The following is a 57,671-nucleotide window of genomic DNA, read 5'->3' on the forward strand; positions in this document are numbered from 1 at the left end:
CATCGCTAGGATTATAAGTGCATGACTTACAAAAATTACTCATTTTTTGAATGTATTTCCCGCTTGCCGCATAAGGTTTAGTCGCCATCACCCCACCATCAGCATAAAGCGCCATCCCTAGAGTGTTTGGTAACTCCACCCATTCAAATGCATCAGCATAGACAGCCAAATACCACTCACACACTTCTTTAGGATTAAGACCTGCTAACAGAGCAAAATTACCGGTAATCATTAAGCGTTGGATATGGTGAGAATACGCTTCAACTTGAGTCTGGCGCACTACTTCTTTTATACAAAACATCTGGGTGTCTTTCCCCCAAAATAGTGAGGGCAAGGGCTTGGATGAGTTAAAATAATTCCTGTTTGCATAATCAGGCATCATGAGCCAGTAAATACCACGCACATACTCTCGCCATCCTAATATTTGACGAATAAATCCTTCCACCGCATTCAACGGTGCCAGTTTATTTTTAAAAGCTTCTTCTGCTATACAGCATAACTCTAAAGGCAATAAAAGCCCTGCATTCAGATAAAAAGATAATTTGGAGTGATATAAATTGACTTCATTAGAGCGCATGGCGTCTTGGTAATCACCAAAATAGACTAGACAATGCTCTATAAAGTAGTTGGCCTCACAAAGAGCCTGCTCGCGGGTCACTGCAAAATTAAACGGATGTAATTGACCAAAATGATGAGAAAACTCCTTTTCCACCAAGCTTAAAACCTCTGAGGTCACTTCATCTATAGGATGTGTCAAGCGACTAGGAAATTTTTCGATATGATTTGCATTCTTTCGATTTTGCGCATCATAATTCCACGCCCCACCTACCGGCCTCCCTCGATCATCTATGAGAAGATGATGCTTTTGACGCATCATTCGGTAAAAATACTCCATACGCAACTGCTTTTTATCTTTTGCCCAATAGTTAAACTCGTCTATCGAACATAAAAATCGAGTGTCTTCATGAATGATAAGAGGTATCAACAATTGTTTTTTTAATAGGCTCATTTTTTCTAGAACGCGCCACTCACCAGGGTGAACAACATGTACCTCTGAAATTTTTTCTTCATTGATCGCGCGATGCAACTCCTTTTCAAAAGAACCAGTATTACTGGCATCATCATATTGAGTGTACCGAACTCTATAACCAAGCACTGTTAATCGTCGTGCAAAATGACGCATGGCTGAAAATAAAAAGGCTATTTTTTTAGGATGATGTGCCACATAAGTTGCTTCTTCCATCACTTCACAAAGGAAAACCACATCATCATGCTTATCGATTACAGCGAGTGAAGAAAGTGACTCACTGAGTTGGTCGCCCAAAATAAAGCATAATTTCGTCATAGAACGCCCTAAAAGTAAATAAATTACACTTTAAGCTTTGGACGAACCGAGCTTAAGCCACCATCCACGGCTAGAACTTGCCCTGTTATCCAACTGTTTTCAGAATTAAGAAAAAATAAAATAGCTCGTGCTATATCAGATGGCTCGCCAATTCGCCCCAAGGCATGCATCGCAGTGGATGCCTTAGCAATCAATTGATTCTTGAGTAATGCATCAGTTAAATGTGTTTTAACCATCCCTGGTGCCACTACATTGATACGCAAATTAGATGATGCATAAGTTGCTGCTGCTGATTGTGCTAAGCCAATAACACCTGCTTTGGCTGCAGCAATAGCCTCATGATTAGCCAGTCCAGTTAACGCTGCGGCAGAGGCAATAAGCACCACAGAGCCACCTCTAGTCATTCGTTTGCCTGCTGCGCGTATCGTTGCAAAGGATGTAGTTAAAGACGCATTAACTGTCTTTTGAAACTCCTCAAAACTGGTCATATGAGCACTTTTAAGTAATAAAGAACCAGCGCAATTAACCACCCCATCAATAGAACCTGCTTGCTCAAATACCCTGTCTACTGCATCAAAATCAGAAGCATCCAGAATAAAATCAGGTGCCATTTTATCCGTACTTTGTGCTGTAGTCAGAACCTCATCACCTTGTGTTTTAAGAAGTTCAACTACGGACTGACCAATAGCACTACTTGCTGCAATAATTAAATATCGAGCCATAAATTCCTATACCTTCGTTGTAAAAAAACTTAATATGGAGCAGAGTATTATTAACTTCAAGTGTTAAAAGGGAATAAATAATTGATGGTTTTTGATGAACTAAATGCAGAGTCAATCCATGGGGCTATAATCAATGGATGTCACCAACTTATTAGTAAACGAGAGGAGCTTAATAGGATTAATGTCTTTCCGGTTGCTGATGGCGATACAGGTGATAATATGGCTTCAGTATGTGTTGCTATTATCGAATATTCTGAAATAAAAGAAGACAATAAATTAACCCTTGAGTCAATAGCACAAGCAGCCATTTTAGGCAGTCGCGGCAACTCTGGTATTCTATTAACACAATTTTTTCTTGGGCTACATCAATACCTTCCTATTTCCAATAAGTTAAATGTGGGTAATTTATGTTCTGCTCTCAAAAGAATTGGAGAAGAAATTAACTCTGTTTTATCAGCACCCGTTGAAGGAACAATAATTACTCTTATTAAAAAACTGGCTGAGTTTGTAAACTCACAAAATCATCCCAACTCTATCGTAAAAACCATGAATATCATCACTCCAATGCTTAAAAAGGAAGTAGAAAAAACCAAAACAACTCTCAAAATAGCAAGAGAAGCAAAGGTTGTGGATGCAGGAGCATTGGGCTTTTACTACTTTATTGAAGGGTTCACTGATTTTTTAGCAAAAGGAGTCGTCCTCAAGTCATCTACACCACATAAAATTCATCCATCACAAGCACATGACCATCAAATGATTGAGCAACCTCAATTTCGCTACTGTACTGAAGCGGTTCTCAGAAACCCGCTAATAAGTCAACATGAGTTGGTGCAGCAATTTAATAATAAAGGCGATAGCCTAGCAGCTATAGGTACAAAAGACTTGCTTAAAGTTCATATTCATACCAATGAGCCGACTCATCTATTCAGCACTCTTTATCGACTAGGTACTGTAAAATACCCTAAGGTTGATGACATGCAACGACAGTATGAGGTTCAGTTTGCAAAGAAACACTCCATCGCATTAGTTACTGACTCAAGCGCTGACTTACCCCAAGACCTTTTAGACAAATATCAAATTCACACCATTGCTTTAAACATTCATATCGGGGAGCATGATTTTTTAGATAAATACAGTTTTGAACCAAATCATTTTTATAATCAGCTGCAAAATTTGCCTACTTACCCAAAAACCTCCTGTATTTCCCCGTATCAGGTCAAACAATACTTAAATCGACTGCGTGCTCATTATAACCATGTTTTGATTTTATCAATCTCCAGTGCCATGAGCGGCATGTACGCAGCTTTTATTGAAGCGAGTAAAGAAGACCCGCAAATAACTGTATTAGATACAAAAACCAACTCCGCATCACATGGATTATTACTCCATTATTCAGGGGAGCTAATTGCAGCAAAACTTCCTTTTGCCGAAGTCATCAGAAGAGTTCAAGTCGCTATAAAAAATACCTTTATTTTTGTCTTGGTAAATCAATTTGATTCAATGATTCGCTCTGGAAGAATGAGTAAGCTATCAGCAAAACTGGCATCTTGGTCGCATATCAAGCCTATAGTATCCATTGATAAATACGGACGCGGAATTGTTGCAGGAAAATCTTTATCCTCAGCAAAAGGGCTTGGCAAATTAATTCAATTAGTTCAAATGCAACTTAAGAAAGCAAATGCTCACCTAGAAGACTACGCGATTGTTCATGCGGACAATCACGAATATGCAACTCTCCTTGCAAAAACTAGCTCTGAGTATTTTAATAAAGACCCTCTTTTTATCAATACGGTCTCTCTCGTGATTGGCTTGCACGCAGGAAAAGGCTGCGTGGCAATAGCAGCTAGAATAACACCTGGATAATAAAGGTAGGCACAAAAGAAAGGAACACTCTAGATGATGATTATGTTTGTCGTGCTTTTAATTATAATAGCTCACATGTCTCTTATCTGGCTTTGGTACCGAATAACGAATAACCCGTCAGTCGTTGATGTAGGATGGGCATCGGGCCTCACATTAAGCGGACTCATTTATCTAAGTCAGTCTCCCTTATCGATACGCACTGTGATCCTTGGCACCGCCTTATTAATGTGGGGTCTTCGTCTTGGTGGCTATCTTTGGTGGGCTCGAATTAGACAAAAACATGTCGACAAACGCTATACGGCATTAAGCAATTCCTGGACTATTAAAAAGCCCCTCGGCTTTTTTATTAATTTTCAGCTTCAAGGACTATTTATCTTTATTGTCTCCATATGTTGGTATTTTATTTCTTTGAGCACTGCAAAAAATATAACCTTTGTTGATATCGCGGCGCTCATTTTCTTTATTTTTGCTTTGGGCTTAGAATCACTAGCAGACTTTCAGTTACAGCAGTTTAAAAAAAGTCATCCCGGACAAGTGTGCAATCAAAAATTATGGCGTTTCAGCCGGCATCCTAATTGCTTTTTTGAATGGCTTATCTGGTGCTCGTTCACATTTTTTGCACTGCCATCTCCTTATGGCGTACTAAGCCTCTTCTCGCCATTAGCATTGTATGTGATTATGGTATTTATCACTATTCCAGTGACCGAGCGTGAATCCGTAAAAGCAAGAGGACAAGACTATATTGAATATCAATCAACAACACCTCAATTTTTTCCTAAAATAACCGGGCTTGATTAAGGCCCACGGCCAGGGATTCATCTTGCACTCCAAAATTTTAATTGCTATACATCCGGCCTAATGGAATAACCAATGAGTCCGCCATGCGCTATCGAAGAGTAATCATTCCCGGTACCTGCTATTTTTTACGGTCAATCTGCACGACAAAAAAGTAGGTTGCTCACTGAAAATGATAAATTACGTTGCTGGATTATCCATTTTCATTGAAGCCATCGTTGTGTTGCCTGACCTGAAGACGATGGAAACTATTCTTTACGCTGGAATTGGACTAAGGGCATTTTTTCAAAACTGATACCGGCTAGTGAACCTATTTCTGATTCCAGAAAAAATAAACGGGAACAGGGTATCTCGGCAAAAACGATTTTGGGAACATCTCATTCGAGATGAGAAAGACGTTAAACATCACGTCGATTCATCCGTTATAATCTCGTTAAGCATGGATATGTAGCTACCTACGCGTGCTACACGCTTGATCTATAAAAATAAATTTACTCTGTGCTGATTCATAAACTATACTAAAAAATCATGGGTATCAATAAGAATAATACCCTGTAATTTCACACTCAGTTTAAGTCTCGTGCGAGGACTAACTGCTCCGCGTAGGGTAGATATTCTCATAGTGATGGCGGGTAGATTGGACCAAATATTGTTATTGCCGTTTCTTTTTGGGATATTTCACACCTCCAATAAGTGATTCGCTTCGAGTTTGTAAACGATTTAGGAGTTGCTGGATAAAACGAACTTGTTCTTAAAACTAGAGGGTATTTGATGCGAATAATAAATATACTTGTAGCGTTAAGTTTGGTCCTGCCTACAACAACAATTGCCGGCACAAATTTATTTAATTCCAGTAAAACTGTTTTACCTAAAACCAGTGAATGTTCCTGTCCATGTAAACCGGCTGAGATTCCTCTGACTGAACCAAATCAATCAGATATAGCTGTGGCAACATGGGCAAATGAAGCTATTGTGTCTGCTTTTTCTTATAATTTTGTTAATTATAATGAGGCATTGCAGAATTTATCAGTATATTTTACTACCGAAGGTTATAAGAATTTCCAGCAAGCACTAGATAAATCAAACAATCTCGAAGCTGTTAAAGCTAAGAGATTAATTGTTTCAGCTGTTGCGACGCGTGCACCGATTATTTTACAAAAAGGATTATTGAATGGTGTTTACTCCTGGCGTGTGCAAATGCCAACACTAGTCACGTATCAGAGTTCCACTGAGTTTTCACAACAAAACAATCTAGTCACTATATTGATAGTACGAGTACCTACTTTAAATGCACCTAAAGGGATTGCTATCAGCCAATTCGTTGTTGGAGAATATAAAGATAAATAGGTAAGTAGAAATGTCGGGCCATGGGCCCGACCAGCACTCTTTTATTTCTTATTCATAACAACAAACTTCACGAATAGTAAAGTCAATATTACAACTGGAATAATAATTTCTGATATGATAATTCCGGCGTTATAAGGCGCAAAATTTTCATGTAAAATCATTTCTCTAATATGACCATATAAAGCGCCTATTATAAAAAATGACCATCCTAAACCAGTAGCCAGCCAAAATTTTCCTCCAATAAATAAGGATAGGATACCTAACAAGGCCCACGCGCCATCGTGAAATCCAACTTCAAATTGAAATGGACTACCAATAGGCCAACCAATCATTTCAGCTGCCATATCAGGAAAGAATACATGGCTGATAAAACCAATTAAACCGATAAGACCTACCGTAAAAAATAGGAAATAAACCAAGTATAAATCTACGACCTGTTCAGCAGAATAATGTTTGCGTCTAATCAAATAGTGAATAGTTGCAAACAATATACACATTATAAGAAGCATGTTATTAATCATTTTAATCCCCTTGTTTATCATATATTAACCATAGCACAGCGGAGCAACCGTAGGTCGGCCCCACGGCCCGACATTTCATCGTACTGCCCCGTAAACGTGCTACCTAAAAACCGTTGAGACACAAATGGTATTTTCATCAGTGAGCGACTTAAACTTGTTCAAGAAAGAACCTTTAACTAAATTCAAAAAAACGATGGAGGATCCCAACGGATTTACTAATGGAGAAAGTGCTTCGAAACAAAAAAAGCTTGTATCAATGTCATCATGAGCTATCATTCCTGCTATCCATATTTGTTCATCAATATGGCCTAAATGAACCGCTTTTGAAAACCTCTACTCACTTAACTAAACAGGAATTTTACCTATGAGAAAAAAGATGGATAAACTCTTAGAACACATGAGCGCGTTTGAGTTAAATTTTAAATACCTTTTTGGTTATTCGGAATCCCAAGAAAAACAAGAAGAATCAGAACATTGTACTCACCCTAACGCAGAACCGGATAATGCATCTGAGCTTAATGAGAGCGTAACGTCAACACTCTCACCTGAATATAAAATAAGCTTTGCTAAGGTTCGAGAGCAGCTGGAGCACAAACCAAAACCCTATCGGCATTCGTTAAATGAAGAAGAAAAAAAACTAATCGCTGAAAGAACAGCATTGGCAAGCCCCATAGCTAAATTGAACTTCCGCTACAAACTGACACAGAGCTTATCCAAAAATCCAAACACTGAGCAGCTCTTTGATATTAATAAAAAATATAAATTTCCATCATTATTCGTTTTAGCCCTCTCTAAGGTAAGAACAATGAAATTAAAAGGGGAACTGAGTGACGACTCTTTGAGTGTCCTTCCTAATGAGCTGATTGAACAAGTGAATTTTAAGATTTAGGAGAAAAACTTAGGGGTAATAAGGGTAGCCCGTAAGGAGCAAAGCGGATTACGGGCTACCCTTGCTGTCTTAAATGATTGTAATAGTGTCAATTAGTAAATACACTAATTTGCCTAATTTTATAAAGGATTATTAATGTTTTTCAAATTATCAAATACAATTTTACCTCTCTCCATTTTTGCAACCTCTGCTTTCGCAGGCACCATGGGTGCAGCGCCCAATCCTCAAGGTTTTTTTATTGGAGTAGGTGGAAATTATAACTCTGTAAGGATTCAGCAGGATTCATGGGGTCTGGGGATTTCAAGTTTATATATTGACGGGGTGTACAATTCTACCGGGATTGCCCAAGGGAATGCTGCCCCGTTTAAAAATACGAGCCAAAATTTATCGCCCGAGGCTCAAGCTGGGTATTTAAGATACTTTAATGAGAACATTTATTATGGGATTAAATTTACTTATCAATATCTTGGCGAAGTAGCAACTAATAGGGATGTTTACCTTCCTCAAACCGGTGTGCTTACCAGTGCATCAGGCACCCAGAGCCCTATGTTCGGATATGCAATTGCTGATTCTGTTGAAACAACTATTAACCACGAGATGAATTTATTCGCTTTAATTGGCAAACAATTGGGTAATAAAAGCATTTACTTAGGTGCAGGTCCTTCATTAATCAGTTTGCAATCACAAAACTACAACTCCATAGGTTATGCCATTGTGAATGGTGAAACACTTAATGTCACCGGTTTGGTAAACTATGGCTCGCCTACCATGTGGGCATGGGGTGGCGGTGGTCAAATTGGAATGTCCTATTTTATTACTCCTTCGTGGTTTATAGATGCATCTTACACTTTTTCAGCTTTCGAAAACCGTGTAAGTCGACATGAACAGTCATTTGCTAATACATCTACAATGAATGGCGATAATCTGTTAACAACAGGAATTTTGGCAACAAAAGATACTTTTAAAACGACCGTGTTGCAGTCTATAAACGTTTCCATCAATAGAATGTTTGATCTTTAGTTTCTGGTGGTTATGCTAGCGGCAATAAATCAAGCATAAATTTAGTATAAAATAGCTTGATTAAAATGCTCTTATTTGGGGTAGAGCACAATTTAATTAATTGGTTGGGAAGGGATGACCCAACCTTCTTGAAAAATTATCATTTGTTTTTTATGGTTATTCCCTGGTTCACCGGAAGACACCATTACTTTTGGGTTAAGAAAAATATTTATTGCATGCATTGTGGAATTAAAATCATTAAAATAACTTGGTGAGAATGGACAAATAAGGCCAAGGATTAGATCACAAATGATTTTTAAAAAACTTCTTTCTATCTCTCTACCACTACAAGTAATCATTGCGATTATTTTGGGTATTCTGACAGGATTGCTGATCGGAGATGAGGCAGCCATTTTTGAGCCCTTAGGTAGAATGTATACAATGCTAATGGAAACCGTTGTCTTCCCTTATGTTATCTCCACCTTGTTAGTCAGCCTTGGAGATTTGTCTCCCTCGCTTTCACTCAAACTATTAAAAAAGATATGGGTCTATTTTTTATTATTGTTACTTACCTATGGCACATTGATTATATTAGCTCAAGCAATACCATTAGCGACCACATTATTAACCTACGAACAAACAAACAATCCTCAACAATCAGGAATTTTGGATTTTCTACTGCCAGAAAATCTATTTTACGATTTAACAAATAACTATGTTCCCGCTGTTGTAATTTTTTGTATCTTATTTGGATTCATGCTTCAGCACATTTCAAATAAATCAACCCTGTTTAGCGTATTAGAAACCATAAGTAACACCTGCCTATCATATTGGAATTGGCTGGTTAAGTTCGCGCCTATTGCCACCTTTGCCTTAGTGGCTTATATTTCTGGAACAATAAAATTCAACCAATTATATGATCTCAGCATATTTTTGATTTTATTTCTTATTGGTATTTTATTGCTTATTTTATGGATCATCCCTATCACGATTTCTTCTTTTACTGATATTCGATATAAAGAAATCCTGCCTGAACTTCGAGATGCATTAATTATATCCGCCATCACTACATTATCTGTCGTTGCGTTACCGTATATACAAAAAATTACAGAAAAATTTATTGCCCATAAAAAACCTGAGATCGATACGAAAGAAAACGAAGATATCATCAATACAATCTTACTAATCAATTATCCACTCGCACAATTAGGCAATTTCTTTGTATATCTTTTCATCCTGTTTGCCTCACTTTATTTCGATTCGCCAATTAATAACTTGCAATATGTCTTTCTGCCTGTTATTTCCTATCTCTCATCAATTGGATCACCATCGAGCTCTATTAACTCTGTTGCTTTTCTTGCTAATTGGGTGAACTTGCCTATCGATACAGTTAATCTTTATATGAGCTTATTGCCACTTATTCGCTATGGACAAGTGTTATTGTCTGTCATGGGTTTTGCTTTTATTTCTATTATTGGTACTTTCGTGTTCTTTGGATATGCAAGAATAAACTATAAAAAAATGGCGAGTCATTTCATCATCGCTTATGCGTTACTCATCATTCTTGCCTTTACTTTAAAAAGCGTATTTCCTAACCCAGGAGAAAAAAATTATACGCGATTGAATTCATTTTCTTTAAGCAGAGAACTTGTTGATAAAACTCAGGCAACCATCATGCCATCTTTTGATGAAAAAAATATCTCATCGAAAGAAAGTACAGAAGACGCTTTATTTCGTATACAAAGAACCGGTGTATTACGAGTGGGCTTTAATGCGGACATGCGTCCTTTTGCTTTTTACAACAAAAAAAATGAATTAGTCGGCTATGATATCGCCTTTGCTTATGCGCTTGCCAAGGCATTGAACTCTCGCCTCGAATTTATCCCTTTTACTTGGCAATATTTAGTTAGCGACCTGGCAACAAATAAGTTTGATATTGCCATGTCGGCCATTTACGCAACTGAACAACGATTGACAAGCAGCAAATTCACCGAACCTTATTTTCATAGTCCAGTTTCTTTAATTGTACCTAAAAATAAGCAAAATCAATTTCAAACTGCAGATCAGATAAAAAATATAAAAGGATTAAGAATCGGTGTATTTAACGATCCCGTTTTAATTCCATTAATTCAAAATAACTTTCCTAACGCGCGTATTGTAATCTTGCCAAATATAAGCGGCAACGCACCTGCGCAAGCATTCGCGCAGAATCTGATTGATGCTGTTTTATGGAGCCAAGCTCAAACTCAAGTGTGGGTTTTGGCACATCCGGAATATACTTCTGTTGTGCCTTCTGGTGTTGCGGCCCCCTTTCTCATGGCCTATATGGTGCAGCTTAACTCACCTCAATTTGTAAATTTTTTAAATTATTGGCTTACACTCAAGAAAAATGATGGATTCCAGAAAAAAATGTACGACCAATGGATATTAATTCGGCCCAGTACCGATCATCAACCACGATGGAGCATTTGGAGAAGTCTATCTAATCGGTATGGTTCAAATCAGTGAACACTTCCCATCAAATTTCGTCGCAAGCAAACAAAATTTTCATTAAAAGGTTGCTTGCTTAAAGACACTATCTACGCTTGTTACTACGTGGGGCCTAAATTAGAATCGTCCGCAGAACTATTATCCTTATTCTCGGAAGTGATATCTTTAGGAGCAGAATAAAAACCCTGTCTTGTCAAATGTTCTGTAAGACCTGTAGCCTGCTTTTTAGCAGCTGCATTAGCTTGTTCTAATGTATGATTTTTCTGTCTTAAATCAGCAATGTAGTGTAACAACGTTAGAAATCCCTCTTCGCTGAATGTAAGACCTTTTATGTCCGGCGCGCCCTTTCCTCCTGATAGTTCATAAGCAGCAGAATCTAATCGCTCACTAAAGCGTTCTTTTATAAAGTTATCATTAAGACTGTATCTTAATAACAATCTAACCTCAGTAGTTTTATAAAATTCTAATTCGGAATTTAATGCTTTCTTAGATTCAGTATCCAACCTAGGATCTTGTACTAACATCAATAGTTGAGCTGTTCTCTTTTGAACCAATAAATAAGCGTGTTTATTCGCCCGCTCATAATAAGGATTATTTTCAGGTATGGCCAAATAATATTTTAATGCTTCATCGTCTAATTGCTGTTCTTGACAATACTGACCTAATTCCCAAAGTAAGGATTTATTAGGATAGTCCAGAGCTTTGGTATAAACGTCTTCGAGACTTTTTCCCTGTGCTTTGCATAACTTCAGTTCCGCAAGATAGGTATTTGTATCATCTTTATCAGTAAGACCGAGTGTTCTGTGAATTTCTTCTTTTGCCTTTCCTGCTATTTCATGTAAATGAGATACCGCCTTTAAGAATTGCATCATTTCATACTTATCTTCTGTCGCAAACTTTATACGTCCTAACGTTCTTCCTTGACCCGGTGGGTGCTCGACAGGCGACACATAGGTGATGTTTGTATTGAATGGTAGATTCAGCTGCAATTGCTGCCTCACGCGCTCGATAACTTGCTCCGTACTAAAAACCAATTCCATAGCTACGTGATTGGAGTTTTTAACCTGTTGCGTTCGAAGCTCACTAATATCCTGACTTTGATATGCCTTGTAAATTCTTTCTCTTTTGGCTTCAAATGTTTTATCACGTTTCCAATTATTTTCTGTGGGCATGATTTATATCCTTTATATGCTTCGCTAGAAAGATGTTCCCTTTAATATGTACACCATTATTTTTCGTTTTTCAAAAGCATGATGCTTAACAGGTAGCCCGGAAGAAGCGTAGCGGATTACGGGATTTCTCAACTCATAATTAGCTCTCTCATATACACGAAGGTAAAAACAATATCAGAACAAACCCCGTAATCCGCTACGCTCCTTACGGACTGCATTTCTCAAAACACATTTTAAATCCATCATCTACATCAGCATGCGTCCTCCAGAATCTTAATACTCATTATTAAAATTTCATCAATAATTTTAATAATCCGCTAAGTCTTCATCGATAAAATAACCTAAATCAATTCAATATGATTAAATATTAGACATTTTGAGGCGATGAATTTATTTAACAATGTAAATTAGGAGAGGTCCAATGCTTAGCAAAAAAGAAACACAAATCAATACACGTTCTGTTATCAATCATGACCATTTAATCGCTGATGAAGCTTGTATGATAGGAATTTATAGAGAAGGTGGTAATTTATCAATTTATGCTGAATCACCTGAGGGAATTGAACATTTCTCTATAAATCGAGGAAACACCGTGGATATGGTGATATTAACAGATACTTTAGTAGGAACATGGGAATATCATCAATTACAACGTACAGTGGAGCAAGCAGCACAGATTCGAGCGTTAAGAATGAGTTCTCATGAGTACATCGAACACTCTGCCACTCGCGCTGAATTCGAGCAATTCAAGGGAGTATTTATGCGAGCGTGCGAAGAAAAAATACACAATCAACCTGAAATTGAAAGTTATCTCCAAACTGCTTTGGATATGTTAGATGGGGAACCAGAGATGGCTTACAAACCCAAGTTGTCAGAGCAATGCAGTATTCTCTAGTTTTACTGTAAAAAGCTCGAAGTTTCAAAATCTTCGAGCTTTTGATATCTCTCATTATTCCCGTTGTATTTGCAAACCAAATCGTTCTCAACTATACCTCAAAAGAGACTATCAGGTTCCCTCAATATGGGTGACTTTTTATGGATAAACTAAATCTCAATTTACTTCGCGCCCTGCATGAACTCTTAAACTGTCGTCATCTAACCCTAGCTAGCAAAAGAATGGGCATAAGCCAATCCTCAATGAGTATTTATTTGAAACAACTTCGTGCGCATTTCCATGATGATTTACTTGTTCGTGGGCAAGGCAATATTATGCAACTGACCCCCTTGGCTAGCTCATTGATAGGCAAAACCCGCCAAGCACTCTCAATGATTGAAACATTATTTAATATTACAGATGCCTTTAATCCCTTAATTTCAGAAAGAAGTTTCTCTATTGGGATGACTGATCTGGTCTCAATTTTATTGACTCCGAGCTTGATTCGCCGATTGGAGCAAGAGGCTCCAGGCATAAAATTAAATATTAAGCATCCTAGCTACTTAAATTCGATGGAGGTGTTTGAATCCGGTGAGATTGATTTAATGATTGGTATGTTTGAGGGAGTTCCCGAAAGCCTAAAGCAACAAAAATTGTTTCAAGATGAAGCTGTCATCGTTGGGGGCGGTAACCATCCAGGAATCGATGAAGGGAAAATTTGCATTGAAGAACTATTAAAGTACCCATTAATTCAGTTTTCATTAAGAGATACTCCTTTTTATAATTATTTTGATCGTTATTTACGTCAACTAGGGCATGACAAACGGGTTTCTATTAGCTTAGGCCAGGGAATCATGCCATTACTTGTCCTGACTGATTCTCAATATCTGACATTAAGTATTCGCCATGTAGCTGAAGAGCTTTCTCATTTGATACCCTTAAGTATTGCTTCAGTTCCCTTTGAGGTTGACCGTTTTTATTGCTATCAATATTGGCATCAAAAAGATGATGTTGACCCGGGCCATCGTTGGTTTCGAGAAATGGTCTTCAGTGTGGCTAAGAATTATTATCCGAAATAATCAATTTCAACCCAATCTAAGATGTTAAAACCAGCAAGAGGGTTGGGTCGTTTTCGACCCACCTTCTTTGCTAAGCAAACTCAGATTTTCCTGAAAATTCTGGTTTACGATCCGTTGGACGGGCTTTCACATGCCAGAGTGGCAGCATCAAAAATAATGGAATCAAGCAGCAAACAAACAATGTAAGGAAGAAATTATCCCAGCCGTAATTTTTGATAATTGCCCCCAAAGGAGCACCAGCCATAACAGCACCTAAACAATAAGCAAAAAATCCGGCAAAACCAGTTGCAGTTGCTGCTGCTTTTTTATGCGCTAACTCCGCGCACGCCATACCAATCATCATTTGCGGGCCAAAGATAAAAAAACCAAAGAAAAAAAGAAATAATGAATCGAGGAATGGGGTATATCCCTTAGTCAAAGTAAAGAGCAGTAACGTGGCAAATACACCTGCAGTAAAGAGTACATTAATGGGATTGCGTTTACCTTGAAATATTTTATCAGAAATCCAACCAGCAGCCAGGCTGCCAAAAAACCCACCAACCTCAAACCATATGACACAACTACCAGCTGTGATTAAGGAATAATCCTTCACCTCGGTTAAGTACAACATGCTCCAATCATTTAGAGCCGTTCGCACAATGTAAATAAACAAATAAGAAATGGACAGTATCCAAATATATGGATTGCTTAGCACATAATTCCAAAGAATTTCTTTAACTGAAAGCTCTGTTTTTTCATGGTGGTGATTTGCTGAACCAGAAAAGTCTTTCTTATGTTGCTCTATCGCAGGTAAACCCAGCGACTGAGGAGTATCTCTTAATCGATTGATTAAGAAAAAACCTCCTAAAATGCAGATGATCCCCGGCACAAACATGGCTGAACGCCAGCCGTAATATTGCGCGCACATCGCAACAATCAAGGGAATTAATGCACCCCCAACGTTATGTGATGTATTCCAAATACTCCACCAGCGACCGCGTTCGGATTGAGAATACCAATGGGTTAATAACTTAGTACATCCTGGCCATCCCCAGCCTTGAAACCAGCCATTCAATCCCCAAAAAACAGCAAATAACCACCAGGTGGAAGACAAACCAAACAAAATATTAAAAACTCCTGTCAAAATTAGCCCAATCGCCATTAAATAACGAGGATTTGACTTATCGCCAAGAATTCCACTCAAAAATTTGCTGATGCCATAACTTAAGCTCAAAATACTAGCAATCATTCCAAGTTCAGTTTTGCTCATTCCTAGGGTGCTTTGTAATGCAGGCATAGCGAAGGTAAAACTTTTTCGCGTAAAATAAAACAAAACATACCCTAAATACATTGCATAAAAGGTACGTATACGCCAATAACGATATTGCCGTTCAACAACGACTTTATCTTGAATTTCATTAAGATAAGGAGCAGGTTTTAGAAAAGTCAAAAATGCCATGATCATCCATCATCATGAAAAAAAATAAGATTAGAATGTAACTCGTCAAGTATGTCAAATTATTTCGCATGAAAATGAGCAGATCTCTATCTATAGATCATTAATTAAAAATTTAAATGGAATTCTTCTGAAATTATAAATAAGCTACACGCTTTGTATTAAAAGGGATTTGTGGTAATGAATAAAATAATTAGTTTATTAGATCAAAAGCAAATCGATTTGACTCCTTATAAACGTCCTGAAGTCATAATGGTTTTAAGAAGAAAATGGCGTACTCAAAGAGATTGGATTATTGCCTCGTTCAATCAATATCAATTTACTAAAAAAGAATCTCAAAAAGTCGAATACGCGATCTTAAATGGAGATCTTCGAATAACCGATCTTCTGGAACGCCCTTTTTCCCACAATTTTTGGAGTTTCCTCACCTTTAAATGGGGAGAGATTCTTGCGGGTGGAAAAAGATTATCTAAGCAAGAGATCTTGCAAATTGCTCACTACTCAAGCAAGGGCGAAGAATTTAAAAGAACCCCCATTCAAAATAGAGATAGACTGCTAAAAGGAATCCCCTTGGTTATTGGTAAAGTAGTCACCTCCATGGCACTTTGTATGGTATTTTGCCTGGGATTATTGAGTACTTTAGGAGCACCCTTTGGCGTAAGCCTGGCCTTAGCAATCGTACTTTCCTTCTGTAATGGCATCGTTTGTTTATTAAGTCGTGGGCAAGCCATGCTTGATAGTGCTGGTTTTCAGCCTAAAAAACAAAAAACGTTCACTACCCTTGAAGAAAATATAAGAGAAAAAACAATACTAGATAGTGGTCAGAAATTATTTTTTGGAATTGTGACTTTGTTGGCCTGTATTTCTGCGGGCATTTCTGGATATGCGGGTATTGTAGGACTCCTCACTTTTTTGGGCGCAGGTGCGCTTGCTTCTACCCCTCTCGTTTTGGCAGTAACAATTGGGTTGTCTGTGGTTGCTGCGATTTCTTTTTATTCGTTTCAAGCTGTAGGCATACGGGAAAATTATACCAAATTTAAAAATCTTTTTATTGATGAGTATAAAAAACCTTATGGTCTTTTGAGATGTGCGTTATTAGGAGTGGTAAGCACGCTCTTTTTAGCTGTTTATGCGACGCTGACTTGGTTTACTACTGCATCAGGGGTTAATAAGTTTTTAAACGCTATAGGTGCTACACCTGACACCCTTTTAGCACATGTTATTGCGATGATATGTACTTCGACCACCATGGTAGTGAATACTTTTTCCCAAGTATATAAAGTCTTTAACCCCAAAACGTATGTCGATCTTAAAGAAAAATTTGAATCAATCTATCAACCCCCCGAAGAAAACCAAACAACAGCACAAAAAATACAGTATGGCGCCATTAATATGCTCAAATTATGTGCTTTGATAGGTGATTCTCTTGCTTATTCTGTTGCTGGTGGAATCCGAAGCGGAATTCATATCGGTGAAACATTGGGGGAAGCAATAGGGGAGAAATTTGCATTAACCGTTACTATGGCAATATTGTCTCCAGTCATTTTAGTATTCGTCTCGATCGCCTTTACATGGCCAACCGTTTTCTCTAGAAAAAAGTCAACTCAAAATCCTTCAGAAATGGAACAGCCATTGATAGAAAATAGGAGCTCAGACTCTACTCATGAAACACGGAAAAATAATACTCTATTAACATCAGAAAAATCTCCACAACCTAATGATTCTAAAAGTAAGAAAACTGGGCCAAGATTTTTTGATACGAGTTCGAATGAAGAAGATACTTGCATTTGTCCTTCTTTGGGAAGAACAACTTGGACCTCCTCTACGCTATAAATAATGTAGGGAGGTAAATCAAGAAGATATATGATTTACAAAATTAGTCAGCAGGAAAACAACGGGGTAAATTACAATAAATTATAATCATCATTAATGGTTGGCAGATGAATTCCCGCCTATGCGGGAATGATCTCAATTTAGAGTCTCATAATCTGAAGAGAGATCTTGTGCAGGAGGAATAACAAGATCAATTAGATTTTGAACCTTAAGGATAAATTTTTTGTTGTTCATTACTCGTATTTTTCCATAATAATTAAAATCCAATATTCAAATAAGGCGAGAGCCTAGCCCGTAAGGAGCAAAGAGGATTACGGGATTTCTCAATTAATAATAAGATCCTCTATAGACAGCTAAATTAACAATATTAACAGTAACAAAAAAATATACAGTGGTTCATTATCAAAGGAATTTTTATCTGGGGATAACTATTTTTTCACCCAAGCATTGTGCAATAGCAAAACACAGCCCCCAATAAGATTAAGTCGTTCCGATAGTTTTAGGAAAATTGCAAAAAATAATGTAATGTAAGCAGATTAGAGGGGCTTTGCGGAGACTTTTCTAATTAAACGTTTATTGCAAATATAACAAGATGGGTCTTTTCGTGAACAAAAAAATTTATGCCACCTTTCTTCTCTTGAGCTTACAATCCTTTAAAGTTGTTGCACTAAGTGATAATGAGCAATTACTCAAGCAGTTTCATAACTATGGCATGACGCACTGCGACCAATTTATTATCAATCAAACCGACTTATTAAATAAAACAAATTGGTCATTTGACATAGAAAGCCCTTCTAATTCGCTTGGGAAAGGCTACTCTGTTGTAACATTAATAATTACTTATGGTTCCAAAGGGGATTCAATTAAACAAGATTTATCATTTATTGAAACACCGAATCGATGCATCTTAACAAAACGTGCCACTCTAACTTCTAAAGGTCCTTGTAGTCAGAGTATCAATGCAGATTATTGGCACATATCCGATTCAAGACCCAAGATAGATTATTCTAGTTATCGAAACAAAGGTAATGTACCTATGTTGGCTAAGGAAATTAATGTAGGGGATTTTAAAGCATGCATTCAGGAGTTTCGTTTTACGAGCGATTCTAAACATGATGAATAGCAAGGCGTACTGGTATGGCTTGGAAAGCTGCCACCCCAAAAATGGGTCCTCGATACGCTAAGATTGATAGCTGAGAATCAAGGTAGGTACTATTCTCCTGACTTATTATCATTATTGTCATATTCGAATAGGTACCGTAGGAGGAATTCAAGATTTTTTATTTAATAATAAAGAGTATTAGGCTATTTTAACAATGCCTTAAACGTTCTTAAAAATATTTCCCTTAGAGAAAAAAATGATCGAGATAAAAATGCTAGAAGAAGTGCATATGAATGAATTGTCATCTTATCTCAATCATTATCAAGAAACGACCATGTTTATTAGAAATAATTTATACCATTCAGGAATTACCTACCAAAATAAACCTTTTCACGGAGACTATTATGGCTCCTTTGAAGGAAATCAACTTAAGGGTGTTTTAGCTCATTATTGGAATGGTAACGTAATGATGCAAGCGGAAAATCTCATAGTACTATCAGCGTTGGTAGAAGAATTTAAGCTTAAAAGAAAAAGACCAATTGCTGGAATCCTTGGTGAAGATTCCCAAGCAAATTTTGTGATTAAAAACCTAGGTGTAAAATCCTCACAGTTTGCTATTAACTATAAGGAAAAACTCTTTCTACTTAATCTTGAAAAAATGATTATTCCTCAAACAGTTCACTCACAGAGTTACACGCTAAAAACAGTTTATGATAGTGAAATGGATGTCATCAAAAAATGGCTCATCGCATACAATGTAGAAGCCCTTGGAGATGATGAGAATAATCCTAAACTTGAAGAATCTGTTATTAATGAAATTCAAGATATACAGCTTAGCCAAAATCGATGGGTATTATACTTAAATAATACGCCTGTTTCATTATGCGGATTTAATGCCAATCTACCTGATATTGTACAAATTGGCCCTGTTTATACCCCTCCTTCCTTAAGAAATAAGGGTTTTGCACGAATTACCGTATATCTATGCTTAAAACAAGCTGCCATCCGACAAGTGAAAAGAGCAATTTTGTTCACAAACAATAATTCTGCAATACGAACTTACCGAGCCCTAGGCTTTGAAGAAATTGGAACATATCGCTTGGCCTTATTGAAATAAGGACGTGTTGAATCCTATTCTATCCCATAAAACTATTGGATATCTTGCTTGCATGAAGACAAATAAATAAAATTTTTATAATGAAATCAAAAAATTACAATCCAAGTGTACTCCATCCCAAAACAAGTTAACTTCAGTTGAAGATAAGTTACTCCCTATTGAGTTCCAATCTAATACGAACACAAGCCCAACAACAGATCAATTAGACCTATAAATGCACTATTATTATAATTATTAGAAGGTACTTTATGTTTTAGAGGAACAACATATGGAAGAGAAACGAACTCTAAAAGACAAATATGTTTACGTCCTTGTAAATGACTTTCCCGGGTTATTAAGAGCAGGAGAAACATTAGAAAGCATCGCCAATATAACCTTTTCAGAAGATAAACTCTTTGCAGATACTCAAGTAAGCGTTTATCAAGATTTCAAAAAAGCTGCAGATGCATCTAGAAAGTTATATAAAAAAACAGGAATGGAATTGCAACGACATGGTCAACATCATAAGTTCTACCATACTGGGATTGCTAAAATTAAAATAGATGAACAAAAAATGGGAGAAAAATTATCCCGCGAAGAATTTATTGATGGATTAGAATCAATAACCCACACGAGTGGAATAATCATAACTCGAACCGAACTGGATGCAATAAAACACGAACAACAGGAAGAAAATAATATATTGTATCGGTTCGATGTTAAGGAAGAGCGATTCAAAACCCAGTCTATTATAAAAGATATTTCCGCGATTCCTCACAAGCTACGATACTTATTATTTGTTGACTATGAATTATTTCACCATTGCAAGGAAAATTGGATTGATTATGAGTTTAGAGAACAAAAATGTGTTAAAAATTTGTTTGATACCACCACCACGATTTTAGAGTTATACAGGCGGGATCCCAAAATTAGAACAAGTATAACCCTTGAGCTAATAGATAAGTTGCATCTTCAGCTGAGTACAGGTTTAGCCCAAATGGAGGGCGAAGGGGAAGCTCTTAAAAAATACCGTACCATTTATAACGGATTTCCGATTTTCAAAGAAACATCCACATTAGAAGGGGTTACAGAATTATTATTCCGAATTAGAGAGGACAACAATGCAGAGGGATTTATGCTTGGAAGTCCTTCAACATTGGAGTTTTCAAATAGAGAAGAGATGATTGCTGTAATCGGAGAAGCGAGACAAAATGCACTCGCATGTGCTGGTGACACTTCTTCAGACACATGTGTAAACATTAAAAATTTCCAAGATGAGCAAATAAAAGAGCTCGCTAATAATATTTATGAGAAAATTAAAAAAGGGGTACCTATTTATATACTCACTCCAGAGCCTAAATTAGCTTATGAATATTCTTTAAATGCTGTTAAAACCTACAATAAGGAGATCAGAGAAGCAGATACTGTTCATGATAAGATAAGAGCCATTGATAAACTAACCCATGAATTAGAAATTCTTCATTTATATTATGATGTAAATCTTCGAACGAATTATTTATTGATGAACTTATTATTAATAACTAATGGTATAAAATGGACAATTTTATACAACCCCAATCGTATTGACCTTTATAGTGAAGAACAAAGAATAAACGAAATTAAAAAAGGGATTTTTCGATTTGAACACCTAATCGAACATCAGCAGGAAATGCTCAAAGAGTATAATCAATTAAATAATGGATTAGCTAAAGAATTCAGATACGGTAACTTAGGATTTTATCAACCCTTTCAGAGGGACGAAAGATTGAAAGTAGCCCAGAAAGCTGCACTCCGCAGTTCTGATCCGGTAGGAGATGTAGAAAAGGAAATGCAAAAATTTGATGAAGATTCCAAAGCAGAGCAAAACCAAATAAACAGTGTAATAGATGAATGGTCAAAAAAATACGAAGAAGCTGAAGGATCTTTGAATAATTTTTTAAAGCAATATACTATTTAATTCTTAGCCTAAGCTGTCTTAGAGAAACTACCATAAGGGCTAATTTAAAATTCTGAGATTTGGGGGAAACGACCCAACCTACTTCCCACATGTTAAAAACTTTGGATTTTTTTAACATTAAAATTTAATCTATTAAAATTCATATATCTAAGGAGATATATAAATGGATGTATTAAATTTCCATACCTTATTATTGTATATCCAACATAGTATCTCTTTTTGTGGCGTTCTCGTTATTTTTATTGGTGTTTTGATCGCTTTATTTCATTACATTTCTTATCTATTTTTTACCTCAGATACCAAAAATATTAATCAAATTCGATTACGATTAGGTCGAGTATTGACATTAGGATTGGAGTTTATTGTAGCTGCTGATTTAATAGGAACAACTACTGCACCGGACTATTATTCAGTTGGAATTGTTGCAAGCATCGTTTTAATACGAACGCTATTAAGTTATACCTTAAATCGTGAAATTAAAGACCTTAGTCAACAGGAAGACAACGGTTTTAATTATAATAAATTATAATTATTATGAAGGGATTGTGAGATGGATTCCCGCGTACTCAGGAAATGATATAAATTTAATGTTTCCTTATATAACAATTTGCTATAATTTTATTACTTCCAATCCATTCACAAAGACTGTATGGCTCATAAAACGGGCAGCGCTAATTTACCATTGCATTATGGTCGTGTGCCTACTTGGCTTGCGGATCGTATGGCTAAATTAGGTGCGATCATATGCCAGGCTATTATTCACCATTATGGGCGTGATGAGATTCTTCGCCGTTTATCTAATCCCTTTTGGTTCCAATCCTTTGGGGCGGTTATGGGCATGGATTGGCATTCTTCAGGAATTACTACCAGTGTTATAGGGGCTCTGAAGCGCGGTTTAACCCCGCTCGCGCATGAACTTGGAGTGCATGTATGTGGTGGCAGGGGCAAATATTCACGGCAAACTCCCCAGGAGCTTATCAGTATAGGAACCAAAGTCGGTTTTGACGGACAGCAACTTGCGCAATGCAGCCGTCTCGTAGCTAAAGTAGATAGTGCTGCGGTCCAAGATGGATTCGATCTGTACTTGCACGGCTTTATCGTTACGGATGAGGGCAAGTGGACGATTATCCAACAGGGCATGAATACGGTTAATAAACAGGCACGACGCTATCACTGGTTATCGGAAGGATTGACTAGTTTCATTGACGCACCTCATACGGCCATAGAAGGATTTCATCAAGGAAATATCATCAATCTCACCGATCAACGTGCTCACTTATCACGATTTAAGCAAATTGAGCTTTTGAAAACATGTTCCCCTGAACGTATTCTTGCAGAACTATCCAAGCAAAAAAAGAATGGACTGAAGCCAGTAAACGATTCAACAGAACAGCTTCTTTTACCCCATCTCGATTTGCCGGCACATCATGATGTTAGAGCAGAAAATATTTCCATCACTCGTTTACATAGCAATATTGCTGCAGCCATCAATCGGGGGCCAGAAGATTTTACTGAGCTTCTTCTAACTCCCGGCGTGGGGGCAAGAACCGTTCTCGCTTTGGCTTTTGTGGCTGAGGTCATTCATGGTGCTCCTTACAGATTTTCCGATCCAGCTCGTTTTTCTTTGGCTCATGGTGGCAAAGATCGTCACCCTTTCCCTGTTCCTGTTAAAGTCTATGACGAAACCATCCGGGTATTGAAAACTGCCATTCAAAAAGCACATTTAGGTCAAAGCGATAAATTGGATGCCATTAAGCGACTCGATAATCAAGCACGTGAATTAGAACAATACATTATTTCTGGTCCTTCTGTAGAAGAAATAATTACTCATGAAAAAAAGGCCTCCCCAACTTATGGTGGCAGAAGCATTTTTGGGTGGGAGCGTTAACTACTGCCTAAGCTTAAACAAGATTTTTATTTTTTAACAGTTGATTTAAACGTTGTGCATCTTGAGGTGCATTCGCTTTTTCATCATTGTCAAAATAGCAATAGATTGTTTTACCCTCTTTATGCCAATTAATAAATTTCCCTACATATTCCATTAAGGTAGATTCTTCATAAGCTCCTTTATATGCCTCTATATTAGGTCCATGCATGCGAATATAGATAAAAGGACTTGTGACTATTTCCGGTGAGCGATACATTTTATGATCATAAAAACAAAGTGACATTTGGTTTTTATCTAACAACTCATAAAGTTCTTCACAAAACCAGCTTTTGTGTCTGAATTCAAATGTATATAAATACTTTTTAGGAAGCTGCTGAATAAATGTTTTCAAAGTGGGGATTTCTATTTTCCACCAGGGTGGGAATTGAAATAATATAGGGCCTAATTTTTCTTCAAAATGACTAAACGCTTTAAGTAGTTTATCCACAGTTTCAGTGCTTTCTTTTAACTTTTGAAAATGAGTAATGTATCGATTTGCTTTACATGAAAAAACGAACTCAGGTGGTGTTATATCTACCCAGTTTCTTATATTTTTTTCTTTAGGAATTTGATAAAAACTATTATTAAGTTCCACACTATTCAACAAGTCAGCATAATAAGGAAGTACCAGATTAGGTTTTATCTTTTGTGGGTAGAAATTGCCCAACCATCCCGAATAGCTCCATCCTGAAGTACCTATGTTAAACGGATTTTTTTTCATAAAAAATCTCGGTTTTTTAAAATGATGTTTAATTATAGGATACACAAAGCAAGTCGTTGGGTCAGAATGACCCAACGTAGGTTTACTGACCACAATCTATTGTGGATTTTGTCCAGGAGTTGCTAATCCATTATGATTAAAATTAATGGAACATGCGTAACGACATGACGAGGTCTTGGGAACTTCTTTTCCATTCTTGCTCATATCAGCATTAGTATAACGGCAAAGAATACTTTTTCCCTTACGATAAGAATGCCCCGCCGCACCCTCTTCTTGAACCTTAGGACCTGTGAGCATATTGTAGAGTTTTTTTGCTTGCGTACCATGGATATTAAACTGCATGGCATAAGCTGCGGGTATATTAAAAAAACAAATTGAAGTCAAAACCAAGGCAATTTGTGCTGAACGCATCATGTTATCTCCCTCTTTTATTTTGTTCTGTTTCAATAGAATATTTTTTTACGTGCATTTTAGAGTAGTAGGATGGGTCACAAAATGCCAGTGATTCTTTATTTCATTGAACAATTGTTTCGACAAAGAAGATTGTAATTGTGGGTCAAATGCCCCAACCCACTGTAACAAAATTTGGAATGTTTAAAATTTATGCGGACTCGTTGACATTAAATCAACGGAATGGATAATATTGTTCCTTTTTAAGTTATAGGTTGTACTCATGGGAAAAGTGAGCAAAACTGCGGAAATGAGAAGCAAAATTATCGAGAAACTTACTGCTGAATTTAAGAAATTGGTGGCAGAGAATGGCCAAGCTAAAGCGCCATTAGTAGCACTAATGAATGCTGGCGATAATCCGCAAGCTATGCTGATCACGATTGATAAAAAGCCTGTTACCCTTAAATTCCTAGGTGGGTCAGTGATATCCCTTTTTTCGGCAACATACAAAGATTTTAGCGTGGTGTTTCGCGTGTTACCCGCTGAAGAAAAATATGTGGCTGCTTACGATGTGCTGCGAGTACAACCAGAACTTGCTAAGCACTTTCCAGAACGATATCTTTTGTTACCATTCAAAAATCGCAAAAATAGTTATTATCTTGAGCTAATTGAATATTGTGGTAAGGGTAGTCTGGAGCGGCATGCGGAGGATTTTGACACTTCATTTGATTATTCAAGGAAGATGTTACAACTCATGGTGGATTTAGAAAGGGCTGGCTTTCGCTTTACAGATATTAAACCGAGTAATTTTATTGTTGCGGATGATGGACGTTTAGTCCTTTGCGATATTAAGTCTTTATTGAATGTGCTCGAAGAAAGCTCTATTCCTAAAATGGAAGTTGCCCAAACCCCTATCTATCGCTCCAGACCCACTTCACTTAGCGTGACATCAAGTTCAGATACTTCAAGTGAATATTCGATTTCGGAAATTGATTATAAATCGCGCTATAAGATGGGAGTTAGCATCTATGAAGTGATAACAGGGGTGCCGGTTGCCAGTAATTTTGGAAATTCAAAGAAATCTTTATTTAACTTAATGAACCAGCAACAGTATGACTTAGCAAAAGACACCCCCTTGGGATTGGATGCACAGACCATACAATTGGCTGTCACCAATTTATCAGCCTATTTGGATCAGCTCGATATGCAGGGACCAGGTACACGACTCGATTTCAACCACCCCGCCTTTAACTCTCCCCTAGGCAAAAGTGTAAAAAAGGTTATTCGTGGATTAACTCATGAGAAAGCAAATAAGCGGATGGATTTTTCACAAGCTTTGTTAATGCTAACGCTCGCAGCAAAGAAAGAAGCTATTTCATCAACTGCTATTCACAATGCAGAGCAATCATCCGCGCCACAATCAGATGAATCAATGGAAAGTACACCAGAGAAGAAGAAGCATAAGGCAAAGAAAAAAGTTTCAATTAAAATGTTTTCAGAACAGGAACTAGCCACTTCTTCTGCTTCCTATCTAGTAGAGCAGGAATTACAACAAACGACACCAGAACCCGAAAAAAAGCCCACTCCTAAGTTGAGTCTAAATGCAAAGCAATACTCACATCGCGATTTAGAAAAGCATTTAATGTTTAAAGATAAAACGCCAAAAACAGCAAGAGGGAAAGAACCGAGAGAACAAGAAAAAGCTGAGAACGTTACCGATAAAAGAAATAATTTTAAAGGCAAAGGAAGGGCAGCTAGTGTTTCAGTTATTCCAAGTATTAGCAAAACGATAAAACCACTGGAATCTGACAAACATAATTCTGGGAAAACTGGTAATTTGTCGCCGAAATACTACTAAAGGCCCCCTTCTCTAGCGTCCTTGCGTTTAATTTGTTGGGTCAAACGACCCAACCTACCGGGAAAAATCAGAGTATTTTTACTCCATGGACTTTATCCTGTAAAACAAGCAAAATTGATTAAAGGAATTCTTGGATGAGAGGGCAAGGCCATGCCAAAAAACTATAAATTCCATGATGATAATGCTTCTGAAGACTCTTGTTATGAAAGTGACGGAGAAACAGAATATTATCCCCAAAAAAAAATTGGTTCGGGCACATACGCCAAAGCACGAAAATTTCAATCTGTTGATGGTCAACGCTCAATTGCCGTACTAATGCCAGCGGATAGTGATGATGTTGATTTTATCGAGGCCTACAATAAATATAAATTTTTCAAAACCCTATACCCGAAACAAACTAGTGAATTAATAGAACGGGAGGATACTTATCGTTTGGTGCTTCCCTATATTGATGGCATACCCTATGAAGAGTTGCATTTTACTAATGAAAGGCAACAAATAAAGCTTTTTATTTCTGCAATTGAAGCATTAAAAGATTGTCATGATAAGGGATATATAGTTCTGGATTTAAAAGCGGACAATATTCTTTATAATAAGGATTCAGGTAAAAGTTATTTACTTGATGGAGGTATTTCTGTAAAGAAAGGGATGCTACTCGACCCAGATATCTTTTTTGTAAAAACTCAAGAGGCTCTAATATCGAATAAAACAACATATACGCAAATTGCACCCGAATGCTGGTCACAAAAGCCGATAACTGCTCAAAAAAGTATGGATGTTTACGCTCTAGGTGTTATGATGCAATCGATATTAAAACCATCTGCCGCTCTCAATCGTCTCATTCAATTATGTCTCTCGCTCAAACCAGAACATCGACCTACTTTGGGCACACTGGAAAAACATCTTCGACAATTGTTAGTTCATCCAAGAAATCAACCTCAAAAAGCTCCCCCTAAAAAATACTCAAATAATGAACAAAGCAATTATGCCAATGCTTTGAAAATATTAGCAGAGCAAGGTATTGTCCTCACGAAAAGACAATATAAAAGACTTAGAGAAAACAATAAAATTCCGAACGCTATTGTTGATTTTAATAATGAATGTGTTCTGATCCAGGAGAGCCAAAATACAATTAAAAACCTTTATTTTAGTACTTATAAAAGAGAAACGCTTACCTTAATGCTCCGAGGTCCTATCGAATTTAAAAAAGAATATCCTCTCATTGAAAAAAGGGCCATGATCTTTATTAATACTCAATTATTTAGAAGATTTACCCAAACCCAGACCATAAAAATTTTAACCACCTTAAGCGACTCTAAAACAGAATTAGTTGCCCCATTTACTTTGCATAAACCGAGGAACAGTATTTTTGAAGCCCCTAAAAAAGGAGCTGAACATGACGAGGTAAAAAAAATAGAAGTGTTGAAAATGTAGTTACGATTGTTTTCATTCCGCTGACAAGAAATTGCTAGGTCAAAATGATAACCTTCTTAATGATTCATTTGTAAGCCTTTGAAACCATTATGCAAAAGTTGAAACTTGTTTTCATATTCAATATTATTTTCCCCCAATAATATAGGAATTATATCCAATTAAGCTTACGGACTCTCCAAAACTAACAATAATGCAGTTAAACCAAGAGTTTAAAACGTTCTTAAACAGCAACAGCAAGCTCCTAGTAGTTTGATAATCATGTAATTTGCCTAAAAAATAGAACAATGGATGAGTTTCATCTCGCCCTATATGAGTTGGCAACTCAAGTAGGGAGAGAAACTATTAAAATGAAATATATTTAAACAACGAACGATAAAAAATGAATTATCAGAATATTACAAGTTAATGGATGAAATTAATTCTTTATTCTATGATGAAGATTTAAAACAGGAGATGAAATTAGCGTTTGAAGGAAAACCCGTCTCGGGGTTCAATGTACTTATTGACTATAAAAATAACTCAAGCATGGGTTATAAAGGAACATTTTTTGAAGATAGTCATATAGTGACATATAAAATTACGTTTTCAGATGATACCGAACTGACATGGCATTCCTTAAAAGATGAAAAAGAAATGCAACAAGCCAGGCAAATTTTTGAGAAAAAGGTCCCGCAACCTAAAAAAGAAATAATACTTGAACCAACGGATACAACAAAGGAAGAGGAAATTCCTACGTCAGACAAAGGTGATGACTCTCGGTATTCAAATTCATGTGCACTTATCTAGGATTAACAAAGCAAATAGCAACTGTCTTGAAATAAAATACAAGGCAGTTGCTACCGTACTTTGTAGTTTTAGCTAGATGATGGGCTGCATCTTGAACCTACAGAATAGGTGTCGCGTTCATCTTGCCGAGATTGGGAGCGCTTGAAAAATTTAAAACTCTTTTTTTCTGGTTGCGGTGATGGCGTAGGACTTCCCTCAACATTTAAAGTGATGTTTGCAAAGGCTTCTAGCATGGTACGAAAATTGGCCACATCTTCACTAGTACCACCGTTAAGTATCGTTATTTTTTGCAAGGTTTGCTTATTTTTTTCAATAAATAAAAACAACTGAGCAAGTTTCGATTTATTTTGAAAGACACTCAAATCTTCGATGACTATTCCTTCTAAATTAGAGAACTCCATAGCTTTTAGCATGCAAACTAGGTCTGCAAATTTATCATTTTGTAATTTCTGCGAGGATGCATCGATGTTACTCGGCTTCTTCGAGGAGGCACCGATTGTAAGATATTTAACATTCTTGAATATTGAAAAATCAAGAGTGCGATCCATGTTGTTTCTTATGGCGATTAAATCTTCTTTGACTTGCTGTAAAAAAACCTCTTTAGCAGCGTCCAGAACAATTTTGTGAATATGATGAAGATCATTATTATTATTTGAAGAAGATTGTGGAAAAATTTCTTCAAATTTTGCTGTTAATGCTTCATTGTTTAATTGCTCTTCATTCACCAAGGTACTCAGGAATTTTTCTATCAAATTTGACATCCGCTCAGGAAAGTAACGTAACTCTGCTGAAGATAAATCCTCATTTAATGAGGATCCATCTAATTTCATTGCAAACCAAGCTTTAGTTTTAGTTTCTAACTGGCAATGTTGGGTAGCTAAACGTATCTCCTCTATAAGATTAAAAAAGTTAATAAATCTCGAACTACTATTAGGAGGCTGTACAGAAAATTTTTCTAGAGCATCGAGAAAACGAAATGTTTGCTTGGGTTGCTCCAGTAGCGTTTCAATAAGTTTTAATAATTTCTCGAGCAATTTATCCTGTTGTATTTGCCGCCATTGGCTAGTAAGTTGCTGGATTTCTTTTGTATTTTCTTCCCAATTTGTATTGATACTCAAGCCAACAATTGTTCCAGAGCCATTGAAAACTATTTCTTCCTGTCGGGTTTGGATTGGAATTCCCTTTGCTAGAGGATTTGTTTGTTTCTCTTTATTGTAAAGAGCTGCGAGAGGAAGCTGCTTACTAACAAATAATTGCATTCCATCTCCTTTAAGAGTTCTTGTGTACCTAAGTTGTCTTTTCGATTCTATTTCTGATTGAGTGATTGGATCCTGAGTTACAATTGGGTCATGTGAAGGCCTTGATTGATACGCTGAATTATTTGGCAACAGAGGTTCGGTATTCGTTCCATTATTCTTTTTTGTACGTTTGGGCATAAGTATTCTCATTCACTAATGTTAGTCAAAATAATAATTAAAAATTCTATAGCAAAGTTGCTAGGTATTTATAATCCCGATATCGATTTTGTAGTGCCAGGCTTTTTGTACAACGAGGAGATATCCTTTTCTAAATTAGGTCATCTTGGGAACTAAAATAGCATAGGTATATAAAAATTAAAGATTTTTTAGCGATAAGATGTATAAAAAGTAGATTTACTATATGGGTTGACCGAGATTTACCCCGCTATAGACTCATGAGAGAGAACAGTTAGTTGAAAACCATTTGACCAACATTCGAAATTATAAGCGATTGCTTGTTGGGTCAGACGACCCAACTTACTAGTAAAAAGATCGGCCTATAGCTGATGATCTGGAGTCATTAGGATCATATTTTTCATCTATTTCTAGGGAGGACACTATTGCTTTAGCTCGAATCTGAGACGGCGTTGCTTTGTTTGATGGTTTAAAGAACAAGTGTGGATTAAGGCCTTTCGCTCCCTCATATCTTTCTATGTCTGTATTTTTAGAAGAATAAGAAGTGATATTCGAAGACTTATAACCACATAAATCATTTAAACTGGAATTAGTAGTTGAAATAAACTCTGCCAAAGTCGTCTTTTGGGATATAGGCTTCTGGTTTTCAGCATTGTAAATTACCCCCTCAAGCTGAAGTAAGCTCCTTTGGTAATAATAAGTATAAGGGAATTTGAGTACATGTACCAAAGCAACTATGGGCAGGACCATTACCGTGGCTGCTGCGGCCATCGCGAATCTTAAAAACTGCAAACCAAATCCTATAAAAGAGGATATGTTTCTAAGAAGAGTGGCTTCATTCAATTTTTCTTTATCTAGAGCATATCGGAAAGGATTGGCACTACATGGCTTACTAGGTACTCCGTAATTAATTAAAAAATTAGATAATTGCGGGATCAAGGTGATATCAATTAACCCATGTTTTAGTCTATTAGGATCGAACTCCTTTCCATCCATTTTATCGAAAATCCCATAATTTCCGTACATTATTGCAAAGGTGTCGCTCAACCCTTCAAAAAAATTATTTTTTATAACTTTATTTAGTCTTATCCAGGGGTACCAACTGTTAATTTTCAAAGCATTGATTTTAAAATTCTCATCAGCTTTTAATCTATCGGAAGCATAAAAAAGAAAACGAGAGGCTTTTCTTACTGCGAAACAGGTTACATTTTCATCATCTTTCCACTTATCTAATGCATAGACATAAGCCCAACCGTTGATCTCAATCGCTGCTAAAACGAAACTTTTTTTATTTTTTAATGCAGGATCGGCATGAGCTATTGCAGAAGGATATAATCGTATTACTTCAAGCATGAACTCTTCATTAGCTTTTAACTCCTGAGAAACATCCTGTATTTGTATTATTTTATTTTTTATTTTCTCTAATTCTTGTTTTTGAAGTGGAGCTAGCATAGCTAATGAACTCTAAAATTACCAAATTAACGGCGAATTATACAGTTAGCTTATTTAAGTTACAAACAAATAGTGTTAAAAAAATAAATATCAAACAAGAATATTTTCGAGATGGGTTAACAAAATGAAAAAGTTTAATGTAGCGATAGAAATTTGATTTATAACCTAGGAGATATCGCTACAGTTTAATTATATCACTCCAACATTAATTTAATATTAATAGCTGATGCCTCGGAATTACAGACATCGCGCCAACTAAAGAATAAAACCTTCGTGTTTTAAGCTCAGATATTCTGGGGCATTATTGGAGATAAAGCTTTTATTTAATGACTCAATGTTTATAAAATGACAATTAAATTTATTCTTATATCGTTTTTATGCAAAGCGCTCAAACATTTATTTTAATTCACGGTGCATGGCATGCCTCTTGGTGTTGGAGGCGTATTGCAAAAGAGTTGTTCCTTAAAGGGCATAAAGTATTGATGCCCGATTTACCTGGCCATGGCCTAAAAAGTCAAATGAGTAGCTCAATAGGTTTCAATGACTACGTGCAGAGTATTGTCACACTAATTGAGCAACAACCCGAACAGGTAACGCTGGTTGGCCATAGTATGGCAGGTTTAATTATCGCAAAAGCTGCTGAGATTATTCCTGAGGCGATTCGTGAACTAATTTTTGTTGCAGCCTATGTTCCACAAGACCATAAGTCTCTGTTTTCATTAGCACAAGAATCTGAATCTAATAACCTCACACCTTATTTAATCATCGATGAGGCATTACAAGAAATTCGCCTTCAACGTTCCCCGGATTTAGTCAATGTTTTTTTTAACTGTTGTAGCCTGGAGGATGCTCAAAAAGCGATGGCTCGATTACAACCTCAACCCTTACGGCCCTTTATCGAATCAGTCCATATTGGCGAACAATTTACACGTATTTCGAAACGCTCTTTAGTTTGCCGGTATGATAAGGTCTTACTTCTAAGCGATCAGCTACACATGAGTAGAGAAGTCACCGATAATATTGTATATTTAGACGCCGATCATGCCGTTTATTATTCAGGCGTGAGCCAGATTGTAGATGAATTAATAAAATAAGAGAAAGTGCTTTTATGCGTGAAAAAATTCTGAAAGATAATAATGTTGCGACAACCTCCCTATTGGCGAATTATTGGAAAAAAGAGGCTAAATCTAAAGACAATTGGCCGGCACTAACCCAAAAGCAAGGCACAAGAGAGAACGATTTGTTTAAAGATCCGCTCATGCAAAACTTTGTGAACGAGCAAGTTAAAGAAGAAGCAGAACAAAGACTAGATAAAAGAATGTGGTTGCCATTAGCTACTAGAACCCGTTTTTTTAGACGCACCGTATCCGATGTAGTCAAAAACAAAGAAGTTAAGCAAATCGTCATTTTAGGGAGCGGCTTTGATACCCTGCCCGTTCGTAAAATGAAATATACGCAACAATTTGGCGCACGTTTTTTTGAAATTGATCAACCGCAAATTTTAAAATGTAAGGAACAGATTTATTCCGAACAAAGTATTAATAAAAATGCCACTTATATAGGTTTGGACTATGTTAAGGGTGATTTAATCGCTGAATTAACAAAAAATGATATTGATTTCACAAAACCCACTTTAATTTTATGGGAAGGAAATACCTTTTACCTCGAAAAAGAGGAGGTAATAAGAATTTTACGTGATTTATCAAGTAAGTTTAGCCATTTAATTATTACCTTCGACTACATGCATACTTTAATGCAAACCGGGGCACAACAATTAGACTCAACTGCTAAAGAAAAATGTTTAGAAAAAACTTTAGATGAATTTGCCAGTAAAAAATCTCCTTTCAAAACATTTTTTGAGCCAAGCGAAATTGTACTTCTATGTAAAGAGCTTGGAATAAAATGCATTGATCATAAAACGGCAGCAGAGTTAGCCAAGGAATACAAAGTGGACCAAGAGCCATATTACACAGCGGAAACCTATTCGATGGTAACATTTGAACACAAGTAAAGTTCCCCCCTCAATTACCAAATACAGTAAACATTGCTAAGAATTAGCGCACGCATTTCATTAATGTGGCGCAAGTTCCATTTTTAGGCACATACTAATCATTTTTTATTCCAACCCTCGATATTACATTGAGCAATATGTCCTTTATATAAAATAAATGTTCACTTTTCGCATTACTTGTTGTTTAATAATGAATCATTCTAAAATTTTTTTAATTCAAGGTGACATGTGCAAAAAAAAATTGACGTATTAAATACAATTAAACCGGTCTCAAGTATTGAGCTTTTTACTAAATATGGAAAACACTATTCCTTTGATATTACTACTGAAGCGACTAAAAAATTTGGAATTTACTTTTTAGATAGAATAACTACCCCTAAAGGAATTGGAACGGTCATTGGGGTATATGATAATTGGTTATGGATTTGGATTGACCATGAATCAGGCCCCACTTATTGGAATAATATCACAGGAAATATTCTCAATGTGCCTGGATTTAGTGAAAGTGGAAATATTCATTATCCTCCTGAAGTAAGACAAGACATCAATGAAGCTCTGGGGTTTGAGATTCCCTTTGCTCATCTAAATTTTCTTGATTTTTTAACCCTACTAAAGACATTACGCCAATATTCAACCGAATTCCTAACGAAACAATTAAAGTTTGAATTAAAAAACTATCCTGAAAATTTCAACATGCAACTAGGATTACTAATTAAAGAGTTTGAACGGTTATCTGTTTCAGATCTGGATATTCTTGCAGGATTCAGCGAGATAACACGAGAATCCAACAGAACCGAGTTTATTAGTTTTATACAAGATACGAAGATAAGCGATATAGCAAGTAAGCAAGACAATACGATTAAGGACGTGATAAAAGAGTTGCAAACTCAAATTGATATAATTAAAGAGAAACTGGAATTGCTAGGGCCAAATGACAAGAATTCCCTCTATCTTATGCTCACCAGCATGCAAAAAAATCTTGAAACAAGCCGGGATAATTTAATCAAGGCTACTGAAAGTTTAAATACTGTTGGTTCTGAAATACCTCATATAAAAAAAATAAGTCCATTCGAAAACTTTAGCGTTCTTTTAAGTGCACTCATTGAAACCTATTATGAGTTTCCCTTCACCCCAAATGATCCGTTAGCTCTAACTCATTATCTTGAAGGGGCCTCAAAAATGATGCAATTCATATATGATCAGGGGCATCTATTTTTTGATGATGAATCCAAAACTTCCTCCGATGAGAACAACAATCAGGAGGAGGCCGAATCTTTAAACCACCTTGAATTAATGTATCTGTTCTTGTTATTGAGTGGTAACGCTGCAACGCCAGCCACCATACAGGCATACGTATATCTTAAAATCTTTAAGATGCTGGGAATTCAACCCAATGATAATGAACACATGCCCGAAACATTTAATTTAGGGCGTTTTGTTTTGAATAAGCCTGAAGACTTTATAAAACTTTATCACTATTTCTTTCTTAAAGAAGGACCATGCAAACAGAAAGCTCAAGAGCTTATCTCCAATAACCACGCTATTTTCTTAAGTGAATTAGGACAGTTAACATATTATTATGCGATGGCATTGGAAGTTCTAGCAATACGTCCTAATGGGAAACCTGGCGCCAAACTAGAAATTAGTTATCATTTTAAGCAAAGTGTTAGTTATCTTTTAGAAGCGTCAAAACAAGGGATGTCTCAGGCAGTTGAAACATTAGGCGCTCTAATGAGTTCAAATGATACCCCAAAATATATTGAGTGGAACGTTGATATAGCAATACTATTGGCCACCTATTATACTAACTCCAGAAACTTTGCTAAAGCGCACCACTATTTAGAACTTGCTTCGAAATTACCTGATAAAGCTCCCAACTCTCAAAAAGATTTGCAGCTACTGCAAGTCAAACTCTCCATTTTAGAACAAGCCGGTGAGAAACAAAAAGAAGCCATTGAAGCATTAATTCAGCTGATGCGTGCAAACGATAAAGCAGCTTCTGATTTATTCCAAGAATTAAGTATGCAAATTCCCGCCGTTGCATTTACGGCAGTAGCTTATTGGTACTATACAGACATTAATAAAATGACACTTGCAATGTTGGAACTTGCAGCAAAAGAAAATTCAAGTCTTGTTGCATGGTATCAAAATCGTTATCAAGTAGAAAAAGCAGGAAAACAATCCGAACTTGCTCTCGTTCTTAAAGCAGTAAAAGTTGGTTTTCCCCAAGCGATTCTTGAGCTCCATGAACTGCTTAGCAATCCCGAATATGCCAAAACGCATGAACAATCGCTTTTACCAATAATTTCCGATTTTGATATCTCACAACATATTGCTCCAGCGCATTTAACCACTCTTCTTGTAAATTATACACAAGGAAGTTTATCGAAAGATGCTTTTAACAAGTTTATAGAATCATTAGTACATACATCTTTTAAAGAACCAGAACAGTATTTTGAGCTTCTCTCACTTATCCTTCGTGATTTAAGGGCTTTAATTGATTCCGAGCAATTGATTGCTATGCTTTATGCAATTAAGAGAACAGGACTATTATCTCCGAAAAATCATGATTTACTGAAAACAATAGCAACTCTATTAATTGAGCAAGCAGCAAGTGACGGTAAGTCAACATTCCATTACCTCACTCGTGAATTTCTTCCCCACTACCCTCTTTTAGCTCAAGCACTCAATATAGATACTGAAGCATGGAGCATTTTAAATAGCAACATTGAAATAGGTACTCTTGTACAAAACATCATTAAAGAGGGGAACTCTGTAAATGAAGAAAGTGCTCTCCTTAACTTGTCATTATTTAATCATAAAGAAGAGCTGACAAAGTCTTCAAAAGAAGAAGTTGAAACCAATATGACTGCAGACATTCAAAACAGTATTAATGAATCAGAAAAGACAGAGGAATCTGAAGAGCGAGAAAATAGCCCTACTATAAGCAGTTAATCCTTTCTCTTTTTAATACCACTGAATTCTTGATTGGGCCTTTGGCCCAATCAAACGAACCGGTAATTTTAAGATTACTTCTTGATTTTTCTATGATATTTTTCTAAAAATTGAACCATATAGCTTTGGAATGCAATTACAGCTCGTTTCTAAGTGCTCTGTAAAAATAATCTAAATCAGGAGAATTACATGTGGAGTAAGGATTTATTTATTGATATTCCTGTGCGAGACGACGCACCGGAAACCCGATTACATATCAAAATAGTCAGTGAAAATGAGAACAAGCTCGATAAAAGGCCTTACATTTTTATGCTCCCTGGTGGACCTGGTGCAAATCATTCTCATTACAAAGATTATGAATGTCTATCTACCACAGGAAATATGGTATTCATCGATCCCCGAGGATGTGGATTAAGCGATAAAAACGAACCTTCATCATATACCATGCAAAATTATATTCAGGATGTTGAGGAAATTCGTAAGCAGCTCAATCTGGATAAAATCGTTTTATTGGGTAAATCTTATGGAGCAATGTGCGCATTAGGATATACCCTGAGCTATCCGAACCACGTTGCCAATCTGGTGTTGGCAGCAGGTTCTCCAAGCTTTAGAAACCTGGAGACAGCACGTCAAAATGTCAAAAATAGAGGTAACTTAGACCAACAAAAAGCTTGTGAACAACTATGGGAAGGAAGCTTTAGTAGTGATGAAGAATTGGATAAGTTTTTTGATGTTATGGATTCTATGTATTCCTGGAAAAAAAGACACAGCCTCCCTATAAATCGACCAGCTCCTGATTATATTTTTGCCCATGAACCCTTAAACCAGGGATTTGGTGGGTTTTTAAGAACATTTGATTATGAAGATCGCTTGCATGAAATAGCATGTAAAACACTTATTCTTGTGGGCGAAGAAGACTGGATTACCGATAAAAAACATTCCGAATTCATGGCAAGCAAGATCCCAGACAATCAATTTATAGTGTTTCCCCAGGCAGATCATTCAATGGAGGCAGATGTTCCAGAAGCATTCTTTTCAAGCATAGAGTCCTTCCTGAAAATTCAATTTTCAAAATGGAATCCTCACCATTTTTTCCAGGAAAAGGGAATAACTGTGAAGGAAAAACCTAATTTTAATGAAACTAAGAGTTTGGAGTTTAATTAAAAACCAGTCGAGGTAATTATATTGAAGACTAGTTGGTTTTTAGAGTGATTTTTATATAGCTAGCGTATGCCGGGTCAACGGACCCGACCTAAGCTAGCTAATCAAAAATACAATATGGAATATCCTTATCAGCAGCTTCTGGGCCGCTGTCTTCTGCGTTCACCTCATTAAGCGCTTTTCTACTTTGAAAAAACCAATTTTTAGTTCTTAATGTTTTTATCTCAGCTTTAGTCAACTGTAATGTCTTATCGGTTATTTTTGTCATCTCTGATTTCTTAATGAACAAATCGATTATCCAAGCAATAATACCTAATTCCCATGGGCCAGGACGGTTGTTTTCAATCATTTTGGCACTATCTTGTAAAATGGCTAAGGTTGCTTGAGGTGGCCTTAAACTCGCAGTTTTAATAGCCGTAAGCATCATTGCTGCAGCATATTTACGAGCATCATAAGCTTTTAACAAGCCCTGATTGTTTTTTGGGTCATCTATAGGATTTTTATTAAAAAAATCCAAATAGGATTCGATTTGTTGTTTTACCTCTTGTAAATAACCTTGATCCAGCATCCAGGATAATGCATTGTTTGCATTAAAATCTTTCGGTTGAACCATCAAAAATGAAAGATGATCTTCTATTTCTCTTTGACTCTTCCGGGCTTTTCTTCCTAATGTTCCTATTTCTTTGGAGTCCCCTTCACTTGCATCAGCTTTTTTATCTAATTCTACTATTTGAGCTTCTACTTCATCGAGACGAGCAATAAGTAGCTTTCCAGTTTCGCGGACAAGTGCATTATTTTTACTTATTAAATGATTAACAGCATAAGCAAATACCTTCTTGTAAGTCGTTTCTTTTACAATCAAAACAGCTGGATCTACTTCTTTACTCATTTTTCCTTCAGTTATTCCTTCAGCTGCCTTAAGTCCATTTTCTTTAAATGCTTGAGTAATTTCATCCTGTACTATATGACGAATACCTTGTGGTGATTTGTCTTGATTACCTTCTTGTTCTCTTAACCAGACTTCATGGCTAAATAGCGCTGCAGCAGCTGCCATAATTTGCGTCATATAATACGTAGCTTCCCCTGGCCCGTAAGATGCCCCGATAGATAATATTCCAAGTTGAATCAGTGGCAGGTCTTTAATAGAAAGATCTGTTTCTGCAAATAAATTTGTCAATAAAGGGGTGACATCATCCGCACTCAGGGGCTTTTCACTTAATGACTGATATTTATCATATATTTTCTTGGCCAAACCTATTGATGCAAAAACGTAGTCACCCTTTCTTAAAGCATCAATATAAGCTTGAGGTTCTAGTTTACCTTGCACATAAGCCCCATCAAAAAAGCACTTTGTATAAATTTAGATCTTATCATAAATCTGTATATGGATGAAATTATTTAATGGGGAAGGAAATTACTCTCTCTGTGCGACAGTTTTATTCTTCAAAATCTTTAAGTATTTCAGGGTATATGTTCAAATAAATTGTAGCTCGCTAGTTTGGACTTGGGTCCGACAAAACAAATCGTTCCAACAAGATTACATTTGGTATTTTTATAAGGAATTGTCGGGTTAAGAACCACCTCCGCCCTGGGGCGACATCGGATTATTATGTTCTGGGACAACCTCATTTTCTTTTTTTATTTCGTTAAGCTCCTGTTTAATTAGAAAAAAGCTATTAGTTCCCAGTGTTTCTATCTCCGCTTTAGTTGACTTCAATGCCTCATCGGTTGTTTTCATCATCCCCGATTTACTAAGATAATCTTTTATCCAAGCAATAATACCTAATTCCCATATACCAGGACGGTTTTTTGCTAACGCTTCAGCATTATCTTGTAAAATGGCTAGTGTTTGTTCAGGTGACCTTAAACTGGCCGTTTTGATCGCCGTAAGCATCATTGTTGCAGCAGATTTGCGAGACTCGTAAGATCTTAATAATTTTAGATTTTCCTCTGGCTCTTCAACAGGGTTATCATTTAAAAATTCCAAATAGGATTCGATTCGTCCTTTTAATTCTTGAATAGATTTGACATTAGGCATTTTTTCAAAAGCTTTATTTGCATTAAAATCGTGAGGTTTAACCATCAAATTCGAAAGATGTTCTTCTAGTTCTATTTTACGATCAAATAATACCCTTCTAGATTGTACCATTTTTTTGAGGTCATCTTTATGTTCCTTAGCATCTTTACCCAATTCTTTTATTTTAGCCTCTGCTGATACAATCTTTTTATCTAATTCTGCCATTTCAGCTTCTACTTGATTGAGCTCCTTAACAAGTAGTTCTCCCGTTTCACGTATTAAAGTATTATTTTCTTTTATTAAATGATTAATAGCATAATCAAATGCCTTCGGGTGAGACGCTTCTTTTGTAAGCAAATCCAAAGCAGCCATTTGTTTACTCAATTTTCCCTCAGTTATTTTCACGGCTTTAGAAATCCCATCTTCTTTTTTTTCAAATGCTTTAGTAACTTCATCTTTTACCATTTGGCGAATTTCTTCTGGTGATTTGTCTTGGTTTCCTTCTTGCTCTCTTAACCATGCTTCATGGCTTAAGAACACTGCAGCTGCTACTAGGATTTCATTCATATAATACCCAACTTCCGTAAGGCTTCCGGTAGAGAGTGTTCCGACTTTAAGCATGGGCAGGTCGTTAATAGAAATGTCTGTTTCTGCTAATATATTTGTCATTAAAGGAAGATAGTCGTCAGCCAGAAGGGGCCTTTCCGGTGTCTGATATTTCTCATATATTTTCTTGGCCAGAACTTCTGCTGTAGATGCAAACTCACCTCTTCTTAAAGCATCTACAAAAACTTGAGCCTCTAATTTATCTTGCATGTCCACTCTCCGAAACAAAGCACCTTGTATAAATATAGTACATGTTGTGATGCTGCATAATGTTGATGATAATTTAATGCACGAGATGGATGGCTCTATTTATGCGAATAGTTTATTCCAGAAAAATCTATATTCCTGGGTATAATCGATTTCATAATAAACTGATTTGTAGCTATATCGTCGAAGCCGCGTTTTAGATTTCTACATCAGCAATTATAGGTAGTCGAATGATGCTCACCTTGATGGGCGGGGGATTAAAAAACTCAAATAACCATTATTTTATCCGACTGATATTTTTTAGAGAATCTACTTATTTGGAAAATAATGGTTTCAAAAAATGTAAATTGTAAAATAAGAGATCACAGGATACTTTTTTGTTCTTTTGCCGACTAAAAGGGATTAATCATGAAAGAAAATAAAATAAGTAGTCCTACAAATCATTCTCAAATATTAGCTCGGCTTAGAGACATCCAAAGCGCTGCAGAATTAAAAGAAATGGCCTCCACCCTTCCTGAGTCACAGGCTGACGAGTTGATTGAATGTTTACTTAAAGACAAAGAAGAATTTAATCGTTTAATTAGAGGGCACCTTAGTTTATGTCATGTTGCAAAAGGCTTTCCTCAATTTGCCGATCAACTAATTGATGTGGTTATTAGTGATCTAAAAAATTTTAAACAGATTATTTTAGCCCCCTCCTTTTTAAACAAAGTTGTAGCGGCACTTACTCCAACTGCAACGAATAAATTAATCGATTTTATTTTCAATAACGAAGCAAAGGTATATAAAGAATTCATCGACAATCCCTACTCTTTAAGTAGTTTCCTTTTCCATAGAAATTTACATCCCTATGCAGATAAGTTAATTAATCATCTACTGGAAGATCCTGATTACTTTAAGCAAGTTGTGGGATTTATGGGAAATCTATTACGTATTGCTATGGTTACCCCACAGCATGCTGATACTTTTTTTAATCGAGTAATTAAGGATTCAGAACACTTTAATAAACTAATAAGTAATAAGTTATATCTGTCGAAACAGTTTCGCAATTTTCCAAAGTACGCAACAGTATTTGATGCCTCAGTTCCTCCTGAAGAAAATGAAAAAGCCCGTCAACTCTTCTTGCTAAATGCTCAGCACGCTGAAATTAGAAAAAATGCGCGTTTATTTGCCCAAGCGGAACGCACTCGAAGTGGACAATTATTTTTTAACGAGAACATGCCTCGAGAGTTACGATTTATGATGGCAGGATTTACTGGAAATTCTGATTTATGTAACGAAATGGAAGCGATTCAAATTGCAGAAGAATATTTTACGCGTCCCTCCAAATAATTTATCAAGTAGGGTTGAATCGTTTTGATATCAGATACCGTCACCGTTTTTAACACCCAGCTCACTCCCGCGCAGGCAAGGAATCCATGTCTCAGATCATTTTGATCCTGCAAACAATCTGGCCCAACTCCGAAAGTTGGGTCAAACGACCCAAGCCTACCCGCTATGGTTACATTCTAGGTTCGTAGGTTTCCATATGCACTGCATGGTGAAATGTCCACTCATACAAATGAAATTTATGTGGTCCGTATAGACCACTCGATCCAGGTCACACTTAAGCATCACATTTAAGTTACTTGTTTTTCCTATCTTTATTCGCTGATTCAGAATCATCTTCATTTCCTTGGCTGCCATTTTTGGGCCTCCGCTTCTCTCAATTTGCACTCTTTTTCGCTACCACGTAGAACTACGCATTTCACTCAGAATTGTTGACTTATTGACCTACCAGATGACAGCATAGTCAATCTGTTTAAAATCAAATTACCAATGAAAACTCATATCAGATGTGTCATTTGAATTCGAATATAAGGTGAAAAGTAATCATGAGAAGCAAAGAAGATTTAAAACCATTGTTGGCAAAATGCATTGAAATCCAAAAAAGAATAAATGAAAAAATTCCACTTGCAACCAATCGGTTTGAGCAATTTGAACAGATTAATCGTACTGAAATAGAAACGTATATAAAAGCCAAGATTGCAGAGGCCCAAAATAATCATGAAGAGCCATTAGAATCATGTATTTATGAAATGGAATACCTCGAGTTGCATGATAAAAAATATGAGTTGTATCAAAAATTCGTCGATCAAAAGAAAATCCAATATCAAATTCTTAATGAAATCAATTTACTTTTTAGTGATTTTCTCACTGAAGCAAATGTAACTTCAGCACAACAGTTAAGTCCGGAACAGAATAATACATTTAAGAATCTTGTGCTGAAAAAATCACAGATTTTTTGTGACAAATTGACAAGAACCCATCAACTTCTAGGATACGGTAGTTCTATTGATGAACAACAAATTGATGCCTACCTTCAGAATAATATCGAGCATTTTATCGAAATTTTAAGCCAAGGGGAAAAGCTAAACATTGACGATGAAGAGTTAGCTTATCGATTTAAAAAAGATCTTGAGTTAGGTGAGCATCGCGATGCTTTTTCCAGGAACTTTAGCAGAGAAAACGTTCTGCTTGTCAAAAAAATGGTTGATCCTAAGATTGGTGAAACAATAGAAAAAAAAGCTATTTTTGCAAAAGCCGAATACTTTGATAAGGAAGAAATCGATGTGGGTTTTTGTGATGAACATACGTCAATTGCCTTGAAAAGGTTATATGATGAATTTCTTATCAAGGAGGGAATAACCGTTGAAGCAATATCTGTGTCGTATTTTGATGATAACGGCCAACCCGCGGACAACCATATCTTCCTAGCCATAAACCGGGATCCTGATAGTCCACTCAATGATATGAGTCAATGGAAGGCTATTCTGTTTGATCCCTGGAATAAGGTAACCTGCTTTACGGATGATTTAAACGCTCAGCCTTACTTCATTTCGTATCCTGCTGGAGCCCAATGGGAGTCAATTAAATTTACAGAAGCTGATTATGATATTAAAAGAAATCTAAATGATGCAGCGACCTATTTTAGTATGACCGGCAGCAATGCTGAAGAAAAACGTGTGCCCCAGCTCATCGAAGAACACCAATTGACCTCGCTCGATAAAGAAGGATTAGAGGCAACCAAGTCATTCTTATATAAACTGCTGGACAAAGTGCGTCCTGATAATTTTAAGGGTCCAATTGAAATTTTTATTACTTCCAGAGGCGCCCATCTCGTTGATACTCTGTCAGGATTTTCTGAACCCAAGATTATAATCCACAGCGATTTTCTCAAAAAAATGCAAAATGGTGTTTACACCGTTGAGGAACTCGAATTTGCATTGGCAAATGCTCTACTTTATATCATGCACGAAGGTGTAGGAATTTATCATTCTATTCCAAGTAGCGAACAACACAAGCTTGATAGGTTAAGTATCGAGAAATGTCATAATGCCCCGGCTGCAATTAGTTATCTTCGAAAAAGTATTGATTTTGAAGCGCAAAATCAACATGACATCAGTGAGGTCAAACTACCTGATTTGATTTTCAATTACAGGGAAGGTCCGCCCGCGGATTTTTCAACGCGCATAAAAAGTTTAATGACCTTATTGGCCATAGATGAGAAAGAACGGGATGACAAAGAGCAAACGTCTTTACCTGGTTTCATATTGGACGAAGTGGCTTCTATTAAAAGACGCTTTCACTTTAATGAAGTATATAATGTCTGCGAAGGAACAGTAGAAGTACTCAATTATCTGAAATCAAAACTGAACGAACTGATAACCACCGAGTTACTTCCTTATGAGTTGACTTTCAAACCAAGTATTCAAGTAAGAGATTTTTGTCAGCTATTGCATAAACTTCCGATTGATTTTGAAAATCCTGAGCATTTAATGGCAGCGAACCAGTTAATCGATCGGGCTTATGAATTAAAAGTCCCAGCATTTGAGTTGATTTATCTGGCTCTTGTACATCAAACCTATAATAAACACGGATATTTAAATCGAGATGTTTTTGTTAGGCCACTGGGTTTTTTTAATGAGATTGAACAAACTATCCAAGCTTTTATAAGTGCACAGGATTACAAAGAAGCTAAAGAGGCCGCAGAGAAACTAAAGGCTCTTCGTGAGAAACATACTAATCATCTTTCTGAGTATTTAGCCAATTCAGCATTTACGCATTTATATCAGTTTAAGAAAGACAATAGAAGAGCTCCCACGGGAAGAGAGCGATTTTTTGGTTCCTCTATTGGTGCTCATATTAAATGGAGTAATTTCCGGAAAAATATGCTCCAAGAGGGAGATGAAGTACCATGGTCAAAACATCTGAACTGGGCAAAAGAAGATGACAGCCATGTTATTGCTGACACTTTATGGAGCTTTGGGATTAATAATGATAAGCGTTTATGGTCCTTGTTTGAACCCAAGGAATTATATGGATATACAGATTTTGAAAAGTCTTCAAGATACCTAAAATTACCGGAAGCCTATAAAAAATACGCAAACCCTAATTTTTATGAAAATATTTTAAACTTTTTATCTGAGGAACAACTCCAAACATTTAACATTCGATTGGAAATGTTCTTTAGTGAACTGAGTTTTGAAGAACAATTCAAGCAGTTTTATGATCTGAATTGGGCGGTATTAATTCATCCAGGCGATGATAGAAATTCTGATAATATCGCGATTCGGTTTTTACTTGCAGAATTTGCTAATATTGCTCTAAATGGTACTTCTGAAGAAAAAGCCATTGTAAAGAGTTTCTTCTTAGGAAGAGAAGATAATCGCGATCTAGAACATTTAATCAAACCTAATAGCAAGAGTATCCACTCGAGCTTGAGCTATAAAAGCTGTTACGTTCCATTTGTAACGAAGCAAGAGTTTCAAGGAGCAAAATTTAATTTATTTACTCCCGATGAGCAAATCAAAATAATTAATGATCGCTCGATATTAATATATGAGATTCCGGCCCAGGATTTAATTCACATTTTCCGCCTCCCTTTTGAGTCACTCTCTATCGAATGTATTACACAGTTAATGCCTTTAATTGAAAAATCGATACCATGGTATGCCGATTTATTTAAAAAAATGGTTTTTTTAGCGCATATTGAAGAACATGGACCCTATAGTATATTGTCCAAAGAAGCCGTCAAACTAATCCAATTAGTAACAAAGTCCTTGAGAAACCCTGCGGATACGAAAAAAATATTAACTCAATTTAAACAAGATATTCCTCAAGATATTAATGAGACGCGTCATTTGACTCCCGAAGAGTTGGTCTTTCTTTATCGCACTCTTGACGCACACCTACTCTTTTTATCGACCGAAGTACAAGAACGTTTTGCTGCTCTTATCATACAACGAATCTCAGAAATAACAGATGATGAAGAAAGGATGAAAGTTTTAGAAACATTACTTTTTGTAGAAAATAACATCACTTTACCACTGAGTAACATTCAACTACGTAATGAGGCCATTAAGTTATTAGTAAATACTCTAGGTACTAAATATGGGAAGGATAATCAGTCTTCTCAATATAAAGAACAAATGATCGCTGTAATAAACCATCTTTTTGAAAATGTAGCACAGCGTGATGCTCCCATTATCCTTTCTCGTTTGGCGGATACTATAGAATCGCAATGGGGTGTAACAGAACACTTGGGAATATTGCTCGAGCCAGAGAAATACTTAGCTACTAATAATAAAAAATTTTTAGATAGGACTCTCAGCAATTTGGCCGTCGTATCGCAACTGCTGAGTGAAGACAAAAATGATATCGTTGCATATCTTGATTTTATCTCTGCCCCAATTACCAATGAAACTACGGATAAATTCACCACCTATTTATTAGGCCACGAAAAGATAAACAATTTAGCTGAGTCTCTGGGATATGGCAAAGACATTAAGGAGTTCGAACAACGTCATCCTGGTAGTGTGGCGATGATGCTAAGAACACTTTATTGCCAATTTTGGGATAGGAAATTAGAAGAACGGGCGGTCATTATTGATCATTTGCTGATTCCCGCAAATGCTGTAAAAACTGCCAAAGAGATGGATGCAGCGTATGAAGAAGCATTTTTATATGTTACACAAAAACTATTCCCTAATATTGAAACAGATGAAGATGAAGCCTTTGCTTTTGTTCTATTAAAGGCCTATCTGGAAACAGCAAATCAATATATTCGGAGTCATTTGTTAGCGGGAATGTTAGTTGCAACTAACGAAGTCAACCGCTCTGGAGAAAAGCCAAGCGCCGGCAAAAAATTAGCTCTTTTATGTGAGCACATGGGACCAGCCTACATCAAACTTGCTCAAGCAGTGCATAGTCATCCGCGTACCCCCGAGCATATCCGTCGCGATTTGGATCATGTGAAAGGACGAGCTAATCCACCTCCTCGTTGGCAATTATGGCGACTTATACGTGAGGTTGTATCGCATGAAGATCAAAGTGATATTTCTCGCATTGGCGCTCTTTTAGGTTCTGCTTCTTATAACTTGGCGTTAGAAGCTGAACTTAAGGATGGACAACACGTTGTTTTATTGATGCAGCGTGAGAATGCAGCAAAAGATGCAGAACAAGGTTTTGCTCATTTAGAAGCAACCATAAAGGCTTGTACACACAAAAAAATGGAGTCAATGCGTGAAACCGTTTTGTCCATCATTAAAGAAGCAGAAGCATTATCTACTGTTGAAATGGATAAAGATCTTAGCGAAAAACAAAATCAAATTGCTTCCCAAAAATATAACCGGTTGGTCACTGTGATGGGGGACGGTGTAATGCGTACCCTAACGATGAAACCGGCTCATCTGCTTAAAAATGGTCAAGGGTATCGGTTCATCGAGCGCTTCTATGGAATAGAGTTTAATGAGTTACCCAACCTGACCAAAGAGGATAAAGCAACTCGTAAAGCAATTGCTAAAGCAGTCATCACAGTGGAACTGGTTAACATTCTAAGCGGTGGCTGTTTTGATTCGGATAGACATGGTAATCAATTACGTTATGAACATGATAAGTTGGGCTTGTACGACTTTGGGGAAATGTCATTAGCACCTCCCACCGAAGTTGAGTTAAGGCAACTAGGTGATGTCTTGAGATCTGTGCCAAAAACTGCAATAAAAAACGCGCTCTTTGGTACAAGTTTCGACACTCTTTTGTCCGAACATATCGAAAAAGCACGAAAAGCTGGTGAACCCACCACTTATTTAATGCGAGTCCGTAAAGCGTTCTTGGCACTGCGCGATTTTCAGAAAGAACTTTCGAATGAAGAACTTTTTGGAATTTTAAAGAGCGTTAATACAAGTGGGCTCATTCATCCAAAACTACAGACTCAATTTTCAAATTGTATTAGAAATTTAGGGTATCTTAATGAGCTCTATCGAGACTCTAAAAGTGCAGCGAATGGAGTTTCATTTTTTGCAAAGAAAATAAGCTCGTTGAGAGGTCATAGTTTAGAACCACCGCTTATCAATAATGAAGGGCTACCCGCTCCAGCACGATAAAAAAATTCTATTTCAATTAACCTAAAAAGTGGATACTAAAAACTATGTATACTAAATCTCCTCGTGATTCTTTTTTAGCTGCTTTATCGATTAACGATCTTAGTGCTCTAGAATACTGTTTAAATGTTAACGGAGTTTCTCCCAATATTCGTATTGATAGTAAGCTTAATACGGCAATGCATTATGCGGTACAACAAAACAATAAAGAGTTGGTCCGCTTATTGTTAAAATATAAAATTGATTTGACCTATAAAAATAAAGCAGGTTTAAGCGCTATTGGGCTAGCGGGTTTTATGGAGGCTGATGATTGCCTTTCCATAATGGCTGAGTTTTGTTTCGCAGATAATACTCGGCAATTATCCTCAGGTGATTTGGCTTTGTTAAAAGTGTTCCATGTTGTTAAGGAACCCATTGATGTTATAGCGCGACCAGTAGCACAAACAACTAAAAGAGATACCTTTATACAGGCTGTTAATAAAGGTGACCTTCTCCAAGTGAAAGCGTGTTTGGATTCAGGCTTCTCTATCAATATTCGTGTGGATAAAGAATTAAACACGGCTATTCATAAAGCAGTAAAGTTAAATAATAAAGAATTAACCGCATTATTATTACAATATAAACCTGAGCTTAATGCATTAAATAAAAATAAGCTCACACCAATTCAATTAGCTGCTGAATTAGAGCACTGGGATTGTTATCAATTAATTGCTGACTTCATGCATCCATTAGACACAAAGCCTATGGACATCGAGACACGGTTTTTTGAACCATTAAATCCTAGGGATGCTTATAAAAAAGCAGTTGAAAACATGGATGTTGCCGAAATTTCTAAATTGTTACAAAAGGGTGTATCTGTTAATACGGTTATTGATAATGAATTAAATACTATTTTGCATCTGGGTGTGAAAATCCCAAATGTGGCGCTAATTCGTTTATCTCTGGAATATGGTGTACATGTAAATCGGAAGAATAAGCAAGGCAAAACAGCTTTCGATTTGGCGGTCCTTAAAAAAGAGTGGAGCTGTATTAAAGCAATTGTAGAAAATCATAGGATGTGTGAGACCGATAAAGTTATCTATGATTCTATTTTGATAGTTGCACTAAACGCCAATCAAATAGAGTTAGCAAGTGCTCTATTAAAAGCGGGTGCGCCAATGCAGTTTTTCACTTCAGAGAAGGGCAAGGTTTATTTTAAAGAGTTAATTAAGAACAATGAACAACAAATTATTGCTCTTTTAATCACTGAAGGAAAAGCTGACATTATTAAGCCATTAGTATTAGAGTTTTGTAAGTTGCCTGCCGAAATACTACCTTCTTTTGAAGATCCTATTTACTATGAGGAAATGAACAATCCTGTCATTACTCCTGCAGGAATTACTTATGAAAAAGCAACCATAGTAGATTTGAATAGGGATCCTTCCACACGACAAGCTTTAACTCAAGCTGATTTGATTCCGAACTTACTAGTAAGTGATTTAATTGCCTATTATAAACAGCCTGGAATAGATCTAACTCAGACGCCCCCTATCCTAATCTCTAAAGAGACTAATAAAACATTTGAAAGTCCAGTTGTTGCGGCAGACGGAATTACTTATGAAAAAACAGAGATTGAAAAATACTTGGCTGAACATGGAAACCTAACACCAAAAGGTATAAAACAAACCATACCACTCTACCCCAATCTGCTCGTGAAAAACCTGATTGAAGAGAGAAATTATAATAAACCGGCTTCAAAGAAAGAGCTTATAGCTGATGTTCACTTGGGTGTGAGCAATGCAGGTCAGTTTGGGCAAAAAAATAAGAAGGAGGAGGCCGATAATAACCCGCAATTCGATGTAATCAGGATGGATATGAATGGGTAAATGTTTGTTTTAATTAATACAAGGTAATTATCATTTAGAACGTAGGTTGGGTCGTCTTGACCCAACCATCAATCTCCCACAATTTCGAATATTAGGTTAAAAGACTACTTTTCGTTTATTTGAAATTGCTACTCATTGAGCTTTCATAGGAATGTTGTGACACTTCCATTTTCATTGGTGAGGGCATAAATGCCTGATGGGGTGCAATTGATATCGAACTCAGTTGTGTAGGGAGCTCTTGAACAAGTTGGTTCGCTGAGTATTTTTCTAAAAATATTTGATGCGCTTTAGCACTTATGGGCGTTAATTGCGAACTGATATTAGCCAGCGGGATATTAGGGCGCTCACCTTTTACATATCCTGCCCACTGTTCCCGTCGTTCTTGCTCCGTTTTTGAAATGATTTGGCTCGCAAATCCCTCCTCTTCTAAGAAACGAGAGTATTCATTTACATATAATGCCGCATTTGGATTTCTTTCAAAGTAATATTGATACTCATAGGGGTTTAATTGGCGACCTAAGATCTTAGATAAAGAATAATTTGTTAGAGGCAGATTTTCATCTAAAGCATCTAAATCAGGAGTGATTGCAGCAACGAGTTGGCAAAGTATCCAAATACCTCGGGTGTATGGAAACCCCTCCCCTTGTTTTCTTTGTACTTCACGTAATTCATCTTTATGATCATCGACTTCCGCGACAAATTTTGCTTTCCCATCCACCCATTTCATCCATTCAGTATCTTCATCTCGATTGGTACAGCTGATTAGAGTCAGAGGATGATCTTCAGGATTTTTTCGTTTAATAATTTGTTGTGCGATAGCCTCTCCACCTTCATCAGGTTCCCCGTCATTGAATAAATAATGTGACCAGCTTCCTGAATAATCGAATCCTGCTTGTAGCGGATCGGCAACCGGAGTTGTTCCTAAATCAAGACTGGCAAATCGTTCACGAATTACTTTATGGGCGTACTCTTCAAATTGTCCTGGAGTTTTTCCTTTTCGCTCTAAAATCAATGGGGTGCGACTATTCAAAAAACGTATTTGAATGTGCTCAAAGGGAATATATGCCAAAATACTTATCATAATATGCAAGCGATCTTCGGCTTCTTGCAGACGAGTCATTTTTTCACCGATGTAGGGGGCTCTCCCTAAGCTCTTTCTAATAGCTGACTTTACCGGCTCTGAGGCTTCCAAGGCATCCACGTCGGTAAGATTGGACATGGAGCCACTATCATCAATAAGAAAATCTAATTTATATTTGGTTAACGCTATTAATTGATTGATCAGCCCGAAAGGAGTTGCATATTGTGTAAATTTTTCTCCAATTTTATCGATAATTTCTCCACCATCTAAAGGGGTTGGAGACTGGTATTTTTGTAATGTCTCTTCTTTCTGCAACATCTCAATTGTTTTTGAAGTGGTTGCTTCCATCGGTACTACCATTTTAGCGGATTGCAATTGGATTTCAGAAGCCTCGAATATCTCGTCTGGCGATGAGACTACCGCGATTGCGTTAAGAGGTTTTTGAGCGGTTGGTATTGTGTTTACTTCAGAAGCATATTTTGGGTTTTTTTTCATAACACCATTAACGGTAATGTATTTAGGTTGAGGCATTGTAACTCCCTGTAATAAAAAGTTATTTTCTGAAATTCATGAGTCGAATTTCAGTCATATGATTTTTAACATAAATGTATGTGTAATTACATAAGAAGTAGATTAGGTCCTTTTCACCAACAGATTTGTTTTTTAGATATAAAATAATATCGTTTGGTAATTCTTGATTCCTACGGGTTGGTAACAACGATATTTCTGTTTACAATTCAAAATTATATAATTATTTATCGCTACTACGGCCTGACTATTTGTTCACAGCAAAACCATAAGGATATGGGAAAACAAGATGAATAAAAATTTAAGTCCCCTGAGTTTACTTTGGATTTCAATTACCAGCATGGTGGGTTCAGGTTGGTTATTTGGTTCTTTATACTCCGCTCATTTTGCCGGTCCTGCAGCGATTATTGCCTGGCCACTTGCAGGTTTTTTACTTTTATTTGTTGCCTTATCCTATGCTGAGTTAGGTACGATGTTTCCACAGTCCGATAGCCTGGCTTGCTTACCTTTATATACTCATGGGCGTTTAACAAGTGCAATGGTGAACAGCATGACCTGGTTTTCCTTAGCTCTCCTCCCCGTAATAGAAACCCAAGGTGTCATTCAATACGCTAGTAATTATATTCCTGGTCTAGTAGCCCATTATGGGGTGTATTATAGAAATACTCCATTAGGTTATGTGCTGTCCTTAGTGGTATTAATGAGTTTTGTTTTGTTCAATTATTTCGGTATCGGTTTATTTGCGCGCATTAACGCAGCATTTACTGTTTGGAAAATAATAATCCCCGCGCTTACCATTGCAAGCCTAGTGACCATGAGTTATCACCCAGATAATTTCTTTGAATATGGTGGGTTTATGCCTTATGGTTGGCAGGGGATCATGGCTGCGATGTCAAGCGGCGGTGTACTTTTTTCCTTATTAGGATTTAGGCAAGTGGTTATTATGATGGGCGAACTTGAAAAACCAGGCCAGTATATTCCGTTGATTTTGTGTGGTTCGTTATTTTTCACAACCGTACTTTACACAGGCTTACAATGGTCTTTTATTGGCAGCGTTAGTGATCATTCACTTGCGAAGGGCTGGGTCAACTTATCGTTTATCGGTGACGCAGGCCCCTTCGCAGCTCTCGCGTCCCTAGCCGGCATGGTATGGTTGAGTATTTTATTGTACGTTGATGCGTTTATATCGCCTTATTCAACCGGTCTGGTTTATTCAACTACCTCAGCTCATATGCTAAGCAGCATGAGCTCGGTGGTACAAACCCCCAAAGTCCTTGCCAAACGAAATAAGTTCCAAGTGCCCTGGGTTAGTTTAGGAGTGAACTTTGTCCTTGCAGCCATAATGTCGCTTGTATTACATGGCTGGCAAGAAATGTCAGCTTTTCTTGTGGCCATATTAATGGTTAGCTATTCCGTAGGACCTATTGCACTTGTTTGTCTACGTAGGCAATTACCCAACTATAAACGACCTTTTCGATTGCAGGGTGGTAACTTTATTGCTTGTATTGGGTTTTATGTTTGTACAGTCGGTGTTTATTGGGCGGGATTCCACAGTATGCGAAAGCTATTGGTGATCACGCTGCTGGGACTAGGAGGGACCGTTCTTTATTGTTTTATAAAAAACACCCATCAGGAACTTGATGGCAAACAATCCCTGTGGTTTATATTGTATCTTTTTGGTCTTGGTATTTTCTCTTATCTTGGTAATTACGGCGGTAAACATATTCTACCTCCGTATTGGGATTTAGCTTATTTATTGCTGTTCAGCCTGTTTGTGTTTGTTTTTGCTATAAGGTCCCGAAAACCCAGTGTTTATACTCAAAACTTGGTAATCGAAAATGCTCCAACCAAGAAAAACAATTAAGTTGGTTGGGGCATCTGACCCAACCAAACAATCGCTTAAAACGTCTATTGTTGGGTTAAAACTAACCCGCTCGGTAATTTAGGATGGAATTTTTTCAAATTAGAATGCAAAATTTCCATTATGGCTATTACTTTCATGTGGATTATTTGTAGCGCTTTTTTTCTCAGTTGAGAGATTAGAAAACATGCCGACAAAATGTTTGCATTGTTTTTGAAAAAAATCAGTCCGAGAAAGGTAGAATTTATTGAAAAAACTTGTATCGTTTAATTTACCGACTACCTTTTGAAATTCATTTAATTGGTTTTTCGCCTCGGATTCATTTTCTGAAATGATTAAACTTAACTCTACCCGCTCCTCATCGCGATTAAAATCAATTAGAACATGTGTTAAGTTTTTTGGAGTGTCGAAGAATTCCACATCTTTTACCACCGCACGAAACATTTTTAATTCCCGATTAAACTCAACATACGCGTTTTCATCTCCAGGGCAATTATTTTTTATTGTTTTGGGCATATTAAGCATAATATCTCTCATTATTTACGTTTAAAAAGAAATGCTTATACATAATTTTTTAAATAAATACAAATTAATGAAACTTCGATGCATCATCAATTTATTTTAGCCACTGGACCCAGTAATTCCGATAAAGATAACATGATGAGGTACATCAAACTCCAACAAGGTAAAACGACAAATTCCTATTGAGTTCGGTTTTTCTGTCCTTAAAGCCGACTCCCTGGCCTTGCGTTTAGAAATAGTTTAAAAGAGTGTCGTTTTTCTAGCTTGAATGATGACAATTGACAGCACCTCAAAAAATTGAACTTAGAGATGATTTTATTGTGATTTTGAAATTAATTATTCATACCTTTTTAACTATATTGGCGTTGTTTCTTTTTATCTTGGCACTCTTAATTGCCCCTAGTGCTGGATCTTTCCTTTTCTACAAGGAGGTGTGGGCTAGTTGTTGGTTTCGGTTGGCTAAACATGATCCGGAATGATTAAAAGAACGGACGTTTAAATCTCTTAGTAATTTCCCTCTTAATTTGAAGAATATATTTATCGTGAACGAATTTATTAAAGGACTGATAACTCTTTGCCTCCAAAGAATCCACTTTAGTGTACTTTTTCTAAATCTCACATTCAACTGAAAATGGTTATCTCTATCCCTTAGCGTGTGACTTAGCTGGTTTTTTCTTCTCTAGAGATCAAGTAACAAACCAATGGTCAAGTACTTTCATTTTGTTCTTTTCACTCACGATAAATTGATAAGGCCTTTGATAAAAAAATGAATACGACAATCAAAGACCATTTAACTACTAAAACCCCAATTAAATTAAGAAATTGGGTGAGATTCGTTCTTGCAATCCAGAGAACTACAATTGGATAGTCTCACTAGAGGAGCAGGAATTTTCTTGATTTTCCAAGTTATATAATTGGATGGCATTTTGCATCATTTCAACTGCCTCATAAAATTGACTTCGAGAAGTTTCCGGAAGTTGCTTTAGGTAATTGCCTGTATCAAGATTGTTTAATGCAAAACGCTCACTTGAAAGATAACTGGGATTTCGCAAAACTTCCTTCATTTCCTGCTCAAGACTTAAGTAGTCTTCAACCATCTCTTTAACCGACCAGCCCGGAATATTATTTGAATTTTTTAAGATTACCGGTAGTAAATTGTTATTCATTAATAAATAGAAGGTTAAAAGCATCGAAATAGTACGACCCACTCCATCAGGAAACGGATGATGTAATACGGTATATTTGATAAATTTGAATAGTGCTGCGAGCTTCTCTCGTTTTGAGTTTGATTCCAAGATCTCTTTCTTGTATGTCTTTAGATGTAAATTGCAAATTTCATTGAGGTATCCATCCACATCCCTAATTTGTTCATCCATTTCAGAGGTACGCATGCTTATCGTCTGTTCCTGTTTGAGCATATCCCAAATCAAAAGTGCCTTTTCCCTGGGATCAAAAGCTTTATCCCGCGTACTGGCAAGAATTTTACCGCTCTTATCAATAAAAGAGAGGCCTTTACACTCAGAAGTCCGCATATAGAGTAGAATTTCATAAATACCTTCAAATGAATTTTGTTCTGCATTCAAGGACCAGCTAACTAAAGAATTTTTCCTGAACTCACCGGGTCTTGAACCCATTAGATTCCTGACTACTGTGGTACATGCAGCATGAAGACCTTTGATAAATTCTAAATCAAGAACCGCAGACTCTTTTAATTTGTTTACAATAAAAACAAAGCCGTGCGCCATACCAAGCATATAACCCGGCTCGGATAGCTCAAAACCATTCCATCCCCTACGCATTTCGAAATAGTCTTTAAGTAATTGCGGGTCTTGTTCCTCAAACTTAAAAAAATTTATAATTAAATTGAGTAAATTTAAATTTGCTAGCGAGAAACCCCTGAAAGCCAACTGGTAAAGTTCGTTTAATCTAACGGTTTCCAGATATTCTATTCGTTCCTCTCTGTTGAGAACTCTGTACTCTCCATGAAAATTAATTGTTACCCCTTCAAGGCACTTGATAAGCAAATCTTTAGAAAATTGCCTGTCGTCATACCTCGATCGCTCAACAAAAAAGCGCCAAAGTTCGATACATGGAAATTGTTGTAAAAAATATTGTGTTTTATTTTTTTCTTTATTAGATACGGTGAAAAAAGATTTTTTCATTTTAAATACCTCTGTATTTTTATTCTTTTGTTGGGAGTGACGTTACACGTTCAAGATATTCCAGGAATAAAGTAGTAACTATTGAATCAACAAGACTATGAAGTATTTCGTAATCAGAATAGAGAACATTTATAAATAAGTAACAGTCAATTAATCTCTAAGACGCATGAATAAATGGATATTATGCTTAAACACAAAGGGACTTTAAAAGCATGTGGACTGATTAACTTAAATATCTACCTCAATAATCTGGCTTATTGTTCATAATTTATTGATTTAGAGTACTAAGTGTACCGGTCCTCCATTCATCCTTGCTTAGCACATGACGATATAATTGGATGAATAATTTATATTGAGGGCCAAATTATATTTCGGGTTTATTAAGAGATTATTAAAGTCTAAGAAATCCATCCTTTATTTTTTCAGGTAGTGCTTGAGTAAGGCTTCAATCTATGAAACCAATGGGTTCATGACGCTATACTGAATTGAGCGGATAACTATTCCTGCAAAATATATAACATAGAGGACGAGAATGATGATTCCCTCTTTTCTTCCCACCTTACCCTTTCTCCAGAAGATAAAGATCATGGTGAGCATCATAATCATCATCCAAGAAAAAGAATACTTCCGAGTAAATCGGGTTAAAGTTAAGGGATTTATGAGCCCTGCAGCACCAGTAATCATCGATAAATTAAGTATATTAGCACCCACTATATTCCCTATGGAAAGATCCGCAATTCCTTTTTTGACGGATATAATCGCGGTAACCAACTCAGGTAAAGATGTCCCTATAGCGATCACCGTTAATCCAATGACTATGGATGGGATCTGAAGTGCATTGGCAATCGCGACACCAGATGTGACCAACAATTTGCTTCCCACCACGACCACAAAAGCCCCGATAATGAAGGTAATAAATGGTTTTTTTAACGAAATAGGTTCAGAATTAGTATCCGATTTACAATCAGCATTTTGCTTCATGGTTTCCATAATCCCTTTATAGTCATAAGCAAGATAAGCCATTGCAAATACCACTAATAAAAATGCAGCAAATCGCCCCATCTCTAAGGATATAGAGAATAAGATCACCAGAATAGCAGCACAAAGCATCCATAGAGATCGATTTCGAAAATTAGCTTTATCGACAGAAACTGGCGCTAAAAAAGCGATAATTCCAACTATGAGCCCAATATTCGCGATGACAGATCCAACCGCATTTCCTATAGCGATCCCACTATCCCCCATCCAACTAGCCGTTGTAGAAACAACAAGCTCGGGACTGGTTGTAGCGAGACTTACTATAGTACCACCTACCACGATACGCGGAACGTTTAATCCCTCGGCTATTTGGACACTTGCATCCACAAAGAGGCTCCCTCCTTTAATTACCAGGAAAAGGCCTACAGCAAGTAAACAAATATTCAATAGCATTGGCATCATGATTCTTCCTTTTTCGCGTTACCAGAGTCTGCTCTTAGATTACTTATTACGGTGCAGCATTAGATCTACCATGGTTTTGTAATTTGTGTAAAACCTCCTTTTGATTTTCACCTAGATAATAATTGTCCATTACATGGATTAACTCCTCTTTTGAATAAAGGCTCAATCCTTTGGATTTAAAAAGTTTTAGTTCTTCAGCTGTAGGGAATGAATAAAATCCTTTGTCGGCTTCATTTTGAATCAAAGCAGGTAAGAGCTCATGGCTTGCTGCTTTAAGTAAGTTGCTCGTGATTAGATCCACTCCTGTTGGAATG

Annotated in this window: 41 protein-coding genes (2 of these 41 cut by a window edge); 25 read left to right on the forward strand and 16 right to left on the reverse strand. The window is 36.7% G+C overall.

Annotated elements, in window-relative coordinates; genetic code table 11:
- Both ACWTEW_RS00310 and ACWTEW_RS00315 read right to left on the reverse strand, forming a co-directional pair.
- Positions 1 to 1,345 carry the 5' portion of a cryptochrome/photolyase family protein gene (locus ACWTEW_RS00310; RefSeq protein ID WP_454783324.1) on the reverse strand. 194 nt of this gene lie to the left of the window's left edge, so only the first 1,345 of its 1,539 coding nucleotides appear in the window; it begins with the start codon at positions 1,343 to 1,345; its stop codon lies beyond the left edge, outside the window.
- Between the two features lie 23 nt (positions 1,346 to 1,368).
- Positions 1,369 to 2,067 (reverse strand): SDR family oxidoreductase, encoded by a 699-nt coding sequence (locus ACWTEW_RS00315; RefSeq protein ID WP_454783325.1) that lies wholly within the window; start codon positions 2,065 to 2,067, stop codon positions 1,369 to 1,371.
- An 84-nt stretch (positions 2,068 to 2,151) separates the two neighbouring features.
- Here ACWTEW_RS00315 and ACWTEW_RS00320 point away from each other — a divergent pair, with 84 nt between their 5' ends.
- From ACWTEW_RS00320 to ACWTEW_RS00330, 3 genes are all read left to right on the forward strand, one after another.
- On the forward strand, positions 2,152 to 3,930 hold the full coding sequence (locus ACWTEW_RS00320) for a DegV family protein (RefSeq protein WP_454783391.1): 1,779 nt from the start codon (positions 2,152 to 2,154) through the stop codon (positions 3,928 to 3,930).
- 36 nt (positions 3,931 to 3,966) lie between these two features.
- Positions 3,967 to 4,728 carry a DUF1295 domain-containing protein gene (locus ACWTEW_RS00325; protein WP_454783392.1) on the forward strand — a complete coding sequence of 254 codons (762 nt, stop codon included), beginning with the start codon at positions 3,967 to 3,969 and terminating at the stop codon, positions 4,726 to 4,728.
- A 768-nt stretch (positions 4,729 to 5,496) separates the two neighbouring features.
- Positions 5,497 to 6,072: a DotI/IcmL/TraM family protein gene (locus ACWTEW_RS00330; RefSeq protein WP_454783326.1), complete on the forward strand. Its 576-nt coding sequence runs from the start codon at positions 5,497 to 5,499 to the stop codon at positions 6,070 to 6,072.
- Positions 6,073 to 6,113: 41 nt separating this feature from the next.
- Here the strand turns inward: ACWTEW_RS00330 and ACWTEW_RS00335 are convergent, their stop codons facing one another.
- Positions 6,114 to 6,593, reverse strand: a complete 480-nt coding sequence (locus ACWTEW_RS00335; RefSeq protein WP_454783327.1) for a DUF6790 family protein — start codon at positions 6,591 to 6,593, stop codon at positions 6,114 to 6,116.
- Between the two features lie 364 nt (positions 6,594 to 6,957).
- On the opposite strand from ACWTEW_RS00335, the gene ACWTEW_RS00340 reads away from it, so the two are divergent.
- The 3 genes from ACWTEW_RS00340 to ACWTEW_RS00350 all read left to right on the forward strand — a co-directional run bounded on the left by ACWTEW_RS00340 (position 6,958) and on the right by ACWTEW_RS00350 (position 10,989).
- Entirely contained in the window at positions 6,958 to 7,482 is a 525-nt protein-coding gene (locus ACWTEW_RS00340; protein ID WP_454783328.1) for a hypothetical protein, read from the forward strand.
- Positions 7,483 to 7,617: 135 nt separating this feature from the next.
- Positions 7,618 to 8,502, forward strand: coding sequence for an outer membrane protein (locus ACWTEW_RS00345; RefSeq protein ID WP_454783329.1), 885 nt, complete (start codon positions 7,618 to 7,620; stop codon positions 8,500 to 8,502).
- A 288-nt stretch (positions 8,503 to 8,790) separates the two neighbouring features.
- Complete coding sequence (locus ACWTEW_RS00350; protein WP_454783330.1) at positions 8,791 to 10,989, forward strand: cation:dicarboxylate symporter family transporter; 2,199 nt, start codon at positions 8,791 to 8,793, stop codon at positions 10,987 to 10,989.
- 83 nt (positions 10,990 to 11,072) lie between these two features.
- Here the strand turns inward: ACWTEW_RS00350 and ACWTEW_RS00355 are convergent, their stop codons facing one another.
- Positions 11,073 to 12,143 carry a hypothetical protein gene (locus ACWTEW_RS00355; RefSeq protein ID WP_454783331.1) on the reverse strand — a complete coding sequence of 357 codons (1,071 nt, stop codon included), beginning with the start codon at positions 12,141 to 12,143 and terminating at the stop codon, positions 11,073 to 11,075.
- Positions 12,144 to 12,564: 421 nt separating this feature from the next.
- Here ACWTEW_RS00355 and ACWTEW_RS00360 point away from each other — a divergent pair, with 421 nt between their 5' ends.
- Positions 12,565 to 13,038: a hypothetical protein gene (locus ACWTEW_RS00360; protein ID WP_454783332.1), complete on the forward strand. Its 474-nt coding sequence runs from the start codon at positions 12,565 to 12,567 to the stop codon at positions 13,036 to 13,038.
- A 140-nt stretch (positions 13,039 to 13,178) separates the two neighbouring features.
- Positions 13,179 to 14,096: a LysR family transcriptional regulator gene (locus ACWTEW_RS00365; protein WP_454783333.1), complete on the forward strand. Its 918-nt coding sequence runs from the start codon at positions 13,179 to 13,181 to the stop codon at positions 14,094 to 14,096.
- Positions 14,097 to 14,166: 70 nt separating this feature from the next.
- Here the strand turns inward: ACWTEW_RS00365 and pgtP are convergent, their stop codons facing one another.
- A complete protein-coding gene (gene pgtP, locus ACWTEW_RS00370; protein WP_454783334.1) occupies positions 14,167 to 15,534 on the reverse strand; it encodes a phosphoglycerate transporter protein PgtP in 1,368 nt (455 codons plus the stop codon).
- A gap of 177 nt (positions 15,535 to 15,711) precedes the next feature.
- On the opposite strand from pgtP, the gene ACWTEW_RS00375 reads away from it, so the two are divergent.
- The 6 genes from ACWTEW_RS00375 to ACWTEW_RS00400 all read left to right on the forward strand — a co-directional run bounded on the left by ACWTEW_RS00375 (position 15,712) and on the right by ACWTEW_RS00400 (position 23,407).
- Positions 15,712 to 17,364, forward strand: a complete 1,653-nt coding sequence (locus tag ACWTEW_RS00375) for a hypothetical protein (protein WP_454783335.1) — start codon at positions 15,712 to 15,714, stop codon at positions 17,362 to 17,364.
- Positions 17,365 to 17,968: 604 nt separating this feature from the next.
- The gene (locus tag ACWTEW_RS00380; protein WP_454783336.1) at positions 17,969 to 18,487 is read left to right on the forward strand and encodes a hypothetical protein; all 519 of its coding nucleotides are present in this window, start codon (positions 17,969 to 17,971) and stop codon (positions 18,485 to 18,487) included.
- Positions 18,488 to 18,755: 268 nt separating this feature from the next.
- Positions 18,756 to 19,583, forward strand: a complete 828-nt coding sequence (locus ACWTEW_RS00385) for a GNAT family N-acetyltransferase (RefSeq protein ID WP_454783337.1) — start codon at positions 18,756 to 18,758, stop codon at positions 19,581 to 19,583.
- Between the two features lie 268 nt (positions 19,584 to 19,851).
- Positions 19,852 to 21,519, forward strand: coding sequence for a hypothetical protein (locus ACWTEW_RS00390; protein WP_454783338.1), 1,668 nt, complete (start codon positions 19,852 to 19,854; stop codon positions 21,517 to 21,519).
- A 163-nt stretch (positions 21,520 to 21,682) separates the two neighbouring features.
- Positions 21,683 to 22,048, forward strand: coding sequence for a DUF1622 domain-containing protein (locus ACWTEW_RS00395; RefSeq protein ID WP_454783339.1), 366 nt, complete (start codon positions 21,683 to 21,685; stop codon positions 22,046 to 22,048).
- A gap of 120 nt (positions 22,049 to 22,168) precedes the next feature.
- Positions 22,169 to 23,407 (forward strand): DUF763 domain-containing protein, encoded by a 1,239-nt coding sequence (locus tag ACWTEW_RS00400; RefSeq protein WP_454783340.1) that lies wholly within the window; start codon positions 22,169 to 22,171, stop codon positions 23,405 to 23,407.
- A gap of 13 nt (positions 23,408 to 23,420) precedes the next feature.
- Here the strand turns inward: ACWTEW_RS00400 and ACWTEW_RS00405 are convergent, their stop codons facing one another.
- Positions 23,421 to 24,167, reverse strand: coding sequence for a DUF72 domain-containing protein (locus ACWTEW_RS00405; protein ID WP_454783341.1), 747 nt, complete (start codon positions 24,165 to 24,167; stop codon positions 23,421 to 23,423).
- Positions 24,168 to 24,263: 96 nt separating this feature from the next.
- Positions 24,264 to 24,581 (reverse strand): hypothetical protein, encoded by a 318-nt coding sequence (locus ACWTEW_RS00410; protein ID WP_454783342.1) that lies wholly within the window; start codon positions 24,579 to 24,581, stop codon positions 24,264 to 24,266.
- Between the two features lie 259 nt (positions 24,582 to 24,840).
- Here ACWTEW_RS00410 and ACWTEW_RS00415 point away from each other — a divergent pair, with 259 nt between their 5' ends.
- The 3 genes from ACWTEW_RS00415 (at position 24,841) to ACWTEW_RS00425 (ending at position 28,635) form a co-directional block, all read left to right on the forward strand.
- Entirely contained in the window at positions 24,841 to 26,415 is a 1,575-nt protein-coding gene (locus tag ACWTEW_RS00415; RefSeq protein ID WP_454783343.1) for a hypothetical protein, read from the forward strand.
- Positions 26,416 to 26,565: 150 nt separating this feature from the next.
- Entirely contained in the window at positions 26,566 to 27,849 is a 1,284-nt protein-coding gene (locus ACWTEW_RS00420) for a protein kinase domain-containing protein (RefSeq protein WP_454783344.1), read from the forward strand.
- Positions 27,850 to 28,254: 405 nt separating this feature from the next.
- Complete coding sequence (locus ACWTEW_RS00425) at positions 28,255 to 28,635, forward strand: hypothetical protein (protein WP_454783345.1); 381 nt, start codon at positions 28,255 to 28,257, stop codon at positions 28,633 to 28,635.
- Between the two features lie 68 nt (positions 28,636 to 28,703).
- Here ACWTEW_RS00425 and ACWTEW_RS00430 read toward each other — a convergent pair whose 3' ends face one another.
- Positions 28,704 to 30,071, reverse strand: coding sequence for a hypothetical protein (locus ACWTEW_RS00430; protein ID WP_454783346.1), 1,368 nt, complete (start codon positions 30,069 to 30,071; stop codon positions 28,704 to 28,706).
- Between the two features lie 342 nt (positions 30,072 to 30,413).
- Positions 30,414 to 31,520 (reverse strand): DUF4116 domain-containing protein, encoded by a 1,107-nt coding sequence (locus ACWTEW_RS00435; protein ID WP_454783347.1) that lies wholly within the window; start codon positions 31,518 to 31,520, stop codon positions 30,414 to 30,416.
- Between the two features lie 377 nt (positions 31,521 to 31,897).
- Here ACWTEW_RS00435 and ACWTEW_RS00440 point away from each other — a divergent pair, with 377 nt between their 5' ends.
- The 4 genes from ACWTEW_RS00440 to ACWTEW_RS00455 all read left to right on the forward strand — a co-directional run bounded on the left by ACWTEW_RS00440 (position 31,898) and on the right by ACWTEW_RS00455 (position 37,650).
- The gene (locus ACWTEW_RS00440; RefSeq protein WP_454783348.1) at positions 31,898 to 32,614 is read left to right on the forward strand and encodes an alpha/beta hydrolase; all 717 of its coding nucleotides are present in this window, start codon (positions 31,898 to 31,900) and stop codon (positions 32,612 to 32,614) included.
- A gap of 14 nt (positions 32,615 to 32,628) precedes the next feature.
- A complete protein-coding gene (locus tag ACWTEW_RS00445; protein WP_454783349.1) occupies positions 32,629 to 33,531 on the forward strand; it encodes a class I SAM-dependent methyltransferase in 903 nt (300 codons plus the stop codon).
- A 228-nt stretch (positions 33,532 to 33,759) separates the two neighbouring features.
- Positions 33,760 to 36,486, forward strand: coding sequence for a hypothetical protein (locus ACWTEW_RS00450; RefSeq protein ID WP_454783350.1), 2,727 nt, complete (start codon positions 33,760 to 33,762; stop codon positions 36,484 to 36,486).
- A gap of 189 nt (positions 36,487 to 36,675) precedes the next feature.
- Positions 36,676 to 37,650 (forward strand): alpha/beta fold hydrolase, encoded by a 975-nt coding sequence (locus ACWTEW_RS00455; protein ID WP_454783351.1) that lies wholly within the window; start codon positions 36,676 to 36,678, stop codon positions 37,648 to 37,650.
- Positions 37,651 to 37,747: 97 nt separating this feature from the next.
- Here the strand turns inward: ACWTEW_RS00455 and ACWTEW_RS00460 are convergent, their stop codons facing one another.
- On the reverse strand, positions 37,748 to 38,974 hold the full coding sequence (locus ACWTEW_RS00460) for a hypothetical protein (protein ID WP_454783352.1): 1,227 nt from the start codon (positions 38,972 to 38,974) through the stop codon (positions 37,748 to 37,750).
- Positions 38,975 to 39,217: 243 nt separating this feature from the next.
- Positions 39,218 to 40,480, reverse strand: a complete 1,263-nt coding sequence (locus tag ACWTEW_RS00465) for a hypothetical protein (RefSeq protein ID WP_454783353.1) — start codon at positions 40,478 to 40,480, stop codon at positions 39,218 to 39,220.
- 405 nt (positions 40,481 to 40,885) lie between these two features.
- Here ACWTEW_RS00465 and ACWTEW_RS00470 point away from each other — a divergent pair, with 405 nt between their 5' ends.
- The 3 genes from ACWTEW_RS00470 (at position 40,886) to ACWTEW_RS00480 (ending at position 49,763) form a co-directional block, all read left to right on the forward strand.
- A complete protein-coding gene (locus ACWTEW_RS00470; protein WP_454783354.1) occupies positions 40,886 to 41,809 on the forward strand; it encodes a hypothetical protein in 924 nt (307 codons plus the stop codon).
- Between the two features lie 542 nt (positions 41,810 to 42,351).
- On the forward strand, positions 42,352 to 47,901 hold the full coding sequence (locus ACWTEW_RS00475) for an AarF/UbiB family protein (protein ID WP_454783355.1): 5,550 nt from the start codon (positions 42,352 to 42,354) through the stop codon (positions 47,899 to 47,901).
- 44 nt (positions 47,902 to 47,945) lie between these two features.
- A complete protein-coding gene (locus tag ACWTEW_RS00480; RefSeq protein WP_454783356.1) occupies positions 47,946 to 49,763 on the forward strand; it encodes an ankyrin repeat domain-containing protein in 1,818 nt (605 codons plus the stop codon).
- A 115-nt stretch (positions 49,764 to 49,878) separates the two neighbouring features.
- Here the strand turns inward: ACWTEW_RS00480 and ACWTEW_RS00485 are convergent, their stop codons facing one another.
- Positions 49,879 to 51,375, reverse strand: a complete 1,497-nt coding sequence (locus tag ACWTEW_RS00485; protein ID WP_454783357.1) for a hypothetical protein — start codon at positions 51,373 to 51,375, stop codon at positions 49,879 to 49,881.
- Positions 51,376 to 51,661: 286 nt separating this feature from the next.
- Between ACWTEW_RS00485 and ACWTEW_RS00490 the strand changes: the two genes are divergently transcribed.
- Positions 51,662 to 53,236 (forward strand): APC family permease, encoded by a 1,575-nt coding sequence (locus ACWTEW_RS00490; protein ID WP_454783358.1) that lies wholly within the window; start codon positions 51,662 to 51,664, stop codon positions 53,234 to 53,236.
- A gap of 99 nt (positions 53,237 to 53,335) precedes the next feature.
- Here ACWTEW_RS00490 and ACWTEW_RS00495 read toward each other — a convergent pair whose 3' ends face one another.
- The 4 genes from ACWTEW_RS00495 to ACWTEW_RS00510 all read right to left on the reverse strand — a co-directional run.
- Positions 53,336 to 53,758, reverse strand: coding sequence for a hypothetical protein (locus tag ACWTEW_RS00495; protein WP_454783359.1), 423 nt, complete (start codon positions 53,756 to 53,758; stop codon positions 53,336 to 53,338).
- An 851-nt stretch (positions 53,759 to 54,609) separates the two neighbouring features.
- Positions 54,610 to 55,917: a hypothetical protein gene (locus ACWTEW_RS00500; protein WP_454783360.1), complete on the reverse strand. Its 1,308-nt coding sequence runs from the start codon at positions 55,915 to 55,917 to the stop codon at positions 54,610 to 54,612.
- 450 nt (positions 55,918 to 56,367) lie between these two features.
- On the reverse strand, positions 56,368 to 57,357 hold the full coding sequence (locus tag ACWTEW_RS00505; RefSeq protein ID WP_454783361.1) for a calcium/sodium antiporter: 990 nt from the start codon (positions 57,355 to 57,357) through the stop codon (positions 56,368 to 56,370).
- Between the two features lie 46 nt (positions 57,358 to 57,403).
- A protein-coding gene (locus ACWTEW_RS00510) for a formyltransferase family protein (RefSeq protein ID WP_454783362.1) crosses the window boundary here: on the reverse strand, positions 57,404 to 57,671 show its 3' end. The gene runs 629 nt beyond the window's last position; only the last 268 of its 897 coding nucleotides appear in the window; its start codon lies beyond the right edge, outside the window — the gene reads right to left on this strand; it ends in the stop codon at positions 57,404 to 57,406.

Source organism: Legionella stuttgartensis (assembly GCF_977063405.2).

Bases quoted from the DNA above. Each gene is read 5' to 3' on its own strand.
- ACWTEW_RS00315 (WP_454783325.1), bottom strand. From the start codon at position 2,067: ATGGCTCGATATTTAATTATTGCAGCAAGTAGTGCTATTGGTCAGTCC.
- ACWTEW_RS00320 (WP_454783391.1), top strand. From the start codon at position 2,152: ATGGTTTTTGATGAACTAAATGCAGAGTCAATCCATGGGGCTATAATC.
- ACWTEW_RS00325 (WP_454783392.1), top strand. From the start codon at position 3,967: ATGATTATGTTTGTCGTGCTTTTAATTATAATAGCTCACATGTCTCTT.
- ACWTEW_RS00330 (WP_454783326.1), top strand. From the start codon at position 5,497: ATGCGAATAATAAATATACTTGTAGCGTTAAGTTTGGTCCTGCCTACA.
- ACWTEW_RS00335 (WP_454783327.1), bottom strand. From the start codon at position 6,593: ATGATTAATAACATGCTTCTTATAATGTGTATATTGTTTGCAACTATT.
- ACWTEW_RS00340 (WP_454783328.1), top strand. From the start codon at position 6,958: ATGAGAAAAAAGATGGATAAACTCTTAGAACACATGAGCGCGTTTGAG.
- ACWTEW_RS00345 (WP_454783329.1), top strand. From the start codon at position 7,618: ATGTTTTTCAAATTATCAAATACAATTTTACCTCTCTCCATTTTTGCA.
- ACWTEW_RS00350 (WP_454783330.1), top strand. From the start codon at position 8,791: ATGATTTTTAAAAAACTTCTTTCTATCTCTCTACCACTACAAGTAATC.
- ACWTEW_RS00355 (WP_454783331.1), bottom strand. From the start codon at position 12,143: ATGCCCACAGAAAATAATTGGAAACGTGATAAAACATTTGAAGCCAAA.
- ACWTEW_RS00360 (WP_454783332.1), top strand. From the start codon at position 12,565: ATGCTTAGCAAAAAAGAAACACAAATCAATACACGTTCTGTTATCAAT.
- ACWTEW_RS00365 (WP_454783333.1), top strand. From the start codon at position 13,179: ATGGATAAACTAAATCTCAATTTACTTCGCGCCCTGCATGAACTCTTA.
- pgtP (WP_454783334.1), bottom strand. From the start codon at position 15,534: ATGGCATTTTTGACTTTTCTAAAACCTGCTCCTTATCTTAATGAAATT.
- ACWTEW_RS00375 (WP_454783335.1), top strand. From the start codon at position 15,712: ATGAATAAAATAATTAGTTTATTAGATCAAAAGCAAATCGATTTGACT.
- ACWTEW_RS00385 (WP_454783337.1), top strand. From the start codon at position 18,756: ATGAATGAATTGTCATCTTATCTCAATCATTATCAAGAAACGACCATG.
- ACWTEW_RS00390 (WP_454783338.1), top strand. From the start codon at position 19,852: ATGGAAGAGAAACGAACTCTAAAAGACAAATATGTTTACGTCCTTGTA.
- ACWTEW_RS00395 (WP_454783339.1), top strand. From the start codon at position 21,683: ATGGATGTATTAAATTTCCATACCTTATTATTGTATATCCAACATAGT.
- ACWTEW_RS00400 (WP_454783340.1), top strand. From the start codon at position 22,169: ATGGCTCATAAAACGGGCAGCGCTAATTTACCATTGCATTATGGTCGT.
- ACWTEW_RS00405 (WP_454783341.1), bottom strand. From the start codon at position 24,167: ATGAAAAAAAATCCGTTTAACATAGGTACTTCAGGATGGAGCTATTCG.
- ACWTEW_RS00410 (WP_454783342.1), bottom strand. From the start codon at position 24,581: ATGATGCGTTCAGCACAAATTGCCTTGGTTTTGACTTCAATTTGTTTT.
- ACWTEW_RS00415 (WP_454783343.1), top strand. From the start codon at position 24,841: ATGGGAAAAGTGAGCAAAACTGCGGAAATGAGAAGCAAAATTATCGAG.
- ACWTEW_RS00420 (WP_454783344.1), top strand. From the start codon at position 26,566: ATGCCAAAAAACTATAAATTCCATGATGATAATGCTTCTGAAGACTCT.
- ACWTEW_RS00425 (WP_454783345.1), top strand. From the start codon at position 28,255: ATGGATGAAATTAATTCTTTATTCTATGATGAAGATTTAAAACAGGAG.
- ACWTEW_RS00430 (WP_454783346.1), bottom strand. From the start codon at position 30,071: ATGCCCAAACGTACAAAAAAGAATAATGGAACGAATACCGAACCTCTG.
- ACWTEW_RS00435 (WP_454783347.1), bottom strand. From the start codon at position 31,520: ATGCTAGCTCCACTTCAAAAACAAGAATTAGAGAAAATAAAAAATAAA.
- ACWTEW_RS00440 (WP_454783348.1), top strand. From the start codon at position 31,898: ATGCAAAGCGCTCAAACATTTATTTTAATTCACGGTGCATGGCATGCC.
- ACWTEW_RS00445 (WP_454783349.1), top strand. From the start codon at position 32,629: ATGCGTGAAAAAATTCTGAAAGATAATAATGTTGCGACAACCTCCCTA.
- ACWTEW_RS00455 (WP_454783351.1), top strand. From the start codon at position 36,676: ATGTGGAGTAAGGATTTATTTATTGATATTCCTGTGCGAGACGACGCA.
- ACWTEW_RS00465 (WP_454783353.1), bottom strand. From the start codon at position 40,480: ATGCAAGATAAATTAGAGGCTCAAGTTTTTGTAGATGCTTTAAGAAGA.
- ACWTEW_RS00470 (WP_454783354.1), top strand. From the start codon at position 40,886: ATGAAAGAAAATAAAATAAGTAGTCCTACAAATCATTCTCAAATATTA.
- ACWTEW_RS00475 (WP_454783355.1), top strand. From the start codon at position 42,352: ATGAGAAGCAAAGAAGATTTAAAACCATTGTTGGCAAAATGCATTGAA.
- ACWTEW_RS00480 (WP_454783356.1), top strand. From the start codon at position 47,946: ATGTATACTAAATCTCCTCGTGATTCTTTTTTAGCTGCTTTATCGATT.
- ACWTEW_RS00485 (WP_454783357.1), bottom strand. From the start codon at position 51,375: ATGCCTCAACCTAAATACATTACCGTTAATGGTGTTATGAAAAAAAAC.
- ACWTEW_RS00490 (WP_454783358.1), top strand. From the start codon at position 51,662: ATGAATAAAAATTTAAGTCCCCTGAGTTTACTTTGGATTTCAATTACC.
- ACWTEW_RS00495 (WP_454783359.1), bottom strand. From the start codon at position 53,758: ATGCTTAATATGCCCAAAACAATAAAAAATAATTGCCCTGGAGATGAA.
- ACWTEW_RS00500 (WP_454783360.1), bottom strand. From the start codon at position 55,917: ATGAAAAAATCTTTTTTCACCGTATCTAATAAAGAAAAAAATAAAACA.
- ACWTEW_RS00505 (WP_454783361.1), bottom strand. From the start codon at position 57,357: ATGATGCCAATGCTATTGAATATTTGTTTACTTGCTGTAGGCCTTTTC.